Source organism: Nonomuraea sp. ZG12 (assembly GCF_052068115.1).
Classification (GTDB): domain Bacteria; phylum Actinomycetota; class Actinomycetes; order Streptosporangiales; family Streptosporangiaceae; genus Nonomuraea.
Map to the genome: position 1 here is coordinate 331,610 of NZ_JBQHCW010000007.1, position 56,718 is coordinate 388,327.

General features: G+C 70.6%; 50 protein-coding genes (2 of these 50 only partly in view). 19 read left to right on the forward strand and 31 right to left on the reverse strand.

Features of this window, described 5'->3' with window-relative positions; translation table 11 throughout:
• Positions 1-56: the end of a 2-hydroxyacid dehydrogenase gene (locus ACTMTF_RS22280; RefSeq protein WP_441112423.1), read on the forward strand. It extends 988 nt beyond the left edge of the window; 56 of the gene's 1,044 nt are visible here — the last part of the coding sequence; its start codon lies off the left edge, out of view; its stop codon occupies positions 54-56.
• Here ACTMTF_RS22280 and ACTMTF_RS22285 read toward each other — a convergent pair.
• The 3 genes from ACTMTF_RS22285 to ACTMTF_RS22295 all read right to left on the reverse strand — a co-directional run bounded on the left by ACTMTF_RS22285 (position 19) and on the right by ACTMTF_RS22295 (position 3,078).
• Positions 19-876 carry a carbohydrate ABC transporter permease gene (locus tag ACTMTF_RS22285; RefSeq protein ID WP_441112424.1) on the reverse strand — a complete coding sequence of 286 codons (858 nt, stop codon included), beginning with the start codon at positions 874-876 and terminating at the stop codon, positions 19-21. The two genes, ACTMTF_RS22280 and ACTMTF_RS22285, sit on opposite strands and share 38 nt — an antisense overlap.
• Complete coding sequence (locus ACTMTF_RS22290; protein WP_397004841.1) at positions 873-1,754, reverse strand: carbohydrate ABC transporter permease; 882 nt, start codon at positions 1,752-1,754, stop codon at positions 873-875. Before ACTMTF_RS22290 ends, ACTMTF_RS22285 begins: the two co-directional genes overlap by 4 nt.
• 64 nt (positions 1,755-1,818) lie before the next feature.
• Positions 1,819-3,078 carry an ABC transporter substrate-binding protein gene (locus ACTMTF_RS22295; protein ID WP_441112492.1) on the reverse strand — a complete coding sequence of 420 codons (1,260 nt, stop codon included), beginning with the start codon at positions 3,076-3,078 and terminating at the stop codon, positions 1,819-1,821.
• Positions 3,079-3,278: 200 nt separating this feature from the next.
• On the opposite strand from ACTMTF_RS22295, the gene ACTMTF_RS22300 reads away from it, so the two are divergent.
• From ACTMTF_RS22300 to ACTMTF_RS22315, 4 genes are all read left to right on the forward strand, one after another.
• Entirely contained in the window at positions 3,279-5,141 is a 1,863-nt protein-coding gene (locus ACTMTF_RS22300; protein WP_441112425.1) for an ABC transporter ATP-binding protein, read from the forward strand.
• A 192-nt stretch (positions 5,142-5,333) separates the two neighbouring features.
• A complete protein-coding gene (locus ACTMTF_RS22305; protein WP_441112426.1) occupies positions 5,334-6,263 on the forward strand; it encodes an alpha/beta hydrolase in 930 nt (309 codons plus the stop codon).
• Positions 6,264-6,295: 32 nt separating this feature from the next.
• On the forward strand, positions 6,296-6,751 hold the full coding sequence (locus ACTMTF_RS22310; protein WP_441112427.1) for a GbsR/MarR family transcriptional regulator: 456 nt from the start codon (positions 6,296-6,298) through the stop codon (positions 6,749-6,751).
• Positions 6,752-6,762: 11 nt separating this feature from the next.
• Positions 6,763-7,575, forward strand: a complete 813-nt coding sequence (locus ACTMTF_RS22315) for a class I SAM-dependent methyltransferase (protein WP_441112428.1) — start codon at positions 6,763-6,765, stop codon at positions 7,573-7,575.
• 145 nt (positions 7,576-7,720) lie between these two features.
• On the opposite strand, the gene ACTMTF_RS22320 is transcribed toward ACTMTF_RS22315, so the two are convergent.
• Entirely contained in the window at positions 7,721-8,464 is a 744-nt protein-coding gene (locus ACTMTF_RS22320; protein ID WP_441112429.1) for an SDR family oxidoreductase, read from the reverse strand.
• 149 nt (positions 8,465-8,613) lie between these two features.
• Between ACTMTF_RS22320 and ACTMTF_RS22325 the strand changes: the two genes are divergently transcribed.
• Positions 8,614-9,828, forward strand: a complete 1,215-nt coding sequence (locus tag ACTMTF_RS22325; RefSeq protein WP_441112430.1) for an amidohydrolase family protein — start codon at positions 8,614-8,616, stop codon at positions 9,826-9,828.
• 23 nt (positions 9,829-9,851) lie between these two features.
• Here ACTMTF_RS22325 and ACTMTF_RS22330 read toward each other — a convergent pair whose 3' ends face one another.
• From ACTMTF_RS22330 to ACTMTF_RS22345, 4 genes are all read right to left on the reverse strand, one after another.
• On the reverse strand, positions 9,852-10,352 hold the full coding sequence (locus ACTMTF_RS22330; protein WP_441112431.1) for a MarR family winged helix-turn-helix transcriptional regulator: 501 nt from the start codon (positions 10,350-10,352) through the stop codon (positions 9,852-9,854).
• Between the two features lie 265 nt (positions 10,353-10,617).
• Positions 10,618-11,025 (reverse strand): hypothetical protein, encoded by a 408-nt coding sequence (locus ACTMTF_RS22335; RefSeq protein WP_441112432.1) that lies wholly within the window; start codon positions 11,023-11,025, stop codon positions 10,618-10,620.
• Between the two features lie 193 nt (positions 11,026-11,218).
• Positions 11,219-12,562: a penicillin-binding transpeptidase domain-containing protein gene (locus ACTMTF_RS22340; protein ID WP_441112433.1), complete on the reverse strand. Its 1,344-nt coding sequence runs from the start codon at positions 12,560-12,562 to the stop codon at positions 11,219-11,221.
• Between the two features lie 103 nt (positions 12,563-12,665).
• Complete coding sequence (locus tag ACTMTF_RS22345) at positions 12,666-13,025, reverse strand: MerR family transcriptional regulator (protein WP_397004879.1); 360 nt, start codon at positions 13,023-13,025, stop codon at positions 12,666-12,668.
• Positions 13,026-13,155: 130 nt separating this feature from the next.
• On the opposite strand from ACTMTF_RS22345, the gene ACTMTF_RS22350 reads away from it, so the two are divergent.
• Positions 13,156-14,076: an aldo/keto reductase gene (locus tag ACTMTF_RS22350; protein ID WP_441112434.1), complete on the forward strand. Its 921-nt coding sequence runs from the start codon at positions 13,156-13,158 to the stop codon at positions 14,074-14,076.
• Between the two features lie 39 nt (positions 14,077-14,115).
• Here ACTMTF_RS22350 and ACTMTF_RS22355 read toward each other — a convergent pair whose 3' ends face one another.
• A complete protein-coding gene (locus ACTMTF_RS22355) occupies positions 14,116-14,757 on the reverse strand; it encodes a TetR family transcriptional regulator (RefSeq protein WP_397004883.1) in 642 nt (213 codons plus the stop codon).
• An 82-nt stretch (positions 14,758-14,839) separates the two neighbouring features.
• Between ACTMTF_RS22355 and ACTMTF_RS22360 the strand changes: the two genes are divergently transcribed.
• The gene (locus ACTMTF_RS22360) at positions 14,840-16,132 is read left to right on the forward strand and encodes a GH1 family beta-glucosidase (RefSeq protein WP_441112435.1); all 1,293 of its coding nucleotides are present in this window, start codon (positions 14,840-14,842) and stop codon (positions 16,130-16,132) included.
• Here ACTMTF_RS22360 and ACTMTF_RS22365 read toward each other — a convergent pair.
• A complete protein-coding gene (locus tag ACTMTF_RS22365; RefSeq protein ID WP_441112436.1) occupies positions 16,129-17,019 on the reverse strand; it encodes a coiled-coil domain-containing protein in 891 nt (296 codons plus the stop codon). The genes ACTMTF_RS22360 and ACTMTF_RS22365 overlap by 4 nt on opposite strands.
• Positions 17,020-17,219: 200 nt before the next feature.
• On the opposite strand from ACTMTF_RS22365, the gene ACTMTF_RS22370 reads away from it, so the two are divergent.
• Both ACTMTF_RS22370 and ACTMTF_RS22375 read left to right on the forward strand, forming a co-directional pair.
• Positions 17,220-20,234, forward strand: coding sequence for a M14 family zinc carboxypeptidase (locus ACTMTF_RS22370; protein ID WP_441112437.1), 3,015 nt, complete (start codon positions 17,220-17,222; stop codon positions 20,232-20,234).
• 134 nt (positions 20,235-20,368) lie between these two features.
• Positions 20,369-21,802, forward strand: a complete 1,434-nt coding sequence (locus ACTMTF_RS22375; RefSeq protein ID WP_441112438.1) for an aldehyde dehydrogenase — start codon at positions 20,369-20,371, stop codon at positions 21,800-21,802.
• Positions 21,803-21,985: 183 nt separating this feature from the next.
• Here the strand turns inward: ACTMTF_RS22375 and ACTMTF_RS22380 are convergent, their stop codons facing one another.
• The 5 genes from ACTMTF_RS22380 to ACTMTF_RS22400 all read right to left on the reverse strand — a co-directional run bounded on the left by ACTMTF_RS22380 (position 21,986) and on the right by ACTMTF_RS22400 (position 28,336).
• Positions 21,986-22,747 (reverse strand): alpha/beta hydrolase, encoded by a 762-nt coding sequence (locus ACTMTF_RS22380; protein ID WP_441112439.1) that lies wholly within the window; start codon positions 22,745-22,747, stop codon positions 21,986-21,988.
• Between the two features lie 9 nt (positions 22,748-22,756).
• Entirely contained in the window at positions 22,757-24,526 is a 1,770-nt protein-coding gene (locus ACTMTF_RS22385; RefSeq protein ID WP_441112440.1) for an ATP-binding protein, read from the reverse strand.
• Positions 24,519-24,941: an AMP-binding protein gene (locus tag ACTMTF_RS22390; protein ID WP_441112441.1), complete on the reverse strand. Its 423-nt coding sequence runs from the start codon at positions 24,939-24,941 to the stop codon at positions 24,519-24,521. Before ACTMTF_RS22390 ends, ACTMTF_RS22385 begins: the two co-directional genes overlap by 8 nt.
• Before the next feature lie 149 nt (positions 24,942-25,090).
• Positions 25,091-27,526: a LuxR C-terminal-related transcriptional regulator gene (locus ACTMTF_RS22395; protein ID WP_441112442.1), complete on the reverse strand. Its 2,436-nt coding sequence runs from the start codon at positions 27,524-27,526 to the stop codon at positions 25,091-25,093.
• A 66-nt stretch (positions 27,527-27,592) separates the two neighbouring features.
• Positions 27,593-28,336: an AMP-binding protein gene (locus ACTMTF_RS22400; RefSeq protein ID WP_441112443.1), complete on the reverse strand. Its 744-nt coding sequence runs from the start codon at positions 28,334-28,336 to the stop codon at positions 27,593-27,595.
• Positions 28,337-28,520: 184 nt separating this feature from the next.
• Here ACTMTF_RS22400 and typA point away from each other — a divergent pair, with 184 nt between their 5' ends.
• Together typA and ACTMTF_RS22410 are read left to right on the forward strand one after the other, a co-directional pair.
• Positions 28,521-30,371, forward strand: a complete 1,851-nt coding sequence (typA, locus tag ACTMTF_RS22405) for a translational GTPase TypA (protein WP_441112444.1) — start codon at positions 28,521-28,523, stop codon at positions 30,369-30,371.
• Positions 30,372-30,550: 179 nt separating this feature from the next.
• Positions 30,551-33,073 (forward strand): hypothetical protein, encoded by a 2,523-nt coding sequence (locus tag ACTMTF_RS22410; RefSeq protein WP_441112445.1) that lies wholly within the window; start codon positions 30,551-30,553, stop codon positions 33,071-33,073.
• On the opposite strand, the gene ACTMTF_RS22415 is transcribed toward ACTMTF_RS22410, so the two are convergent.
• From ACTMTF_RS22415 to ACTMTF_RS22435, 5 genes are all read right to left on the reverse strand, one after another.
• Complete coding sequence (locus tag ACTMTF_RS22415) at positions 33,061-34,470, reverse strand: DUF2079 domain-containing protein (protein ID WP_441112446.1); 1,410 nt, start codon at positions 34,468-34,470, stop codon at positions 33,061-33,063. The two genes, ACTMTF_RS22410 and ACTMTF_RS22415, sit on opposite strands and share 13 nt — an antisense overlap.
• A gap of 40 nt (positions 34,471-34,510) precedes the next feature.
• Positions 34,511-35,161: a DUF2461 domain-containing protein gene (locus ACTMTF_RS22420; RefSeq protein WP_441112447.1), complete on the reverse strand. Its 651-nt coding sequence runs from the start codon at positions 35,159-35,161 to the stop codon at positions 34,511-34,513.
• 19 nt (positions 35,162-35,180) lie between these two features.
• Positions 35,181-35,984, reverse strand: coding sequence for a polysaccharide deacetylase family protein (locus ACTMTF_RS22425; RefSeq protein ID WP_441112448.1), 804 nt, complete (start codon positions 35,982-35,984; stop codon positions 35,181-35,183).
• A 21-nt stretch (positions 35,985-36,005) separates the two neighbouring features.
• Positions 36,006-36,341 (reverse strand): hypothetical protein, encoded by a 336-nt coding sequence (locus ACTMTF_RS22430; protein ID WP_397004905.1) that lies wholly within the window; start codon positions 36,339-36,341, stop codon positions 36,006-36,008.
• Positions 36,342-36,431: 90 nt separating this feature from the next.
• Positions 36,432-37,007 carry a helix-turn-helix domain-containing protein gene (locus ACTMTF_RS22435; RefSeq protein WP_397004906.1) on the reverse strand — a complete coding sequence of 192 codons (576 nt, stop codon included), beginning with the start codon at positions 37,005-37,007 and terminating at the stop codon, positions 36,432-36,434.
• A gap of 82 nt (positions 37,008-37,089) precedes the next feature.
• Between ACTMTF_RS22435 and ACTMTF_RS22440 the strand changes: the two genes are divergently transcribed.
• On the forward strand, positions 37,090-37,923 hold the full coding sequence (locus ACTMTF_RS22440; RefSeq protein WP_441112449.1) for an EamA family transporter: 834 nt from the start codon (positions 37,090-37,092) through the stop codon (positions 37,921-37,923).
• Between the two features lie 27 nt (positions 37,924-37,950).
• Positions 37,951-38,880: an anti-sigma factor RsbA family regulatory protein gene (locus tag ACTMTF_RS22445; protein ID WP_441112450.1), complete on the forward strand. Its 930-nt coding sequence runs from the start codon at positions 37,951-37,953 to the stop codon at positions 38,878-38,880.
• A 6-nt stretch (positions 38,881-38,886) separates the two neighbouring features.
• Here the strand turns inward: ACTMTF_RS22445 and ACTMTF_RS22450 are convergent, their stop codons facing one another.
• Positions 38,887-39,471, reverse strand: a complete 585-nt coding sequence (locus ACTMTF_RS22450) for a sigma-70 family RNA polymerase sigma factor (protein WP_441112451.1) — start codon at positions 39,469-39,471, stop codon at positions 38,887-38,889.
• A gap of 244 nt (positions 39,472-39,715) precedes the next feature.
• Here ACTMTF_RS22450 and ACTMTF_RS22455 point away from each other — a divergent pair, with 244 nt between their 5' ends.
• Complete coding sequence (locus tag ACTMTF_RS22455) at positions 39,716-40,789, forward strand: PLP-dependent cysteine synthase family protein (protein WP_441112452.1); 1,074 nt, start codon at positions 39,716-39,718, stop codon at positions 40,787-40,789.
• 13 nt (positions 40,790-40,802) lie between these two features.
• Here ACTMTF_RS22455 and ACTMTF_RS22460 read toward each other — a convergent pair whose 3' ends face one another.
• Positions 40,803-41,765 carry an ABC transporter substrate-binding protein gene (locus ACTMTF_RS22460; protein WP_441112453.1) on the reverse strand — a complete coding sequence of 321 codons (963 nt, stop codon included), beginning with the start codon at positions 41,763-41,765 and terminating at the stop codon, positions 40,803-40,805.
• A 100-nt stretch (positions 41,766-41,865) separates the two neighbouring features.
• Here ACTMTF_RS22460 and ACTMTF_RS22465 point away from each other — a divergent pair, with 100 nt between their 5' ends.
• The 3 genes from ACTMTF_RS22465 to ACTMTF_RS22475 are packed head-to-tail and all read left to right on the forward strand — an operon-like array spanning position 41,866 to position 44,749.
• Positions 41,866-42,900 (forward strand): FecCD family ABC transporter permease, encoded by a 1,035-nt coding sequence (locus tag ACTMTF_RS22465; protein ID WP_441112454.1) that lies wholly within the window; start codon positions 41,866-41,868, stop codon positions 42,898-42,900.
• The gene (locus tag ACTMTF_RS22470; RefSeq protein ID WP_441112455.1) at positions 42,897-43,937 is read left to right on the forward strand and encodes a FecCD family ABC transporter permease; all 1,041 of its coding nucleotides are present in this window, start codon (positions 42,897-42,899) and stop codon (positions 43,935-43,937) included. The genes ACTMTF_RS22465 and ACTMTF_RS22470 overlap by 4 nt, the downstream gene beginning before the upstream one ends.
• The gene (locus ACTMTF_RS22475) at positions 43,934-44,749 is read left to right on the forward strand and encodes an ABC transporter ATP-binding protein (protein WP_441112456.1); all 816 of its coding nucleotides are present in this window, start codon (positions 43,934-43,936) and stop codon (positions 44,747-44,749) included. Before ACTMTF_RS22470 ends, ACTMTF_RS22475 begins: the two co-directional genes overlap by 4 nt.
• A 62-nt stretch (positions 44,750-44,811) precedes the next feature.
• Here ACTMTF_RS22475 and ACTMTF_RS22480 read toward each other — a convergent pair whose 3' ends face one another.
• The 6 genes from ACTMTF_RS22480 to ACTMTF_RS22505 form a co-directional block, all read right to left on the reverse strand.
• The gene (locus ACTMTF_RS22480; RefSeq protein WP_441112457.1) at positions 44,812-46,407 is read right to left on the reverse strand and encodes a tetratricopeptide repeat protein; all 1,596 of its coding nucleotides are present in this window, start codon (positions 46,405-46,407) and stop codon (positions 44,812-44,814) included.
• Between the two features lie 314 nt (positions 46,408-46,721).
• On the reverse strand, positions 46,722-47,897 hold the full coding sequence (gene ftsY, locus ACTMTF_RS22485; protein ID WP_441112458.1) for a signal recognition particle-docking protein FtsY: 1,176 nt from the start codon (positions 47,895-47,897) through the stop codon (positions 46,722-46,724).
• Between the two features lie 65 nt (positions 47,898-47,962).
• On the reverse strand, positions 47,963-51,676 hold the full coding sequence (smc, locus tag ACTMTF_RS22490; RefSeq protein WP_441112459.1) for a chromosome segregation protein SMC: 3,714 nt from the start codon (positions 51,674-51,676) through the stop codon (positions 47,963-47,965).
• Positions 51,677-51,856: 180 nt separating this feature from the next.
• On the reverse strand, positions 51,857-52,051 hold the full coding sequence (locus ACTMTF_RS22495) for a hypothetical protein (RefSeq protein ID WP_225276852.1): 195 nt from the start codon (positions 52,049-52,051) through the stop codon (positions 51,857-51,859).
• 190 nt (positions 52,052-52,241) lie between these two features.
• Complete coding sequence (locus tag ACTMTF_RS22500; protein WP_397004931.1) at positions 52,242-52,529, reverse strand: acylphosphatase; 288 nt, start codon at positions 52,527-52,529, stop codon at positions 52,242-52,244.
• An 18-nt stretch (positions 52,530-52,547) separates the two neighbouring features.
• A complete protein-coding gene (locus ACTMTF_RS22505) occupies positions 52,548-53,450 on the reverse strand; it encodes a LysR family transcriptional regulator (RefSeq protein WP_441112460.1) in 903 nt (300 codons plus the stop codon).
• Between the two features lie 91 nt (positions 53,451-53,541).
• Between ACTMTF_RS22505 and ACTMTF_RS22510 the strand changes: the two genes are divergently transcribed.
• On the forward strand, positions 53,542-54,792 hold the full coding sequence (locus ACTMTF_RS22510; RefSeq protein WP_441112461.1) for an MFS transporter: 1,251 nt from the start codon (positions 53,542-53,544) through the stop codon (positions 54,790-54,792).
• Here ACTMTF_RS22510 and mutM read toward each other — a convergent pair.
• The 3 genes from mutM to rpmF all read right to left on the reverse strand — a co-directional run.
• Positions 54,740-55,585, reverse strand: a complete 846-nt coding sequence (gene mutM / locus ACTMTF_RS22515) for a bifunctional DNA-formamidopyrimidine glycosylase/DNA-(apurinic or apyrimidinic site) lyase (protein ID WP_397004937.1) — start codon at positions 55,583-55,585, stop codon at positions 54,740-54,742. The genes ACTMTF_RS22510 and mutM overlap by 53 nt on opposite strands.
• Before the next feature lie 43 nt (positions 55,586-55,628).
• Positions 55,629-56,348, reverse strand: a complete 720-nt coding sequence (rnc, locus tag ACTMTF_RS22520) for a ribonuclease III (protein WP_397005439.1) — start codon at positions 56,346-56,348, stop codon at positions 55,629-55,631.
• A gap of 212 nt (positions 56,349-56,560) precedes the next feature.
• Positions 56,561-56,718, reverse strand: the 3' portion of a protein-coding gene (rpmF, locus tag ACTMTF_RS22525) for a 50S ribosomal protein L32 (RefSeq protein WP_033409409.1). Its footprint extends 22 nt past the window's final position; 158 of the gene's 180 nt are visible here — the last part of the coding sequence; its start codon lies off the right edge, out of view — the gene reads right to left on this strand; its stop codon occupies positions 56,561-56,563.

Here is a 56,718-nt window from a genome sequence, read left to right on the forward strand (position 1 = left end):
ACTGCGCGAACCCGGCGGTCAGCCTTTCAGCGCACCAGCCATCAGGCCGCGCATGAAGAAGCGGCCCAGCAGGACGTAGATGAGCATGGTCGGGATCGAGGACAGGATCGCCGCCGCCATCTGCTGGCTGTAGGGCGTGGCCTGGGCCCCGGCGATGTTGTTCAGCATCACCGTGGCGGGCCAGCTCTGCGGGCCGGTGAGGAAGACGGCGAACAGGAAGTCGTTCCAGAGCGAGGTGAACTGCCAGATGATGACGACCGCGATGGCGGGCGCGGACACCGGCAGCACCACCGACCAGTACGTCCGCAACATGCCCGCCCCGTCCACCCGGGACGCCTCGATGAGCTCGTCGGGGATGGTGACGTAGTAGTTGCGGAAGATCAGCGTGCAGATCGGGATGCCGTAGACGACGTGCGCCAGGATCAGTCCCGGCAGGCCGCCGTAGAAGACGCCCTGCAGTCCGGTGGCCTCGTTCAGCCCCACCAGGAGCTGCACCAGCGGGATCATGACCCCCTGGTAGGGGATGAACATGCCGAACAGGAACAGCGTGAACACCAGGTCGGAGCCCGGGAACCGCCATTTCGACAGCACGTAGCCGTTCATCGAGCCGAACGCGCACGACAGCAGCGAGCCGGGCACCGCCAGCAGGACGCTGTTCCACATGCCGGGGGCGAGCTTCTCCCACGCCACCCCCCACGCCTCGAACGTCCAGGTCTGCGGGAGGCTCCACGCCTGGCTGGGGTCCGCCTCGGTCAGCGGCTTGAAGCTGGTGACCAGCAGGACGTAGATCGGGATGAGGAAGATCACCACGAAGGCGATCAGCACCGCGAGCCGCACCCAGGTGAAGGCGGGCTTGCGCCCTGCCACCGCCGTCATTGACGCCTCTCCTTACGCACGGACCAGATCAGGTACGGGATCACGAACACGGCCACGCTGAGCACGATGTACGACGCGATGGTGGCGCCCTTGGCCGGGTCGTGGGAGTCGAAGACCGCCACCCACATGAACACCGCCGGCACGTCGGTGATGATCTGCTTGCCGGAGACGGCGACGATCAGGTCGAACACCTTGAGCGAGATGTGCCCCAGGATGATCAGCGCCGAGAGGGTGACCGGGCGCAGCAGCGGCAGCACGACATGCCGGTAGACGCCCCACTCGGTGCAGCCGTCGACCCGCGCCGCCTCGCGCAGCTCCTCGGGGACGCCCCGGAAACCGGCCAAGAACAAAGCCATGACATATCCGGACATCTGCCAGACGGCGGGGAGCGCCATCGCGGCCATCCCCCAGTCCGGGTCCCGGAACCACTGCCACTGCGGCAGCCCGATCGCGTCGAACAGCCGGTTGAGCCCGACCGCCCGCTCCTCCATCCCGGAGTTCATCAGCCACCGCCACACGATGCCGGTGGCGACGAACGACACGGCCATCGGGAACAGGTAGATCGCCCGGAACGTGCCCTCGCCCCAGATCCCCTTCTCCATCAGGAACGCCAGCAGCCAGCCCAGCACCAGCGCGCCGACCACGAACACGATCGTGAAGACGATGGCGTGGTTGACCGAGAGATGCCATCTCGGCTGGTCCCAGATGTCGATGAAGTTCTGCAGCCCGACGAAGTTTCCCTCGGACACCTCGTCGTGCTTGTCCGTCATGGCCAGCTGGAAGTTCCACCCCAGCATGCCGTACACGAACACGCCGATCGCCACGATCGACGGCGCGACGAGGAGCAGCCCTGGGAGCCAGGTGCGTGCCCGCCTCACGAAACACTCCCTTTCACGAAAAAGGGGTACGGCAGGCGCGCGGAACGCCTGCCGTACCCGTCGGCTACTGGGCGTTCGCCGTCGCGGCGTCGGCCAGGGCCTTCTGCAGGGCGGGCACGTCCTTCGTGCCGATGAACAGCCCGACCGCCTCGTTGATCGCGGCCAGCCACGGCTGGTTCACCGCGACGCCGTGCTGGACGGAGCCGGCCAGCTCGTTGCCCGACCAGTCCTTCAGCGCGTCGGCCAGGTAGTCGGTGTACAGGGACTGGTCGGCGTCCTTACGGGCGGGGATGGAGCCCTTCAGGGGATTGAAGGCGTCCTGCCCCTCCTTGCTCGCCGCGACCTTCAGCCAGGCGACGGCCCCGTCACGGTTCTTCGCGCCCTTGGGCAGGGTGAAGCTGTCCGACAGCCACAGGTACGAGCCCTCGGTGCCAGGTGAGGGCGCCCAGTCGAAGTCGGTCTTCGACGCCTTGCCCAGCCCGCCTTCCGGCGGGTTGTGGAAGTAGCCGTACGCCCAGTCGCCCATGATGTTGAACGCGGCCTCGCCGTCGGCAACCTGCTTGGCCGCCGGCTGCCAGTCGTCCTGCGGGTCGCCCGCGTACGACATGATCGTCTTGAAGCTCTCCAGCGCCTTGGTGACCGCGGCGCCGTTCCAGTCCGCACCCGGCTTGAACAGGGCGTTGTAGCCCTCCGTGCCGAGCGAGCCGAGCAGCACGCTCTCCAGCAGGTGGGTGACGGTCCACTCCGAGCCGATGGACAGCGGGATCTTGCCCGTGGCCTTGACCTTCTCCAGGGCGGCGACGAACTCGTCGATCGACTTGGGCGCTCCGGTGACGCCCGCCTCCTTGAGGACCGACGGGTTGAACCACAGGACGTTCGACCGGTGGATGTTCACCGGCACGGAGTAGATCTTGCCGTCGACGCTGATCTGCTCGACGAGTTGCTCCGGGAAGGCCTCGCGCAGCTTCAGCTCGTCGTACAGGAAGTTGAGCTCTTCCAGGTCGCCGGCCTTGATGTAGCCCTGCAGCTCGGCTCCGGCGTGGCCCTGGAACGTGTCGGGCGGCGTGTCGGCCTGCAGCTTCGACTGCAGCAGCGCCTTGGCCTTGTCACCCGAGCCACCGGCGACGGCGGCGTCGAAGAACGTGAGCGTCGGGTTCTGCTGCTCGAAGATCTTCCGCATGGCCTGCAGACCGTCGGCCTCGCCCGGCCCGGTCCACCAGGAGAAGACCTCGACCTGCTGCTTGTCTCCGCCGGCGCCGGCGCTGGGTTGCGCCGCGGGATCACCACCACCGCCACAGGCGGACAAGCTCAGCACGCTTGCCATAGTGATCGCGGCGGCTGTCATCCACCGTCGTCTCATGCGCACACCATCCCTTCCCAAACCCCCGAGTTGGTGAGTTGACAACGTTGTCAGTAGGGCCATCAACCCACTTTCCGGTCGGACCCGTCAAGCAGGTATGGGTAACAGGTCCGCATACGCGACGCCCATAGGAAACTGTCGGTGCCCGAGTCCACACTCTTCGTATGGCCGATGAGCCCCTCGAATTGGGCGAGATCTCCCTGTCCGACTGGCACGCGCACAACGACACGATGGCCGAGATCGGTTTTCTCACCATCGCCAAGCGCCTCCCGTCTCTCGTCCGCCAGGCGATGAGCATGGCCTGGCGCGCCAGCCCCCGCGACACCGTCGCGACCATCGCGCTCAACCTGCTGGGCGGCCTCTTCACCGCCTTCGGGCTCCTGGCGACCACAGGCGTGCTCAACGCCCTGTTCAGCGAGGGGCCCACCCCCGACCGGGTGATCGCCGCGCTGCCCAGTCTGGCCCTGGTGGTCACCGCGGCGGCGCTGCGCACCGTGGTCCAGGCGGGCGCGGGCTGGGCGCAGTCGCGCCTCGATCCGCAGATCAGCCGCCAGGCCGAGGAGCGGCTCTACGGCCTGACCAGCCGCGTCGAGCTGGCCGCCTTCGACGATCCGGAGTTTCACGACGCGCTGGAGCGAGCCAGGTCACGCGGCGTGGCCACGGTCGACGCGGTCGTGGCCACGGCCATCGACGTGGTGACGGCCGCCGTCGGCATCGCGGCCGTGGCCGGCGTGCTCAGCGTGCTCCACCCGATCCTGCTGCCACTCCTGCTGCTGGCGGTGCTGCCGGATGCCTGGGCGGCGGTGCGCAGCGCCCGGATGCGCTACACGACCATGTTCTCGCTGATCCCCGCCATGCGGCGCAAGTGGATCATCGCCCAGTTGCTCGCCGACCGCGACCCGGCGGCCGAGGTCCGCTCGTTCACCATGCGGCGCTTCCTGCTGCGCATGTACGACGCGGTGGCCAAGGCCGAGCAGGACGTGATGCTCCGCCTGGCCAGGCGGCAGACCGTCGCCAGGCTCGTCGGCGAGGCGCTGGGCGGCCTCGGCAGCGCCCTGGTCTACGTCGCGCTCGGCGTGTTGCTCGCCCTCGCCGCGATCCCGCTCGCCGTGGCGGGCACCGCCGTGCTGGCCATCAGATCCGGCCAGACCTCACTGGCCAACCTCATGTACGCCACCAACCGGCTCTACGAGGACGGCCTCTACTTCACCGACTTCCTGGAGTTCTGCGCCGACGCCGAGCGCCGCCTGCCGGACCGGCGGCGGACCGCCGCCCCCGACGGATTCGAGCGGATCAGCGCCAAGGACGTCACCTTCACCTACCCCGGCTCCGACGCGCCCGCGTTGCGCGGCGTCTCCGTCGAGATCAAGCAGGGCGAGGTGATCGCCTTCGTGGGTGAGAACGGCTCCGGCAAGACCACCCTCGCCAAGATCCTCTCTGGCCTCTACGAGCCCGACACCGGCAGCGTCCTGTGGGACGACACCGACCTGCGCGAGGTCAGCCCCGAGGAGCTGCGCGAGCGCACCGCCGTCATCGCCCAGGACCACACCCGCTGGCCGCTCACCGCCCGCTACAACATCACGATGGGCACCGGGAAGGGCGAGGAGGTTTTGCACGCCGCGGCGGCCGTCGCGGGCGCCGACGAGGTGATCGCCGAGCTGCCGCACGGCTACCGCACCCTGCTGGACCGGCGCTTCAAGGACGGCCACGAGCTGTCCGGCGGCCAGTGGCAGCGCGTCGCGGTGGCCCGCGGCTTCCACCGCGACGCCTGCCTGCTGATCTGCGACGAGCCCACGGCCGCCCTCGACGCCCGTGCCGAGCACGCCCTGTTCGAGCGCATCCGCGGCCACTCCGACGGCCGCACCGTCCTGCTGATCACCCACCGCCTGGCCAGCGTCCGCTACGCCGACCGCATCTACGTCCTGGACCACGGCGAGGTCACCGAACAGGGCGACCACGCGACCCTGATGGCCCTGGACGGCCTCTACGCCGAGCTCTACACCCTCCAGGCCTCGGCCTACCGATAACGGCGTGGGCTTTCAGGATCCGGAAACGGTCGTCACATCAAGCGTTGTCCAACGGTGCGCTGCCCTCCCGCCGCACCGTCTGAGCAACAAGAGTTCGCTTCCTCGCGGTCCGGCCGGCCGGCAGCCGGACGTTTGACGATGCTAGCTATTTCAGTCATGATTGAAATAGCTAGCATCCTGAGGGGGCAACTCATGGAACATGTGACCTTCAACAGCCTCGGAACCTGCTGCGCGGGCGATCTGTACCTGCCCGAGGCGAGCGGTCCAGTCCCCGGCCTGGTGCTTGGGCACAGCGGGGTGATGGTCAAGGAGGCCCTGGCGTTCTTCGCGCCGTACTTCGTCGAGGCCGGATTCGCGGTGTTGACCATCGACTACCGCACGGTGGGTTCCAGCGACGGCGAACCACGTGGTCAGGACTACCCGGAGCGACAGGTGGAAGACTTCCGAAGCGCCGTCTCCTACCTGCGAACACGCCCCGAGGTGCAGCCGGAGCGGATCGGGGTGTGGGGTGTCAGCATCGGCGGCTCGGTGGCGGCCCAGGCCGCCGTGCTCGATCGGCGCATCAAGTGCGTCGTGGTGCAGAGTCCCAGCGTGTGGAACGGATGGCGTTATCTGGAACGCCTCCTGGGCCGCGCCGGCGTCCATGCGCTCCGCGACCAGCTGCAGGAGGACTGGCAGCGGCGCTACGAAGGCGGGCAGAGCGCCCGGGTGCCGCACCTGACGCTGGACCACGAGAGCGTTCGGGACACGCCGGACATGTCGACCCAGCTGTTTCCGACCTATCGCAACGAGAAGACCCTCGATTCCGCCGAGCACCTGCTCACCTTCGCGCCGGAGAACCTCATCCACCGGCTCGCGCCAACGCCACTGTTGATGATCGCCAACGGCGGGTGGGATCCCTACCACATGCTCGAGGAAGCGCAATGCGCCTTCGACAAGGCCGGAGAACCTAAGCGGCTGGTGGTGCTGCCCTACGACGTGCTCGGGCTCTATACCGGCCCGGGCCTGGAGGAGGCGATGGCGCTCGCCATCGACTGGTTCGACCTCTACCTGCGTAAGACCCGGCTTGCGGACATCACCCCGACACCCACGTACGAGTCGGTGGCCGCCATGACACAGTGAGCCCGCACGTGATCAATGAAGGAGGATGCGATATGTCCGGTCAACAGCAGCGGGAACGACTGCTTCGGTGGGTGGAGCGAGTGGCCGCCTTCTGCGTGGAGGAATGGGGACTGCCGCCCATCACCGGACGCATCCTCGGGTGGCTGATGATCTGCGATCCGGCCGAGCAGTCCGCCGGTCAGGTCGCGGAGGCGATTGAGGCCAGCCGCGCGTCGCTCACCTCGAACATGCGGTTTCTCACGGCCATCGGACTGGTCAAAAAGGTGAGAAGGCCCGGTGATCGCACCGCCTACTACCGCATCGAAGACGACGCCTGGCAGAAGGTCATCCAGCGCAAACTCGAAAGCCTGAGCGCGTTCGGCGAAATCGCCGACGAAGGACTCGACATCGCAGGCGGCGAGGGCCACCGCGCCGAGCGCATCAAGGCCGCCCATGACTCCCTGACCTGGCTGCATGACCTCGCAACCCGCCATCCGCTACGCCGTTAAGGGAAACGCCCATGCATCGCTGGAAACCTGAATTCGGGCTGATCCAGGAAACGCTGCTCCTCACTCTCCACGCCAGAGCCCTGGACGCCAAGCTGCCCAGCCCGATCCTCGGCGACACGCTCTCCGCCGAACTGGCCGACAACATCGACTACGACTTCCACAAGCTGAAGGTCAAGCCCAACCTCGTCGTCACCACCGCACTGCGCGCCAAGAAACTCGACGACGTCGTCCGCGCCTACATCGCCGCTCACCCGGAATGCGTGGTGCTCGATCTGGGATGCGGCCTGGACACCAGAGTGTTCCGCTGTGACCCTCCCCCGAACGTCAACTGGTACGACATCGACTTCCCAGAGGTCGTGAGCCTCCGATCCGAGTGTCTCCCCAGCCGTTCCCATCTGATCGCAGCCGACCTCACCCACCCCGGCTGGCTCGAAACCATCCCCGGCGACCGCCCAGCAGTGATCATCGCCGAAGGACTGTTCCCGTTCATGCCCGGCGGCTCGTTCCAGCAGATGACCCGCGAGCTGACCAGCCACTTCCCATCGGGCGAGCTCGCACTCAACGGCTACACGCGATTCGCCGCCTGGGCCATGAAGTATCACCCGACCATCAAGACACTCGGCATCAAGGCCGCCCAAGGCTTCGACGACCCACACGAACCCGAGAGCTGTGGCGCAGGCCTCGAACTGGTCAAGGAGGAAATGCTGACCCGCGCACCCGAAGTAGCGCGGTTCCCGCAACCGCTCCGCGCACTCACCCGGCTCACCGCCCGCAGCACGGCCCTGGCACGGCACGGAGCGCGCCTACTCCGCTACCAGTTCTGACCCGCACCAGCACGCCCCCATCTCCTACAGCGAGAATGGCCAGGTCCAGGGGCACAGTACGCACGAAGCCCGGATTTCGGCGTTTCCGCGGCCCCTCCATGGACTTGTAAGCTCCCCCCTCGTGTCGGCTCGGCGGGGCTCCGCATCAGCCGGCCGGCGACTGGGCGTAGAACTGCGCGGGGTCCGCCGCGAGCGAGGCCTTCACGTAGCGGCTCACGTCATCGACCAGCACCTCGATCGCACCGGACTGCACGCCGTCGAGAGCGGCTCGGGCGACGTCCGCCGGGTCGATCTTCGGAACGTCGTGGCCGGCCATCATGTCGGTGTCGGCGGCTGCGAGGTGCACGCCCTGCACCAGGGTCTTCTGACCGGCGAGCTCAAGGCGCAGGCCGTTCGTCATGTTCCACTCGGCGGCCTTGGCCACGGCGTAGGCGCCCGACACGTCGGACGCGCACCACGACAGCACCGACAGGATGTTCACGATCGCTCCGCCGCCGTTCGACGCGAGAACCGGCGCGAACGCGCGGATCACGCGGAGTGTTCCGAACACGTGCGTGTCGACCTCCAGCCGGATCGTGTCGAGGTCGCCGGTCAGGAGGTTCGCGCGAGTCGCGATGCCGGCGTTGTTGACGAGCAGGGTGACGTCGGGGGCCGCGGCGGCCGCGTCCGTCACCGACCGCGCATCGAGGAGGTCGAGGCGCAGCACCTCGACCCGCGGGTCGGACACCTCGATCAGTTCGGGGCGGCGGCTCGTGGCATAGACCTTCGCGGCCCCGCGCGCGAGCAGTTCGTCGACGAAGGTGCGGCCGATGCCGCGATTGGCCCCGGTGACCAGTGCGATTGAGCCGGTGACGTCCATGGCGGTGCCTTTCGATTCGGTGGCGGACACGGTCGCGTCCGCCCTCTGTCGGGCAACGCTAAGAGTTGACGTTGACGTCAAGGGCAAATCGGGCGGCGACCACCAGGTTAGTTCGCCTGTTTATAGTTAGATATCGTACTATCATCCCTGGAACTTATTCAGTGGCGAAGGAGCACAGCATGCGTACCTTGATCCGTGATGTTCGGGTCTTCGACGGCGAGCACACCCTGCCTCGGGCGGACCTCCTGATCGCCGACGATCAGATCGCCGAGCCCGACGCGCAGCCCGTGGACGTGGACATCGACGGCCGGGGCAAGACCATGTTCCCCGGTCTGATCGACGCGCACACCCACGTCTCCGACGGCATGCTCGCCCAGGCGCTGACCTTCGGCGTGACCACCGAGCTCGACATGTTCTGCCTGCCGGGCAACCTGGCCAGGCAGCGCCGGCTGGCCGCCGACCACGACGACGTGGCCGATCTGCGTAGTTCGGGCATCCTGGCCACCGCCCCGCACGGCCACCCGAGCCAGATCATGACCGCCGAGTCGGGTGCGCTGGACTGGCTGGGCGACGCGGTCGGGCCCTTCGACACCATCGCGGACGCGGACCGGGCCAAGGCGTTCGTGGCGGCGCGACTGGCCGAGGGCATCGACTACCTGAAGATCGTGATCGACAACGGCGAGACGGCCGGGCTGGACCTGCCGGCGCTCAGCCCGGACGTCGTCGCGGCTCTGGTCGAGGCCGGCCACGCGGCGGGGTTGACGACCATCGCCCATGTGGCGACGGCGGGCGATGCCACGATCGCGCTGGACGCGGGCATCGACGGGCTGGCCCACGTCTTTCACGACACCGTTCCCGAGGACCCCACCGTGGCCGAGCTGGCGGCGCGGGCCGCCTCCCAGGGCGTGTTCGTGGTCAGCACCCTGACCTACATCGAGGCGATCAACCAGGACCCGGCGGGCGCTGAGCTCCTCCGGGACGAGCGCATCGCGGCCCGGCTGCCGGAGCGGGCCACGGCCGCGCTCGACCGAGACCATGCGGTCGTGCCCGTCCACCCGCAGGGGGTCGTGAACGCTCTGCACGCGGCCCGGACGCTGCATCGGGCCGGGGTGCCGCTCCTGGCCGGCACCGACGCCAACTTCTGGGCTCCCCTGCACGGCGCCGGCATGCACCGCGAACTGCTGCTGCTCACCGAGGCCGGGCTGAGCGCCGAAGAGGCGCTCGCCGCGGCCACCAGCGTGCCCGCCCGCCACTTCGGGCTGAGCGACCGCGGCCGGATCGCACCCGGCCTGCGCGCCGACCTCGTCCTGGTGGACGGCGATCCCACCCGCGACATCACCGCCACCCGCGCCATCGCCGCCGTCTGGCGGCGCGGCATCCGCCAGAGCCGCTGATCACCCGGCCGGTCCACCTCTTGTCAGGAAGGCCGGCCGTCCAGGAGGCCACGCACGATCCGGGTGAGCGTCGCGGCATCCTCGGGCGTCAATCCGGCGGCGAGCCTGGCGAGATTGTCCGCGTGCTCGGTGAGCGCCGCGTCGATCACTTCGCGTCCCTTGTCGGTGAGAACGACATGGAAGCTACGGCGGTCTGCCGGATCCAGGCTCCGCTCGATCAGCCCGGCCGCCTCCAGCCGATCCAGCCGGTTGGTCATCCCGGCCCGCGACATCATCAGCACCGCCGACAGCTCTGACGGAATCATGGTGTACGGCGAACCCGACCGGCGTAGCGCCGCCAGCACGTCGAACTCCCCCTGCCGCAATCCGTGCCGGACGAAAACCTCCTCCACGGCCGTCTCGACCATCCGCGTCAGCCGCGCAATACGCGCGAACACCCCCATTGCCGCCAGATCGAGATCGGGCCGCTCCCGCCGCCACTGCTCGAGTACGAGATCGATGGCGTCCTTGGGCTCGTTGCTCACCTACTGATTTTAGCTCGGACTATCAGGCCCCTGATTATCTCGCCACTTGATGACCCAACCGTGAGCTCCCCCAGCTCGACGAGCATCGCCGTGGCAGCTCATCGACGCAACCGAGCTTCCGGACGGCCCGATCGCCTTGCGGCTTTGCTTCTGTGTCGGGCCTCGGCGTAACTGGCCGAACCTATGGAGACCCACCGTTGATGCTCTCGATCGGATTCTGGGTCGCACGATGCCCCATCTCCCCCAGACCCCTGACCTCGCCCGGTCAGGCACTCTGCCGTGCTTCGCGGCCGGTTTTGGGGCGAACCTGCTGAATCCGCTGTTTCGTGAGACCGAGCAGTTGTCCGATGTCGCCGTCGGACAGGCCTTGCTGGTGCAGCTGTGCGACACGCTCTTTCAGAGTGCGCGTGTAGTCATCGGCGATCGCAGCGGCCCGGCGCTGAAGCTCGGCGAAGCTGTTGAGATCCTGTGCGGACAGGCCATCCAGGAAGTAGTGGTAGACGGGCGTGGGCGGCTGATCGCGGTCGGGGAACAGGAAGGGCAACGCTTCGGCTATGTCGCCGTACAGTTCCTTCAGCGAGTGGGCGGATATTCCTCCGGCGGCACCATCTATATGGGCCAGCCACAGCTTGCCGGCCATGGTGACGCGGACATCAACGGTGTTCGCGGCCATCAGTTCTCCAGCCAGTCAGCCCCCGAACAGGTGCGCGAGCCCCCGTTCGAGTAAAGTCCACCAGCATCGGCGTCTCGGCAGGATACAACGGGACGATCGCCCGGGCGGCGACACGACCCTCGGCGTCCCATAGAAGATCGTTATGTGAGTTTCCTGGCGTTCAACTGCTCCACCAGGCGGAAAGGCGGCGGAGTTAGGCCAGGGCGGCTTGGAGGATGGCGCGGGCGATGGCGGCTGTGGGGCCGGGGCGGTCGAGGACCACGGCCACGGCCACCTCGGGGGCTCGGGCGGGGGCGAAAGCGGTGAAGACGGTGGCCGATCCTGTGGAGGCCAGCGCCACCGCCGTCTCGCGGCTGTGCGGTCGGGGGCGGGTGGTCATCATGGCGGTGAGCTGGTCGGCCATCGTCGGGCTCATGGCCGTGCGGTAGGGGGACGGGCCGGCTCTGTCGATGGTGGAGCCGCCGGGCAGGCGCGCCTGTTCCACCAGGTACGGGCGCATCAGCGTGCCGTCGTTGGCCACGGTCGCCGACAGCATCGCGACCATGAGCGGGGTGACCCGGATGCCCGAGCCGCCGCCGGATGCGGCCAGGGCGGTGCCCGGCCGGTCCAGGGACGACGGATAGGTGCTGGGCGCCACGGGCAGCGGGACCGTCAGCGCGGTGTTGAAGCCGAACGCCTCGGCCTGGTCCCGCAGGGCATCCTGGCCGAGCGACAGCCCGAGGTCGGCCAGTGCCGTGTCGCAGGAGAGCCGGAAGGCCTGGGACAAGGTCAGGCGATTCGTCCCACAGCCACGACCCTCCCGAACATCCCGAATGTCCCGACCGTCCTCGCCGTCCTTGTCGTGAGGGTGGTCGGGCGGGTTCAGGGCGGTGGACGGGACGTGGCCGCCGGTGGTGAGGGCGGTGGCCGCGGTGATGAGCCTGGACGCGGCGCCCGGTGGATAGGTGCGGCCGAGGGCCCGGTTCAGCAGCGGCTCTGCCGGGTCGTGGCGCAGGCGGTCGTCCGTCTCGGCCAGAGCGGCGGGGTCGAAGGTGGCGTACGCGTTCGGGTCGTAGGACGGGTAGGTGGCCAGGGCGAGGATGGCCCCGGTGGCCGGGTTGAGTGCGACCGCGGCGCCGGGGCGGCCGGTGGCCTTGAGGCTGCGGTAGGCCGCCCACTGGACGGGCTGCCTGACGGTGAGCCGGACGTCGGCGCCCTGCGCGGTGCCCTCCCTGACCAGCGACTGCAGCTTCACCCGGGTGTCGTCGCCCGACAGCACCGCCTCCCGCGCCTCCTCGATGCCGCCGGCGCGGCGCGGGGACACCTGCCCGGTGATGGGGGCGTACATCTCGCCGTGCGGATAGAAGCGTCGATAGCGGTACGGTCCGTCGCCGGTCTCCCGGCTGACCGCGACGGGGGTGCCGTCATAGGTGGCGATGGCGCCGCGCGGCTGGTCGAACCTGGCGATCAGGATGCGCTCGTTACGCGGGTCGGCGTTGAGGTCCCTCGACTCGTACGCCTGGACCAGGGTGAGATGCGCCAGCAGCGTGAACAGCATTCCCGCGCAGATTCTCGCTACGCGGCGCAGTGGGATGTTGATCCGTCTCGCCCTGGGCCCTGCCATGGGTCACGGTTTTAGCAACCGGCCCGCCAACGCGGGGCTACAACACGCTCCGGTAATAGGAGATCTTGTTGCTGATGTAGCGCTTGCGCTCGATCAGGTTGGCGATCTGGCCCTCGACGCGGCGGTCGTGCTCCTCCAGCAGCCTGACGCGGTCGGCCACGGTGTGGTCGCCGGCGCGGACCAGCTCGGCGAAGCGCAGCATCTCGGCGATCGGCATGCCGGTGTCGCGCAGGCACCGGATCGTACCCAGCCAGCCGATGTCCTCCTGGGTGAACCGGCGCTGCCCGGCGGCGTTGCGCTCGACGCGCTCCAGCAGGCCGATCTTCTCGTAGTAGCGCAGCGTGTCCAGGGTGAAGCCGGTCTCTTCGACCACTTCGGCAGGTGTGTAGACGCTCACGGTTCCCGAGCATCCCACCTGGAGCGCACTCCAGGTCAAGTCATACAGCTTTTGTCCCGAAATATGCCCATATATCCCGTAAAACTGGCTGCTTGACATGGAGCGCACTCCAGCTTTCACAGTCTTGGCCATGAACATCGCACTCGGCACCATCCCCTTCGGCACCACCGTCGACGAGCATGACACCTTCGCCATTCTCGACCGCTTCGCCGAGGCCGGCGGGACCATGCTGGACACCGCCGACAACTACCCGTTCTGGGTCGAGGGCTGCACCGGCGACGAGAGCGAGGCGGCCATCGGCTCCTGGCTGGCCGCCCGCGGCAACCGCGACCAGATGTTCCTGAGCACCAAGGTCGGCGCCCGGCCGATCGTCCCCGGCGACAGGACGCTGGACAGGACCGAGGGCCTGTCGGCCGCCGCCATCGACCAGGCCATCGAGGGCAGCCTCCGCAGGCTGGGCACCGACCACGTCGACCTCTACTGGGCGCACATCGAGGACCGCTCGGTCCCCCTGGAGGAGACCTTGGGGAAGTTCGACGAGCTGGCCCAGCAGGGCAAGATCGGCCGCGCGGGCGCCAGCAACCTGCCCGCCTGGCGCCTGGAGCGGGCCAGGAACGTCTCGGCCGCCAACGGCTGGCTGCCCTACACCCATCTGCAGCTGCGCCACACCTACCTGCGCCCGCGCCCGTACACCAGGCCGGCCGAAGGAGGCCACACGATCACCACCGACGACCACCTGGCCTACGTACGCGAGCACGACGTGACGCTGTGGGCGTACAACACGCTGATGTTCGGCGCCTACACCCGCGACGACCGCCCGATCGCGGAGATGTACGACCACCCCGGCACCACGCGGCGGCTCGCCGTCCTGCACGAGGTGGCGCGGGAGCTGGGCGCGACGCCGAACCAGGTGGTGCTGGCCTGGCTGCTGGCGGACGGGCACGTGCCGATCGTCGGCGTCAGCACGCTCGCCCAGCTGGAGGAGGCCATCGGCGGGGCGGACCTGAAGCTGGACGACGAGCTGAAGACCCGCCTCGACGCCCCGTGCTGATCAAGCGTGCTGATCAGGTGTGCTGATCAGGTGTGCTGATCAGCACGGCAGGTGGTCGGCCAGATAGCGGCGGACGAGCTGCTTGCACTCGTCGACCAGCTCGGGATCGCCGTCAGGGTCCGCCCGGAAGGCGAGCTTGAGCACCGCGTCCGCGGCCTCGACCGCCACCAGGATCGCGCGGTCGAGGCCGCGCTCCATGGGGACGCCGAGCAGGTCGGTGCTGAGCGCGCGCAGGCGGTCGGCGACGACGGCGTTGTTCTCCAGCGCCGCGTCGAGCATGCGGTTGGTGCCCTCGATGGCCGGGCCGCCGGGCGCGCGCAGCACCTCGCCGAAGTCCACGACGCCGAACCCCGGGGTGCTCCGCTTCATCGCCACGAACTCGTCGATGGCCAGCTCCACCAGGTCGGTCCAGTGGCCGAGCTCGGCGGCGGCGATGCGCTCGGCCACCCGGCCGAGGAACGCCTCCAGGTTGCGCAGCGCGAGGGCCCGCACCAGGCCCTGCTTGTCGGGGAAGAACTGGTAGAAGGTCCCGATCGGCACCTCGGCCCGGCGCGCGACCTCCTTGGTGGTCAGCGACTCATAGCCGATCTCGTCGAGGAGGAGCGCGCACTCGTCGAGCATTCGCTCCACCCGCTCCACGCTGCGACGCTGGGCGGGGCGGCGGCGCAAGGTACTCGTCATGCCCCCATCCTGGCTCATTACCCGCAAGTAACCGCGGCCCGGTTAACATGAGCCGTACTCGCCTAGGATTGAGGAGCCCGCGATGTTCCTATGGGGCACGGCCACCGCCGCCTACCAGATCGAGGGCGCCGCGAGCGAGGACGGCAGGGCCCCGTCCATCTGGGACACCTTCTCCCACCAGCCCGGTCGCACCAGGGACGGGCACACCGGGGACGTGGCCTGCGACCACTATCACCGGTGGGCCGAGGACGTGGCCCTGATGGCGGAGCTGGGGGTCAACGCCTACCGCTTCTCCGTCTCCTGGTCTCGGGTACGGCCCGGCGGGGTGGCCAATCCCCAGGGACTCGACTTCTACGAGCGACTGGTGGACGGGCTGCTCGCGGCCGGGATCACACCGGTGCCCACGCTGTTCCACTGGGACCTGCCGCAGTCGGAGCAGGATCGCGGCGGCTGGCTGAGCCGCGACACCGCCCACCGCTTCGCCGACTACGCGGCGCTGGTGGCCGAGCGGCTGGCGGACCGGGTGGCGATGTGGATCACGCTCAACGAGCCGTTCGTGCACATGGCCTTCGGTCACGCGCTGGGCATGCACGCCCCGGGCCAGGCCCTGATGCTGGACGCCCTGCCCGTCGCCCACCACCAGCTCCTCGGCCACGGCCTGGCGGTGGGCGCGCTGCGCGCGGCGGGCGCCGAGCAGGTGCTGATCACCAACAACTGCACCCCCGTCTGGCCGGCGTCGGACTCCGAGGAGGATCTGGCCGCCGCCGAGGCGTACGACATCCTGCACAACCGCCTCTTCCTCGATCCCCTCCTTCTCGCGACATATCCGGACTTGTCGGCGTACGGACCCTTGGACTTCGTCCGCGACGGAGACCTCGCCACCATCGCGGCCCCCTTGGACGGCCTCGGCGTCAACTACTACAACCCCACCCGGATCGCCGCCCCCACCGAGGCGGGCCTGCCCTTCACCGACGCCGGCATCACCGGCCACCCCACCACCGCCTTCGGCTGGCCGGTGGTCCCCGACGGCCTGCGCGAGCTCCTCGTCGGCCTGCGCGCCCGGTACGGCGAGACGCTGCCCCCGATCTACGTCACCGAGAACGGCTGCTCCCAGTCCGACGTCCCCGGCCCGGACGGCACGGTCGACGACCAGGCCAGGATCGCCTTCCTGGACGAGCACATCCAGGCCGTACGACGCGCCCAGCGGGAGGGCGTGGACGTGCGGGGTTACTTCGTCTGGTCGCTGCTGGACAACTTCGAGTGGGCGGAGGGCTATCACCAGCGTTTCGGCCTGGTCCACGTGGACTTCGAGACGCTGCGCCGCACCCCGAAGGCCTCCTACGCGTGGCTCCAGGGATACCTGCGAACCCTCTAGAACACCGAGACGTGCACGTGGTCGTAGTGGTTGGCCGTGACGCCGCCACGGTCGGACATGGGGTCCCAGCCGCCGCCCGAGCGGATGTCGTAGTAGCGCTGCTTCCAGATGATGTACATCACCCCGAGCCGCGAACCGTTCTTGATCAGGTAGTCCGCCAGCGCGTCGCCGCGGTCGGCCTCGCCGCCGCTGGCCATGCCACGGGAGATCATGAAGTCGCAGGCCCGCCCCTTGCCGTGCTCCCCCGGGTCGCCGGGTCGCAGGCAGCCGACCCCGTAGGGCATGGGGAAGTTCTGCATGACCTCGGCCCGCATCGAGATCAGGCGCTGGGTGAGGCCGCTGGCGCCGCCGGGCTGCTGGAAGCCGTACTTGGCGAGCAGTCGGTCCATCTCGCGACGCCTGCTCTGCAGCGTCTTGATCTCCTTCTGGAGCTTCTTGATCTTGTCGTTGGCGGCCAGCTTGGCCTTCTTGGAGTCCTGGATGAGCCGCTCGACCTCGGCGACCCGGGCGGCCCGCTCGACGGCCATGTGATTCATGTTGGCGGCGTTGCCGAGCGCCTTGTGGGGGTCGGTGCCGAGGCTCAGGAGCTGGGTGGGGTCCATGGGGCCGAGCATGTAGGCGGTCGTGGCGAGCTCGGCCACTTCGTTCCTGGCCGCGGTCAGCCTGCTGGTCAGCGAGCCGGAGGTGGTCACGGCCTTCCTCGCCTGGACCCGTACCTCTTCCAGGCTCTGGATCTGGCCGCGATAGCGGTTGTTGAGCGCGGCCGCCTGCTTGGTCAGTTTGCGCAGCGAAGTGGGGCTCGGGTCCGCCGACGCCGCCTGCGGGGTGGGGATCGCGAACAGCCCGGCAAGGACGACGGCACTCACGGCCATGCGCCCTGCTCTCACGCCCGTCCTCCCCTAGTAGACGGATCGAAACTATAGAAGATGATCTTGATCGCTGTCATCTGAACAAGCGAACTCATGCCCCTTTGACGAAGAATGTCAAGACTTGTCTGATCTAAGCTCCAGATAAGTTTGGGCCTTGCCAAGATCGGAACATCGGTTTGAGATGGCGATCGAACTCGTCTCTGCGAAGGGGCAGACCCGTGTCTCGATCATTGAAGCTTCTCACCGCCGTCGTCCTCGGCTTAGGCACGTCCATGGTGGGCCTGGAAGCCCAGGCCGCCGTGGACCCTCTACCACCCAGTGACCGGATCGAGCTCTACCAGCTCGACAGCCCGCTCGGCACCGGACAGTCCCTCCGGGAAAAGGGCTTCGACGTCGTCCAGCAGGAGATCAAGGACGGCAAGGAGCACGTCGAGCTGACCGCCGCCCAGGAGGACCTCGCCGGGCTGAAGAAACTCGGCCTCAAGCCCGAGCCCGTCCGCAACCCCCAGGGCCAGACCCAGCTGGAGGCGGCCAGGGCCCAGGCCGCGAGCGGCTACACCGTCTACAAGTCCTACTCCGAGCCCGGCGGCATCGCCGACCAGCTCAAGGCCATCGCCGACGCCAACAAGGACGTCGTCAAGCTCACCTCCATCGGCAAGTCCGTCAAGGGCCAGGACATCCTCGCCGTCAAGGTGTCCAAGCTGGCCAGGGCGCTGCCCGACGGCCTCAAGCCCGCGGCCCTCTACTCGGCCACCCAGCACGCCCGCGAGTGGATCTCCACCGAGGTGGACATGCGGCTGCTGAAGTACGTGGTCGCCAACAAGAACTCGCTCAGGGACCTGCTCAACAAGACCGAGCTGTGGTTCGTGCCCGTCGCCAACCCCGACGGCTACGACTTCACCTTCACCGAGGGCAACCGCCTGTGGCGCAAGAACCTGCGTGACGTGAACGGCGACGGCCGGATCACCACCGGCGACGGCGTCGACCCCAACCGTAACTTCCCCTCGAACTTCCACTACGACGAGGAGGGCTCCTCCTCCATCCCGAGCAGCGAGACCTACCGCGGCGCCGGCCCGGCCAGCGAGCCGGAGACCAAGGCGATGGACGGGCTGCTGCGCCGCGTCAAATTCGAGACGCAGCTCAACTACCACTCCTACGGCCCGCTGCTGCTCTACCCTGCCGGCTACCAGATCGCCACCGAGACGGCGGACAACCCGATCTACGAGGCGCTGACCGGCACCGACGCCGAGCCCGCCGTCCCCGGGTACGACCCCGACCTCGGCGCCGAGCTCTACACCACCAACGGCGACACCAACGACCACGCGCACCGCAAGTACGGCACCCTGTCGTGGACGCCGGAGCTGAACGAGGGCTGCGAAGGCTGCGGCTTCGTCTTCCCCGACGACGAGGCGCTGGTGCAGGCGGAGTTCGAGCGGAACCTGCCGTTCGCGCTGGACATCGCCAAGTCCGCGGTCAACCCGGTGGAGCCGGTCAGCCACCTGGGCAACGAGACCCCCGACTTCGTCCTCGACCCCTTCGAGCTCAGCCACGGCCGGACCCAGGTCGTCCAGGTCAACGCCAAGCGCAAGCTCGGCCCGGTGCTGCTCAACTACCGGATCAACGACGGCCGTAAGAGGACCGCGCTGACCAGGGAGTGGCAGGGCGGCGAGCGCTACGGCGACGGCTACGACCGCTACTACCACTGGATGCGCGGCACGATCACCGGAGCCAGGCCGGGCGACACGGTCAAGGTGTGGTTCACCTCGCTCGGCAAGAAGAGCGAGGAGTTCACGTACAAGGTGTCGACCGACATCGGCGGCAAGGTGCTCGTGCTGGCCGCCGAGGACGTCACGGGCGTCAGCCCCGCCCAGGGCGTGACCGAGGCCAAGTACGCCGACGACTACGTCAAGGCGCTCGACGAGGCCGGTCACAGCTCCGACGTGTACGACGTCGACAAGCAGGGACGCAAGGCCCCGCACCCGCTGGGCGTGCTCAGTCACTACAAGGCGGTGATCTGGGAGACCGGCGACGACATCATCCCCCGCAGCACGGGACAGGTGCCCGGCACCACCTCCAAGGTGGGCGTGGACACCGAACTGGCCGTCCGCGACTACCTGAACGAGGGCGGCAAGATCATGCACTCGGGCAAGTATCCGTCGTACGCGGCCAACGCCAACGGCTCCTACTTCTACCAGCCCGACCAGCCGGCGCAGCCGGAGTGCGCGGAGCCGAACGACCCGCCGTGCATCCCGGTGTTCAACGACTTCCAGCAGTACTGGCTGGGCGCGTACGTCTTCTTCGACAACGCGGGCAGCGACCCGGCGACGAACCAGCCGTACGGGCTCAACGGCGTGTCCGGCGCGTTCGACGGCTTCACCGGCACGCTGGAGCCCGACGTGCACACCAACTCGTTCGTGGCCACCTCGGCGATCCTGCCGGCGGATCAGTTCCCGCTGTTCGCCAGCTCCGCGCCGATCAAGTGGGCACGGCCCGGCGGCCCGTTCGATCCGCACACCGGCTCGTGGGACGTCTACAGCGGCATCGCCGACGTCTCCTGGAAGCGGCTGACCAAGACCGTCGACCTGACCGGCAAGAGCGCCGGCGACCTGTCGTTCTGGACCTCCTACGACACCGAGGCCGCGTGGGACCACCTGGTCGTGGAGGCGCGCACGGCGGGCGGCGACGACTGGACGACGCTGCCCGACGCCAACGGCCACACCACGCAGGCCACCGGCGACAGCTGCGCGTCCGGGTGGAGCTCGATCCACCCGTTCACCCAGCGCTACCAGGGCCCGAACTGCGAGTCGACCGGCACCTCCGGCGCGTGGCACGCGGCCTCGGGCAACTCCGGCGGCTGGCAGCAGTGGAAGATCGACCTGACTCCGTACGCGGGCAAGCAGGTCGAGCTGTCCATCTCGTACATCAGCGACTGGGGCACCCAGGGCGCGGGGATCTTCCTCGACGACTTCGCGCTCACGCTGGACGGCGCGGTGGCCGAGGAGACCTCGTTCGAGTCCGACCTGGGCGGCTGGACCGTGGCGGACGCTCCCGAGGGCACCTCGCCGTCGATCAACAACTGGGCCCGTACGGACCAGGTCTTCGAGGAGGGCGGCGGCATCGTCACCAAGGACACGGTCTACCTGGGCTTCGGCGCGGAGAGCGTGACCAGCCAGGAGGCGCGCGCCGACCTCGTCAAGCGGTCGATGCGGCACCTGCTGGGCGATCCCCGCTGATCTCCCCCTGATATCCCGCTGATCACCGAGGGGGGCACGGCACACGGTGCCGTGCCCCCCTCTTGCGCACATGACCAGAACATGGTTCGGTCGCAGGGAGGCACGGACGACCACGGTTCGCGGGAGGCCATGACATGCGCCAGCACGACAAGCTCTTCATCGGGGGCGAGTGGGTGACCCCTGCGGGCACCGGGACGATCGACGTGATCTCCCCGCACACCGAGGAGGTCGTGGGCCGGGTGCCCGACGGCACGGCCGAGGACGTGGACCGGGCGGTCGCGGCGGCCCGCGAGGCGTTCGACCACGGCCCGTGGCCCCGCCTGACCTTCGCCGAACGAGCCGAGGTGATCGGCAGGCTGGCCGAGATCTACGCCGCCGGACAGGGCGAGATGGCCGCGCTCATCACCGAGGAGATGGGCTCCCCCATCTCCTTCTCCACCCTGGCGCAGGCGCCGCAGCCGCTCGGCATGCTCCAGTACTACGCCGAGTACGGCCGGACCTTCGAGCAGGAGGAGCAGCGGCCCGGCCTGTTCGGGCCGGTGACGGTGCGCAGGGAGCCGGTGGGCGTGGTGGCGGCCGTGGTGCCGTGGAACGTCCCCCAGTTCGTCACGATGACCAAGGTCGCGCCCGCGCTGCTGGCCGGCTGCGCGATCGTGCTCAAACCCGCGCCCGAGACGCCGCTCGACGCCTACCTGCTGGCCGAGATGGCGCAGGAGGCCGGCATCCCGCCCGGCGTGCTCAACATCGTCGCCGCGGGCCGCGACGTGAGCGAGCACCTCGTCTCCCACAGGGGCGTGGACAAGGTGGCGTTCACCGGCTCGACCGCGGCGGGCCGCCGCATCGCCGCGATCTGCGGCGAGCAGCTCAAGCGGGTCAGCCTGGAGCTGGGCGGCAAGTCGGCGGCCATCTTCCTGGACGACGCCGACCTGCAGGCCAGCATGGGCATGCTGGCCATCGCCTCGCTGATGAACAACGGCCAGGCGTGCGTCGCGCAGACCCGCATCCTGGCCTCGCGCAACCGCTACGAGGAGGTCGTGGAGGCGGTCGCCGCCATGGTCACCTCGCAGCCCGTCGGCGACCCCGCCGACCCGGCCACCGGCATCGGCCCGCTGGTCGCCAAACGTCAGCAGGAACGCGTCGAGGGCTACATCAAGATCGGCATGGACGAGGGCGCCAAGGTCGTCGTCGGCGGGCTCGACCGGCCCCACGACCGCGGCTGGTACGTCGCGCCGACCGTCTTCGCCGGGGTCTCCAACGACATGCGCATCGCCCGCGAGGAGATCTTCGGCCCGGTGCTGGCGGTCATCCCGTACGAGGACGAGGCCGACGCCGTCCGCATCGCCAACGACAGCGACTACGGCCTGGCCGGAACCGTCTGGACGGCCGACACCGAGCACGGCATGGACGTGGCCCGCCAGGTCCGCACCGGCACGTACGGGATCAACTGCCTCATGCTCGAGAGCAACACGCCCTTCGGCGGCTACAAGGCCAGCGGCATCGGCCGCGAGCTCGGCCCCGAGGGACTGAGCGGCTACCTGGAGTACAAGTCGATCGCGCGACTCGGCTGAGCGTCGGGGCCCCAGGCATCCTGGGGCCCCGACGACCGGATGGCGCCCAGCGAGCCCCCGCAACGCTGGGCGACCGCCCGACTACGAGAAGTCTGTCCTACGTCTACCGCCTCGGCGGTTTCGTACCCCAAAGACTTTCTCCCGGCGGTTTCTATCCATCCGCCATAGGTAGACGTCTCTTACTCAGGAAAAGTTCGAAGAGATCCATTTTCCGATGCGATGGATGAGTTCGGGGGTCGCCGCCGACTCCGCGTGGCCGTACCCGGGCTCGATCCAGAGCTCCTTCGGCTGCCGCGCGCCGTCGTAGAGCTGGTGCGCGTGCTCGAGCGGGAAGAACGCGTCGGCGTCGCCGTGCACGATCAGCACCGGCGCGGGTGAGATGAGCGCCACCGCCTCGTGCGGCGGCATCGGGATCGGCTCCCACGCCCCGGCGGCGATCCTGGTCCGCTTGGCCACCCTGGCCGCCCAGCGCCCGAACGGCCGCTCGATCGCCCAGTGCACCTGGCGCATCGGCTTGGTGCCCCGGTAGTACCAGCGGGCCGGCCCGCTCACCGCCACCACCGCGTCGGCGCTCCTACGCAGCCCGCCGTGCCGCACCGCCACCGAGGCGCCCATCGAGAACCCCACCACGGCGATCCGGCGATAGCCGATCACCCGGGCATGCCGTACGGCGGCCTCCACGTCGAGGATCTCCCGATCCCCCACGGTGCTCTCGCCGCCCGACCGGCCGTGGCCGCGGAAGTCGAACGCGACCACCCCGCCGTAGCGGCTCAGCACGTGCACGATGCGGCGCGCCGTCCGCTCCCGCCACGATCCCGTGAAGCCGTGCGCCACCACGATCCCCACGTCCCGCCCGCTGGGGCCGGTCGGATCGGTGTGCGCGGCGTCGATGCGCACCCCGTCCTCGGTCCTGAGCATGACGGGGAAGTGTGGTGCGAGCGGCATGATCCGAGCTTATTCCCGACGGTCACGGTCGGCCGGCTCGCCCAGCACCCGCAGCAGCGGCCGGGCCATGGCGTGGTGGTCGCGGGCTCCCTGCGGGTCGCCCGCCGCCTCGGCCACCGCGCCCAGGCGGGTCAGCGCCCTGGCCAGCGCCCAGTGGTGCCCGGCCTCCCTGGCCAGCGCCAGCGCCTCCTCGCCGAGCCGACGCGCCAGCTCCAGCCGCCCCTCCGACAGCGCCAGATCCAGGCGGGCGAGCCGCGCGGTGGCCAGCGCGAGCAGGTCCTCGTGCGCCGAGGCCGCCAGCTCCAGCTCCCACAGGTAGCGCCTGCCCAGCTCGCCGCGCCCGGCACGCAGGCACAGCGTCATGGCCACGGCGTAGGTGAGGCCCAGCCAGGGTGTGTAGGGGTGCCTGCGCTGCTCCTCGACGCTCTCCACCGCCATCCGCGTGGCCCGGCCCAGCTCCCCGCGCGCCCGCAGCCCGTACGCCAAAGCGCCCTTGGCCACGGCGGCGAGCTCGTCGGGGACGGGCGCCAGATCCAGCTCCAGCAGCCGCTCCAGCCAGCCGGCGCTCTCCGCCGGGTCGCCGCGCAGCGTCGCCAGCGCCGCACAGGCCAGCCGCAGCCCGAGCACGACGCCACCGGACTCGACGGCCCACCCGATCGCCGCCCGGCACTCGTCGAGCAGCGAGCGTCCCCTGCCGACGTGCGCGGCCCGCTCCGGCCACGGCTGCCGCCGCACCAGCGAACCGGCCTGGTGGCAGTGTTCGAACGCCTCGCAGACCGCCCGCAGGTGCCTGTCGCGCAGCCACACCTCCTCGGCCGCCTCCCGTGACCGCTCGGCGGCGTACTCCTTGACGACGCCGTGCAGGCGGTGCCGGCCGTCGGCCAGGCGCACCACCAGCGCCTTGTCCGCCAGGCCGCGGAGCAGGCCGGGCACCTCCGCCCCGCGCACCAGCCCGCCGTCGGCGCAGACCCGCCCGGCGAGCTCCAGGTCGAACGCTCCCGCGAAGACAGGCAGCCTGCGCAGCAGCACCCGCTCCTTGGGACTGAGCAGCTCGTGGCTCCACTCCAGGACCGCCCAGACGGTACGTGCGCGGCCCGGCACGGCCGGATCCCTGGCGCGCAGCACTCCGTGACGCCCGCCGACCCGCTGGAGCATCCGCGCCGGGGGGATCGAACCGGCGTGCGCGGCGGCCAGTTCGAGCGCCAGCGGCACCCCTTCGAGCAACCGGCACAGCCGCTCGACGTCGCCCAGGCGATCGGCCACCTCGCGGGCCCCGGCGGCCGCCGCCCGATCCACGAAGAGCGCCACGGAGTCGGCGTCCGGCCGCCCGTCGCCGGGCAGCGCCAGCGGCGGCACCCGCCACACCAGCTCGCCTGGAACCTGCAGCGGCCGCCTGCCGGTGAGCAGGAACCGCAGGCCGGGACAGCGCACGGCCAGCTCGGCGACCAGCTCCGCGCAGCCCTCCCGCAGATGGTCACAGCCGTCGAGCACCAGCAGCCCGTCAGCGGCCGGGTGGACGTCCAGCGCCTCGGCGACCAGGCGCACGATCAACGCCGGGTCGCCGACGCGCCCGAGCTCCACCACGTTGGCACGTTCCAAGCCGGCGACCTGGGCGGCCAGCCGGGTCTTGCCGATGCCGCCCGGTCCGATGAGCGTGATCACCCGCTCGTCGCGGAGCAGCGCCCGCAGCTCGGCCACGTCACGATCGCGCCCGACGAGACGCCCAGCGGCGAACGGCACGCCCGCGCCGCCCCGGCCGGTCGCGGAAGGATCAGACACATGGCCAGTTTCCACTGGTCCGAGGCTCGCTGCGACCGCTTTGCCGAAGCGCGTCACCAGGCCGTCTGAGGTCGGCGACGCCCAGCACCATCCGGACGCGGGACTCCTCCGCCGCGCGCACGGCCGCGCGCAGATCGGTGATCATGAGGCGGGCGCGGCTGCCGCGGATCCGCTCCCGCAGCCCGGCCTCCTCCAGCTCGGGCGGGACCGGGCAGGCGATGCCGCCCACGGCGATCACCGCGTCGATCGCCACCAGCAGGTCGGGCCCGACGGGCAGGCAGATGAGCACCGTGTCGCCGGGACGCACCCCCCGGCGGCGCAGCAGGATGCTCGCGGCGGCGGACCGCTCGTCCAGCTGCCGCTCGGTGATGGCCAGGCCGGTGCCCGAGTCGACCATGACGATGCGCTCATCCATGGCGCCCACGCTAGGCACGACCGTCTGGTGCGTACATCGGGCGGATTATGCAGATCCCTATGCAGAAAGACTGCCTATGCAGTAGCTCCTCACGCACAAGCTCCTCACGCACAAGCTCCTCGCGCAGAAGCTCCTCACGCACAAGCTCCTCATGCAGAGGGCGCCCGATGCTCCGAGGCCCACACGGCGATCTGCGCCCGTGAGGTGTAGCCGAGTTTCTCCATGATGTTGGCGATGTGGCGGGCCACCGTCGCCGGGCTGATCACCAGCTCCCCCGCGATGGCCCGGTTGGACAGCCCGCGGGTGAGCAGGGCCGCGACCTCGTGCTCGCGGGCGGTCAGCAGGGAATGCCTGCTCGGCTCCGTGACGGCCGGGCCGGTCGGCACCGCCGGTCGGGCGCCCTCCAGGACGTGGCGGACGACCTCGTCGGGGCCCATCGCCCGCCCCCGCGACCAGAGCGAGGTGGTGCGGCCCTCGCCGAGCTTGGCGCGGGCCCGGCCGAGCAGCTCCTCGATCCGCTGGCCGGCGGACCGCTGGCCGATCGACTCGCGCAGCGCGGCCGCGGCGGCGGCGGCCAGCACCGCGCCGTCCAGGTCGCCCTCGCCCTCGGCCAGCACCGACAGCCCTACCAGGCACCGGGCCACGCCCTGCCGCTGCCCGGTCCGCCTGCTCAGCGCGAGGCTCTCCGCCAGCCGCTCCCTGGCCGCCGCGAACTCCGCCAGCATCGCCGCGACCCTGCCGCCCATGGCCAGGCAGCGCGCCAGCTCCACCCCGCCGGGCAACTCCCGCAGCCAGGAGACGGCCGTCTCGTAGTGGGCCATGGCCGTCACCAGGTCGCCGCGGGCCTCGGCCACGGCGCCGAGCTGGGTCGCGCACCTGGACATGATCCACCGGTGGCCGTGCTCGCGCGCTCGCGCCAGTGCCTCCTCGCCGTGCCGCTGAGCCTCGCGCAGCCTGCCCCGGGTCAGCGCCACCGCCGACAGCCCGGCCAGCCCCACCGCCTCGTTCCAGGCGTCGCCGGTGGCCGTGGCCAGCGTCAGGCCCTGCTGGGCGTGCCCGAGCGCCTCGTCGGCGCGGCCGGTGCGCAACAGCACCGTGGCGATGAGGCTGTGCATGACACAGCGCTGGAAGGGATCCCGCAGGCCGCCCATACTCTGGAACGCGTGCTCGAGCGATCGGCCCAGCTCGTCCCTGGCCTCCAGCCCGTAGGCGAGACAGCCCCTGGCCTGGGCGAGCTGCTCCTCCGTCACCCGCGTCAGGTCCTGGCGAAGCAGGCGTTCGAGGCAGGCCACGGTCTCCATCGGGTTGCCGCTCACCGGCAGCAGGCCGGTGCTGGTGAAGCACAGCCGCAGGCCCAGGGGCACGTTGCCGGACTCGACCGCCCAGTCCAGCGCGGCCCGCAGGTCGTCGATCAGGCCCCAGCTCCTGGTCAGCGCCGCCAGCCTGCGCGGCCACGGCACCCCGGCGTCGACCACCTCGACGGCGAAGTGGCGCTCCTGCAGCTCGCACAGGACGCTCAGATGGCGCTCACGCACGGCCTCCCGCTCGGCCGCCTCCGCGAGCCGCTCGGCGGCGAACCGCCGGATGGTCTGCAGCAGCCGGTAGTGGCCCCGATCCTCGTCGTAGAGCACCAGCGACTTGTCTATCAGGCCGCCCAGCAGGTCGACGATCTCCGCCTCGGAGATGGGCGGCTCGGCGCAGACCCGCTCGGTCAGGCGCAGGTCGAACGGCCCGGCGAACACCGACAGCCTGCGCAGCAGCACCTGCTCCCCGGCCGACAGCAGGCCATGGCTCCACTCGACGGCGGCGAGCAGGGTGCGCTGCCTGGCCGGCGCGGTGCGTTCGCCGGTGGTGAGCAGCGAGAAGCGGTCGTCGATGCGATCGGCGATCTGCCCGGGGCTGAGCAGGCTCGTGCGCGCCGCGGCCAGCTCCAGCGCCAGGGGCAGCCCGTCCAGCGCCCTGCACAGCCGTACGACGTCAGGAAGGCTGTCCGGGCCCAGTCTGGTGCCCGCCGCGGCGGCCCGCTCCAGGAAGAGGCGGACGGACTCCGCGTCGGACACAGCGTCGGACCCAGCATCGGACCCGCCGCCCTCCGGCAGGTCGAGCGGCGGGACCCGCCAGACGAGCTCGCTGGCGATGCGCAGCGGCTCCCTGGTGGTGGCCAGGACGGCGAGCTCCCCGCAGGACGCGACGAGCGTGGCGGCCACGTCGGCGCACTCGTCGATCAGGTGCTCGCAGTTGTCCAGCAGCAGCAGGCAGGGGCCGTCGCCCAGCCGGGCCACCAGGGTGTCGAGCAACGGCCGGCCGGCCTCCTCGCGCACGCCGAGCACCCTGGCGATCTCCTCGACCACCAGCTCGGGACGGGTGATCCGAGCCAGCTCGATCAGCCAGACGCCCTGGGGATAGCGGGGCCCGCCCCTGGCGGCGACCTGTAAGGCCAGCCGGGTCTTGCCGATGCCGCCGACCCCGCACAGGCTCACCACCCGCGCCCGGCCGAGCAGCCGGCACAGCTCGTCGACGTCGCGCTCCCGGCCGACGAACCGGTTGGGCTCGACGGGCAGGTTGTGCCGGGGGAAATCACGCATGTGGTCACCCTGCGTCGCGGAAGGATCACACTCTCCCACAGTGTCGCACTTTTCCCGTCGCACTTCTCACCCGACGAGTGAGCTGACCACGGCCCTTTCGTCCACCACGCGGAGCGCCGGGGTGCCCACCAGGCGCCTGGCCAGCTCGTAGGGGGCGACCGCGATGGTGGCCCCGTGCTCGTGGGCGAGCACCCGGCAGCCGACCAGCGTCGGCTCGTGCGCGATCACGACGTGCGCCCCTGACATCAGCGCCGCGTCCAGCAGCCGCAGCCCCTTGAACACGTCGCCGACCGCGGCCAGCACCACGTCGTCCTTGCCGACCACCAGCCGGGCGACCAGCTTGCGCAGATCGCCGGCCAGCTCGTCATGATCGAAGATCCGATGGCCGTCGAGCGTCAGCGCGGGACCCGCCAGCGGCCCGAACTCCACCGTGGCCTCCCCCAGCAGATCGGTGAACGGAACCGCGCCCGCGGCCGACTCCACGGCGAACACATGCTGAACTTCCGCCGCCGACGTGTCGCGGCCCCGATGGGTGATCATCATCCGGGCCTCGCCGGAGGAGCCCAGCACCGCGACCCCGCCGGCCCAGGCCACCGCGTGGACCGCGACGGGCAGGGCCGCGCCGAGCGGCAGGTCGACCAGGACCCGGTCACGGTAACGCAGGCCGTAACGGCGCAGCCCGGCCGCGGCATGCGTGACCCGCCTGGCGAAGGCGGCGTACGACAGCATGCCGCCGGTCCTGACATCGCTCACGGCCGGTTGTTCCCCCCGCATCGCTGCCGAGCCCATGACCAGCTCTGTCCACGTCATGCCGGTCAATCTAGGGATCCCGGCCCTTCCTGCCATGCGCACAAATGCGTATCAGGGTATGTAGTAGGGCTCCCTCAGTGATGTGCAGACCCGTCTCGCTCCTCCCATCAGACGGGATCAACTAGACTTAATAGCGCCGCGACTTCGCGCGGTCGCCTCCACGAACACAGAGCGAGACCTCATCATGCCTTTGAACAGCCGCGACGACCTGCGGAACATCGCGATCATCGCGCACGTCGACCATGGCAAGACCACGCTCGTCGACGCCATGCTCTGGCAGTCCGGGGCATTCCGCGCGAACCAGGACGTGGACGACCGCGTCATGGACTCCAACGACCTCGAACGCGAGAAGGGCATCACCATTCTCGCGAAGAACACCGCCGTCCAGCACAGCGGCATGACCATCAACATCATCGACACCCCGGGCCACGCCGACTTCGGCGGCGAGGTCGAGCGCGGCCTGTCCATGGTCGACGGCGTGGTGCTGCTGGTGGACGCCTCCGAGGGCCCGCTGCCGCAGACCCGCTTCGTGCTGCGCAAGGCGCTGTCCGCCAAGATGCCGGTCATCCTGTGCATCAACAAGGTGGACCGGCCCGACGCGCGCATCGCGGAGGTCGTGGACGAGGTCTACGAGCTCTTCATCGACCTCGACGCCACCGAGGAGCAGATCGACTTCCCGATCATCTACGCCTCGGCGAAGGCCGGCCGCGCGTCCCTGGCGCGCCCGGACAACGGCGGCATGCCGGACGCCGAGGACCTGGAGCCCCTGTTCGACATCATCAAGTCGACGATCCCGGCGCCGCTCTACGACCCCAACGCGCCGCTGCAGGCGCACGTCACCAACCTCGACGCCTCCTCCTACCTGGGCCGCATCGCGCTGTGCCGGATCCACCAGGGCGTGCTGCGCAAGGGCCAGCAGGTGGCCTGGTGCCGCACCGACGGCTCGATCCAGAAGGTCAAGATCACTGAGCTGCTCATGACCGAGGCGCTGGAGCGCAAGCCCGCCGAGCAGGCCAGGCCGGGCGACATCATCGCCATCGCCGGCATCCCCGACATCATGATCGGCGAGACGCTGGCCGACCCGGACGACCCGCGCCCGCTGCCGCTCATCACCGTCGACGAGCCCGCCATCTCGATGACCATCGGCACCAACACCTCGCCGCTGGTCGGCAAGGCCAAGGGCTCCAAGGTCACCGCCCGCATGGTCAAGGACCGCCTGGAGAAGGAGCTCGTCGGCAACGTCTCGCTGCGCATCCTGCCCACCGAGCGTCCCGACACCTGGGAGGTGCAGGGCCGAGGTGAGCTGGCGCTGGCCATCCTGGTCGAGCAGATGCGCCGCGAGGGCTTCGAACTGACCGTCGGCAAGCCCCAGGTCGTCACCAAGCTCGTCGACGGCAAGGTGCACGAGCCCGTGGAGCGCCTCACCGTCGACTGCCCCGAGGAGTATCTCGGCGCCATCACCCAACTCCTCGCCGTCCGCAAGGGGCGCATGGAGCACATGACCAACCACGGCACCGGCTGGATCCGGATGGAGTTCGTGGTGCCGGCGCGCGGGCTGATCGGCTTCCGCACCGAGTTCCTCACCGAGACTCGCGGCACCGGCCTGGTGCACCACGTCTTCGAGGCCTACGAGCCGTGGTTCGGCGAGCTCCGCACCCGTAACAACGGCTCCCTGGTCGCCGACCGGTCCGGGCCCGTCACCCCGTTCGCCATGCTCAACCTGCAGGAGCGCGGCACGCTGTTCGTGGCGCCGACCACCGAGGTGTACGAAGGCATGATCGTCGGCGAGAACTCCCGCGCCGACGACATGGACGTGAACATCACCAAGGAGAAGAAGCTCACCAACATGCGCTCCTCCACCAGCGAGGAGACCGAGAAGGTGATCCCGCCGCGCAGCCTGTCGCTGGAGCAGGCGCTGGAGTTCATCCGCGAGGACGAGTGCGTGGAGATCACTCCGGACGCGGTGCGCATCCGCAAAGTGGTGCTCGACGCCGCCGTCCGCGGTCGCGCCACCGCCCGCGCCAAGCGCGCCTGACCGGTCACCGGCAGAGGCCCCGGCACAAGCTCCGGTAAAAGCTCTGGTGAAGGTCCCTCGCTCGACCCTGGGTCGCGCGGGGGACCTTTCGCCGTCAGCGGCGAAGATTTACCCGTCTGTCATTGCTCGGTCACGCTCCGCTATGGCGGTTCCGGGCAGCCCCATGGACCATCAAGAGTATGGGCAAGCTGCGGACTGTCCTGGCGTTCGGGCTGGCCGTCGTGTCGGCGGCGGCCATCGCCTGGTGCGCAGTGGCGGCCCGGCCCGTGCCCCTGCCCGCCGCCCCGGCCCCGTCGGCGGAGACCCGGCCCTGGGATCGGTCCGGCGCGCGCGCCACGGTGGAGCACGGCCGGGAGGCCACCACGGAGGTGACGCTGGCCAGGGCCCGCCCGGCCGACCTCGGCCCCGTGCCCGACGGGCGGCTGGACGAGGAGCGGTTGCAGGTGCGGGTGACGATCGTGCACCGGCTGGGGATGGCCGAGACCGACGGTCTCGCCGCGGCGCTGCGGGAGGGTCACCGGTTCCCGCAGCACATCCGGGCCTTCACCGATCATGGGTTCGGCGCGGTCAAGGTGGACGGCGCCACGCTGGCTCCGGCCATCCGGCTGGCCCCCGTGCTCACCACCTCGGCGGGCCGGACGACGGCACGGTTCACGATCACCCTGCTCCGCCAGGTCGAGCCGGGCGACCTGCTCAGGATCGACTTCAACGCGCCCACGGCCAGACCTCCGCTGATCGCCGACCGGCGGGTGACGCTGCTGCCGGGCGAGTGGACCGTGCTGCGGGCGGTGTCGATCGAGCCTGACCGGGAGGAGCGGGAGCGGCTGGAGTTCACCGTGGGGCCGGAGCCGGCAAGCGTGACGCTGGCGCAGGACTCCCACGGGTTCCCGGACGTGCCCAAGGAGGACCACTTCTCCTGGACGACCGCGCTCGGCGTGCTCACCGCGCTGGTGCTGGTCGTGTTCGTGCTGCGCGCGCTGGGCACGCGCTGGTGGCGGCGGCCGCCCAACCGCGAGCTGGTCGCCGGGCTCGCGCTGACCGCTCCCGCTCTGCTGGCCTCGATCGTCGCAGGGGAGTGGGAGCTGCTCGCGTACGTGATGCTGTTCGGCGCCGTGCCCGCGCTGATGCTGCGGCACGCGAGCAGGCTGCTGCCGACCGGCCCCGGCTGGACGGCGCACGACGTGCTCGTGGCGACGGGCGTGGGCGTGCTGGTGGCCCTGGGCATGCTGACGTGGTCCTATCTGTACGGCCAGCTCCCCGCCCGGACACTGCTGCTCGGCGGCGCGGTGGCGACGGTGTCCGCGGCGGGGTCGGCGGTGGCGTTCAGCGCGGACCTCAGGGTCCGGGTCGTGGCGGTGCGGCTGGCCGCGCTGGCGGCCGGGTCGGCGATCGGGCTGCTGGCGCTGGCGCTGTGGGTCAAGGCGTTGCTGACCGGGGCGTACCCTCCTGACAGCGTCCGGCTGATGCTGGCGTTCGGGTGGGCGCTGACCCCGGTCGCGGCCGTGGCGGTGACCACCAAGCAGTGGACGCGCGGCGCGACCGTGGTCGCCGTGCTCGTCAGCCTGCTGGTGCAGGGCTGGCCCACGGACTGGCTGGACGCCGGGTCGTGGAGCCGGCCCGTGCCGGGCCAGGAGATGCCGGCGATCGGCGAGCTGGAGCTCACCCCGCTCGTGCGCGGCGTGCTGGGCCTGCTGCTGCTCGGCTTCCTGCTGCTGGTGCTGCGGCTCAGGCGACTCGGCTCCGAGCGGGACGAGACGCACGGCGCCGCCGCCGAGTCGACGATGATCATCTGCTTGATGGTGGTCTATCTGACGCCCACGGGCAGCGCCACCCTGGCCGACATCGACGTGCCGCTGCCGATGCTGTCGATCACCTCGATCGTGGCCTGGGCGACGGCCCTGTGGCTGCTGGACCGCCCGCACCCGGCGATGGTCGAGCCCGGCGATCAGGAGGAGCACCGCGAGCTCGTCAGGGCCGCCCTGCACAGAAGGTTGCTGCTCGTCTCGGAGCAGGAGCTCTATCGCGCCGGACGGGGCAAGATCGGCCAGGGTGAGCTGGCCGTGGCCGACTTCGACGGTCAGCGGCACGAGCTGGAGGAGGCGCTGCGGCGGCACGGCGGCCGTCCGGAGACGGCGTTCGCCACGGCGGCGGGCTGCCCGCCCTGGCACAACGGGGTGCACGCGTTCGTCGTCAGCGTGCTGCTCAGCCTGCCGTTCCTGTACGTGTACGGGCTGCCCACCGGGGTGGACCTGAGCAGTTTCATGTTCGAGGCGCGGTCTCTGATCGCGCTGCCCGCCTTCGGCTTTCTGTTCGGCTACTTCTACCCGCGTGTCCGGGGCACCCAGCCCATGACCAAGGCGCTGCACCTCATGGTGGCGGCCCTGGTCACCGAGCTGTCCGGCTACGTGTCGACGCTGGTCGAGCCAGACCTGGGCGCGCACGTCAAGGTGCAGGTGGTGGCCATCGTGGTGGGCGAGGTGGCGCTGGTCTCGATCGGCCTCGGCCTCTTCTGGGAGTGGCGCATCATGCACCTGGCCGGGGAGCCGTGGGCCCGGGTGCGGAGCCTGCGCAGTCTGCGGAGCCTGGCGACGCCCATGCTGGCCGTGGTCATCGCGGCGTCCACCACGGTCGCCACGTCGGCCGCGGGGCAGACGGTGGACCGGATACTCAAGGGCGATCGGGGGTCCTCTCAGCCGCCCTGAGGCCCCCGCGCGAGGACGACGAAGTCGTCACCGGCGAACCTGATCCCGTACCCCTGGCCCTGGAGGGTGTCGACCCGCGCCCGCTGCTCGGCCAGGCTCTGAAAGGGGAACGTCTTGCGGCCGATGTCGGCCACCACCCAGGGCGCCCAGCGGGGTGTCCGATCCCACAGCAGCACCGTGCTCCGGCCGGACAGCGCCGGGGCGAGGTTGTTGGCCGCCTCCACCAGCGCCCCGTCCGGCACCACCGCCACGGCTGCCGCCGCCGCCCGTTCGCGCCGGTCGTGGCCGTAGAGGGCGGGGTCGGCGAGGGCCGACAGGGAGAAGAACGGCACGGTGGCCACTGCGAAGGCCAGCACGCCGGCCGCCCACCAGCGCACCGCCCGCTCGGAGCCCGCACGGAAGCGGCGGACGCCGTCGACGCCCGCCGCGAGGATCACCACGACGACGAAGGCGTTGTAGTGATGATCAGGCACCCACCAGTTGGGGAAGGAGCTGGCCAGCATCCGCTCCGCGAGCAGCGGCACGGCCATGAGGACGAGCGGGGACAGCAGGGCGGCCATCAGGGTGAGGCCGAGCAGCAGGCCCAGCGTGACCAGCTTGACCGGCGGCGTGCCGAGCTGGGCGACGACCGCGACCGGGTCGGCCAGCGCGTTGCGCGCGGCGGACGCCGGGTCCGGCCCGATGGCCCCGTAGGCCCAGTAGTAGTCGGACCGGCCGCCGAAGGCCGGGATGAGCACCTGGGACGCCAGCCAGGTGCAGGCCAGGCCGCCCGCCACGAACGCCCCGCCCATCAGCCGCCGGCCGTGCCGGGTGAGCAGGACCAGCCCGAACCCGGCGACCAGCAGCCCCATGTCCTCCTTGACGCACAGCAGGCCGAACGTGGCCAGCCCGACGCCGAGCCGGTCGCCGGCCTGCCACCGTTCGAGGAGCACGGCGCTGAGCAGCGGCACGAAGGCGACCTCGTGGAAGTCGAACGCCACCGCCTCCACCACCGGCCAGGACAGGCTGTAGGCGATGGCCGTGACGTGCGCGACGCCGGCGCCGAGCGCCCTCCTGGCGAAGACCCACAGCGGGATCGCGGCCACCGCCAGCAGGACCGCCTGGGCCACCAGCAGCGTCTGCGGCCCGTCGTAGACCCAGTAGAGCGGCGCCAGGAGGGCCAGGATCGGCGACCAGTGATCGCCGAGCACCGTGAAGCCGGGGCCGAAGTCGTTGTGCACGCCCTTGACGATGGCGACGGGCAGGTCGAAGTGCGAGTAGGACCGTACGGCCTGATCGAAGATCACCAGATCGTAGGCGCTCGCCTCGAAGTCGGCTAATCGCAGCAGCGACAGCGCGCCGTAGGCGATCGCCGACACGCACACCACGACCGCGAGGACCGCCCGCTCTCGACTCACGCCCCAAGAGTCCCAACAATCCCGGCATAGCGCACATTGCTCAGCGGCGGGGCAGCTCGCTTCCCCTGACGTGCGCGCAGAGCCACTCGATCAGCGGGGCGTAGTCGCGCCAGCTGTCGCGCACCCGGTCGGCGACCTCCGGGGTGTGCACCCAGGACTCCGGCTCGAAGCGGCTGCCCGCGTGGAGGGAGCGGTGGCGCAGCAGGTCGAGGCGGGGATGGTCGTCGGGGACACCGCGTGGCCGGGTCTTGAGCCGGTCACCGGAGACCTCGTGGCCGGCGGCGCGGAGCGCGGCGACGATCGCTTCGAGCGGTTTGCCGGACAGGTCCTCGTCGACGGCCGCCCGATAGCGGGCCACCTGGTCGGCGGCCTGCGAATAGATGCCGCCCGCGGTGTAGAGGCCGGCCGCGCTCACCTCGACGTAGAGGCCGATGCCGGGCATCCGCTCGACGAAGGCGCCCTGGTGGGTCTTGTAGGGCGACTTGTCCTTGGCGAAGCGGACGTCGCGGTAGGGCCTGAAGAGCTGGGCCTGGCCGAACTCGGCGGCCAGCTCCTCGGTCAGGGCCAGCATCGGGGCCCGCACCGCCTCTTCGTAGAGGTGCTTGTGCCGGGTGAAGTAGGTCTTGGAGTTGTCCACCTCAAGACCTTCGTAGAAGACGAACGCGTCGTCGGGGATGCCGGTGAAACCCATGTCGTAAGGGTGTCACGCGTCACCGACGATCCTCGGCCAGGGGCGCCCTGATGTCGTCCTCGTACTTCTTGCCGGGCTTGGGCCACCGGCCGTACAGCTCACTGACGGTGGCGAAGGCGTACCCCTTGCGGGTGAGCCGGTCGAGCAGGTCGGGGATGGCCTTGACCGTGGTGCGGTGGATGTCGTGCATGAGCACGATGGAGCCCGGCTCGGCCTTCGCCCCCCGCCGGGCGACGACGGCGGGCACCCGGTCGCGCCAGTCGAAGGTGTCGACGTTCCACAGGATCTGCGCCTGCCCCCGGCGGCGGGTCAGCGCGGCGACGCGGCGGTCGGTGGACCCGTACGGCGGGCGCATGAGCCGCATCCGGACCCCGGTCAGCGCTCTCACCACCTGGTCGGTGCGCTGCAGCTGACGCCTGATCCGGTGCTTCGGCAGGGTGGTGAGCTGCCGGTGGCTCCAGCTGTGGTTGCCCAGCTCGTGGCCGTCCGCCACCATCTGGCGCACCCGCTCGGCGCCCCGGCCGGCGGCGACCATCTCGCCCACGACGAAGAAGGTCGCCTTGACCTCGCGAGCGCGCAGGACGTCCAGCAGCCGGCCCGTGTGCCGGCCGGGGCCGTCGTCGAAGGTCAGCGCCACGCAGCCGGTCCTGTCGCAGTCCAGGCGGCGCGGCTCCGGCCAGTCGGGCTGCATGGCTTCGAGCCGCTTGGCCAGCGTCTCAGGGTCCGGGGCCGGCCGCGGGGGCGCCGACTCGACGTACGTGAAACCTCCGGCGGCGCAGCCCGCCAGCGCCAGCAACGCCGGCGACACCACCCACACCCGCATGTCGCCCCCACGCACGCGGGGTCACGGATAGTCCTGGACCCGATCCCCCCGCAGCTCCTTGGCCAGGTCGTCCCACCATGATGGGATATCCGCCTGCAACTCTGTGTAACGACGCGCCACTCTTGTGGCACATCCGGCCGGATCCGTGCCGAGATGGCGGCGTTGCACCGCACCTTCGTGCCATCGGTAGAAGCCGTCCCGGTAACGCACGACCAATCCGATCCACACCGACAGGGTCGCGCCGTCCCCGAGCTCGTAGGCGCTGGTCACCCCCAGAGCCTGCAGCTCCACCTGGAGCTTCTCCGTCGCCGCGCGGGACTCACTCACCCGCCACCCCCTGCCGACGATGCGTCGCACACCTGAGGGTGTACCCACCCACGGGCCTCAACCGTCAAGGACATTATGTAATCATGAAACTTCGGAAGGTGAGGTGGTGCCCGTTCGGCACTATTGGTCGGCCACCTCGCGCGGTTCTGCGACGACCATCACGAATCTGAGCTCCTGCTGCCCCGTGCTGGCGTAGCGGTGCGCCCGGTCGGCGGTGAAGAGGACCGCGTCGTCGACCCCGATGACATGGGCCCTGCCATGGACCGTGAGGGTCAGCTCGCCGGCGAGCACGGTGAGCATCTCGCGGGTGCCCGCGGGGTGGGGGTCGCCGTCGTGGTGCTCGCCCGGCGCGAGCCGCCAGTCCCACAGCTCCAGGATCATCGGCGAGTCCGCCCCGACGAGCAGCCTGGCCCGCACGTCGCCCTGGTCGAACATGACCACGTCCGCCTTGTCCACGACCCTGACCATCGGCACGTCGGACACCTCGACCAGCCGCGCCACGGTCACGCCGAGCGCCGAGGCGATCCGGGTGAGGGTGGTCACGCTCGGGTTGGTCCTGCCCTGCTCGACCTGGACCAGCATGCCCCGGCTCACTCCGGACCTGGCTGCCAGCGCGTCGAGCGTCAGGCCGCGGTGCGTGCGCTGGGCCCGGACGTTGGTCGCGACGGCCTGCGTGATCGTCTCCGGATCTTGCACCAGTGCAGTCTAGTGGAACAGATTTGCACTATATGTTGTACTACTAGGGCAACAGAGTGAACTATCCGAGAAACGAGGACACGTGACCGCAGTGATCCTGGCGACCGCCTGCGCGGTGGTGTACGGCACGGCCGACTTCTTCGGCGGCCTCGCCACCCGGCGATCCCGGGTGCTCGCCGTCGTCGCGCTCTCGCAGCTCGCCGGGCTGGCGCTCATCCTGGTCCTGCTGCCGGCGCTGCCCGGCCTGTTCAGCGGCGGCGCGCTCGCCTGGGGGCTCGGCGCGGGCCTGTCCGGCGCCGCCGGGCTGGTCCTGTTCTACCGGGCGCTCGCGCGCGGCGTCATGTCGGTGGTCGCGCCCACCACCGCCGTCACCTCCGCCGCCCTTCCGGTCATGTACGGCCTGGCCCGGGGAGAGCGCCCGGCCCCCTTGGCCCTGGCCGGGGTGGTGCTGGCGCTGGGCTCGGTGCTGCTGGTCAGCCAGGACCGCACGACGGGCGGAGGCGGTTCCAAGGGCTCGGTGGTCACCGCGCTGGCGGCGGGCGCCGGGTTCGGCGGTTTCTTCATCCTGCTGGACATCGCCCCTGACGGGGCCGGCCTCTGGCCGCTGGTGGGCGCGCGGGTGTCGTCGATCACGCTCGTGGTCGTGCTCGCCCTGGCGACGCGGCGCGCGCTCAGACCGAGCGCCGGGTCGATGCCCATCATCCTCGCCGCGGGCGTGCTCGACATGGTGGCCAACGTGCTCTATCTGCTGGCCAAGCAGCAGGGCCTGCTGAGTCTGGTGGTGGTGCTGGTCTCGCTCTACCCGGCGAGCACGCTGCTGCTGGCCAGGCAGGTGCTCGGGGAGCGACTGCACGCGATCCAGGTGACGGGTGTCGCATGCGCGTTGGGTGCGGTCGCGCTGATTGCCGTTGCGTAGCGTACAAGCGCTTGCTACGTTTCGCCCGTGCGCCCCGATTCAGGCGAGCCGCTGGAGCACGTCGCAGTTCCCTACGGCTCCGATGAGGGCTTCCGGAATCTGGCCGTCCCCCGGATCCGGCAGGCGCTGGCCGACCGCAGGCAGGTGCTCGTGGTGGCCCGTGCCGCCCTGCGGGGCCTGCTGGCCGAGGCGCTCGGCGACGACCACGACCGCGTCGACGAGCGCGACCCCGAGTCCTGGTACACCCACCCGCAACGCACCCTGGCCACCTGTCACGACTACGCCCAGGGGCGGCGCACCCTGCTGGTGGGCGAGCCCCTCTGGGCGGGCCGGAGCGAGATCGAGACCCGCGAGTGGATCCGCTACGAGTCGGTGATCAACACCGCGCTGGCCGGCGTGCACGCCACCGCGCTCTGCTTCTACGACGTGCGCACGGCCCCCGAGATCGCGCTGCGCCACGCGCGGATGACCCATCCCCTGCTGTACGGGGAGACCGGCCGGCTGCCGAGCCCGCACTTCGTCCGCCCGGACCGGCTGGTCCTGAACGGCGACCGGGCCCCGCTGCCCGAGCCCGCGGGCGAGGTGCGGGCGACCCGGTTCACCGCCCGGTCGCTCAAGGAGCTCAGGGACACGGTGACCGGGTACGCCCACTCCGCCGGGATGACCGGCGACCTGGCGGCCTCGCTCGTGCTGAGCGTGTCGGAGATCGCCGCCAACAGCATCGAGCACGGCGCCGGGCACGGGCAGGTCAGGATGTGGACGAGCGGCACGGGCGTGGTCTGCGAGATCAGCGACTCGGGCGGCCCCCTGGAGGACCCCTTACCCGGCTACATACCACCAGAGCCCGAATCCCTGCGGGGATACGGGCTCTGGATCAGTCGTCAGCTCTGCGATCTGGTGGAGCTTCGGTCACAGGACGGGATGGTGCGCGTCCGGTTGCACATGAGGTTGCACTAGGTGGCTCTAGGCCGCGCTGGAGGCCGGCAGGCGGACACCGCCCTCCTCGCGGACGTACGTTTCCAGCATGCCGCGCAGCTGGCGGCGACCCCGGTGGAGCCTGGACATCACGGTGCCGATGGGTGTGCCCATGCGGTCGGCGATCTCCTTGTAGGCGAAGCCCTCGACGTCCGCGAGGTAGACCGCCAGGCGGAAGTCCTCGGGCAGCGAGCGCAGCGCGTTCATCACCACGCTGTCGGGCAGCCGGTCGAGCGCCTCGTTCTCGGCGGAGCGCAGCCCGGTCGAGCTGTGGGACTCGGCGGCGTGCAGCTGCCAGTCCTCGATGTCCTCGGCAGCGGACAGTTTGGGAGAACGCTGCTTCTTGCGGTAGTCGTTGATGAAGTTGTTGGTGAGGATGCGGTGCAGCCACGCCTTGAGGTTGGTGCCCTCACGGAACTGGTGATAGGAGGTGTACGCCTTGGCCACGGTCTCCTGGACCAGGTCCTCGGCGTCGGCGGTGTTACGGGTCAGGCGCATGGCGGAAGCGAACAGCTGCGATGTCACGGGCACGACGTCGCGCTCGAACCAGTCCTGACGCTGCTCTTCGGTCATAGTGATCAAATCATTCCCCCTTGCGCTATCCCCCGTACGGCCCCAGCCGCCTGACAGCGGTTCCATGGTCGCAGCCCGGGTGTAAGGGCCGCGTTAGGCTTCATGCGCTGGTCAGAGAGGTGAACAGTCCACGTGCTCGCGGCGTGCGTCATCACGCCAACGGCCGGACGATCTCATTATCGTAACACTCACTCCCCACATCTGTACAAAATGTGGTCAGCGTCACATGAGATAGCTTTGAAGCATGAACTTCGTGGACCGGCACGACGCGGGGACGCGCCTGTGGGTGGCGGAGGCCATCCGCAAGGTGGAGGCCGACGCCAACCGTAGTTGTGATACTCACCTGCACGTCTTTCCGCTTCCCTCAACTTGGGGAGTAAACCTCTACCTGAAAGACGAGTCGGTCCACCCCACCGGTTCACTCAAACACCGTCTCGCTCGCTCTCTCTTCCTGTACGGCCTCGCGAACGGCTGGATCGGGCCGACGACCACGATCGTGGAGGCCTCCAGCGGCTCGACCGCGGTCAGCGAGGCCTACTTCGCCCGGCTGCTCGGCCTGCCCTTCATCGCCGTCATGCCCGCGACCACCTCGCCGGAGAAGATCCACCTGATCGAGTTCCACGGCGGCAAGTCCCACCTGGTGGCCGACCCCGGCATGATCTACGAGGAGTCGCGCCGGCTGGCCGCCGAGACGGGCGGCCACTTCATGGACCAGTTCACCTACGCCGAGCGGGCCACCGACTGGCGCGGCAACAACAACATCGCCGAGTCGATCTACGCCCAGATGTCCATGGAGCCGCACCCGGAGCCGGCCTGGATCGTGGTGGGCGCCGGCACCGGCGGCACCTCCTCGACGATCGGCCGCTACATCCGCTACCGCCGCCATGCCACCCGCCTGGCGGTGGTCGACCCGGAGGGCTCCGCCTTCTACCCGGGCTGGGTGTCCGGCGACGTCGCGACCACCGCCCCCGGCTCCCGCATCGAGGGCATCGGCCGCCCGCGCGTCGAGCCGTCGTTCCAGCCGTCGGTGATCGACCGGATGATCGCGGTGCCGGACGCCCGCTCGATCGCCGCCATGCACTGGGTGCGCGAGGTCACCGGCCGCGACGTCGGCGGCTCCACCGGCACCAACGTCGCGGCCTGCGTCGAGCTCATCAAGGAGATGCGCCAGGCCGGCCTGCGGGGCAGCGTCGTCACTCTCATCTGCGACAGCGGCGACCGCTACCGGGGGACCTACGGCGACCCCGCCTGGCTGAGCGCCCAGGGCCTGCGCATCGAGCCGCACCTGGAGGAACTGCGGGCGTTCCTGCCGCTCTGACGCGCCTCGGGGATCAGGCCTTGGCGGGGTCGACCTCGAACAGCTTCGCCAGATCGTCCAGCATCGCGTGCGCGCCCTGGATGCCCACCGCGCTCATCCAGGTCAGGTCGCTGACCTCGTGCTGGTCGCCCTTGAGCTTGCCCCACAGCGGGTTCTTCATGAACTTGTCCTTGGGCCCGTCGGAGGCGGGGTCCGGGTAGGTGGCGACGAAGATGCGATCGGCGTCCAGCTCGGCGATGCGCTCCTGGCTGATGTCGACCGCGATGGCGTCCTTCTCGGTCGGCTGGCCCTCGGGCCGGGGGAAGCCCACGTCCTTCATGACGATGCCGGAGTAGGAGTTCTCCACGTACAGCCGGACGGTGTCCTCACCGGCGAAGCGGACGACGGAGATCGTGGGCAGCTCGCCCTCCTTCTCCTTGATCGCCGTGCCGATCTGGCCGGCGCGGTCCTCGTACGCCTTGATCTTGGTCTCGGCGAGCTCCTCCTTGCCCAGGGCCTGGCCCACGAGGCGGACGTTGTCCTTCCAGATGGCGCCGGTCGTCTCGCTGAAGACCGTGGGGGCGATCTTGGACAGCTTGTCGTAGAGGGCCTCGTGGCGGACCTTGGCCGAGACGATCAGGTCCGGCTTGAGTGCCATCACCTTCTCCAGGCTGGGCTGCTCCAGGGTGCCCACCACGGTCGCCTCCTTGCCGTACACCGTCGCGACCGGACCCAGGTAGTCGGGGAGCGTGGAGTCGATCGAGCGGTAGGTCGTGTAGCCGACCACCGGCGTCTCCAGCGTCAGCACCGCGTCCACGAAGCTCTGGTCCAGCGCGACGACCCGCTTCGGCTGAGCCGGGATCACGGTCTCGCCCATCGCGTGCTTGACGGTGCGGAACGCCTCCGCCGGCGTCTCGGTAGCGGCCGGTTCAGTCGAGCCGCAGGCGGCGAGCCCGGCGACCAGCAGGGCGCCCACCAGCGCACGCAACGATCTCATCGAATCCCTCTTCACGATCAAGTAAGGCAACCCTAAATTAGGTTAGCCCTGCCTAAGCTGGCATACTTCACCAGGTTCGGGCAAATTCTTAGGGGGATCGGTGAGTTCGACCGCCGTGGCGCCGAGCCTGCCCGGCATCCGGCACCGGCGGCTCCTCGTCCTCCTCATGATGCTCGCCGGTGTGCTGCTCGCCGTGGTGCTGAGCATCACGCTCGGCTCGAAGCCGGTGCCCCTGAGCGACGCCTGGCACGCGCTCACCGCCCCGTCCGGCACCGAGCACGACATCATCATCCGCTCGCTGCGCGTCCCCAGGACCGTGCTCGGCGTGCTGGCCGGGCTGGCGCTCGGCGTGGCCGGCGCGCTCATGCAGGGCCACACCCGCAACCCGCTCGCCGACCCCGGCCTGCTCGGCGTCACGCAGGGCGCGGCCTTCGCGATGGTGGCCTCGATCATCCTGCTCGGCGCCTCCGGCGTGCTCGCCTACATCTGGTTCGGCCTGGCCGGAGCCCTGGTCGCCAGCGTCGCCGTGTTCGCGCTCGGCATGACCGGCGGCAGAGGCGGCCCCACCCCGGTGACGCTCGCCCTGGCCGGCACCGCCGTCAGCGCCTTGCTGTACGCCCTGACCTCCGCCCTGGTGCTGCTGGACGAGCAGGCGATGGACGTCTTCCGGTTCTGGCAGGCGGGCTCGATCGCCGCCCGGGGCTCCGACGTGGTCTGGCAGGTGCTGCCGTTCATCGTGGCCGGCCTGCTCCTCGCCATGGTCAACGCGCCCGCCCTGAACGCGCTGTCCCTGGGCGAGGACGTCGCCCGGGGCCTCGGCCAGAACATCGCCATGACCCGCGCCGTCGGGGTGACCGCCGTCACGCTGCTGTCGGGCGCCTCGGTGGCCGCCTGCGGGGCGCTGGCGTTCATCGGCCTCATCGTCCCCCACCTGGTCCGCCCGTTGTCGGGCACCGACCACCGCTGGCTGCTGCCCTACTCCGGTCTGGTCGGCGCCGTCCTGCTGCTGGTCGCCGACGTGATCGGCCGCGTCGTCGCGCCGCCCGGAGAGCTGGAGGTCGGCGTGGTGCTCGCGCTGCTCGGCGCCCCCTTCTTCATCGCGCTGGTGCGCCGCAGGAAGCCGGTGCGGCTGTGACGACCATCCCCCTGCGGATCGCCGGCCTGTCCTGGCGGCTGCGCCTGCGCGGCGTGTGCGTGACGGTCGGCGGCGCGCTGCTGCTCGGCCTCCTCATGGCGCTGAACATGCGCCTCGGCGACATCCGGCTGAGCGTCCCGGAGGTGATCGCCGCCACCTTCGACCCGAGCAGCGCCGCCCACTTCGTCGTCATGGAGCTCCGCCTGCCCCGCGCGCTGACCGGCGCGCTCGTGGGCGCCGCCCTCGCGCTGTCCGGCGCGATCATCCAGTCCATCGCCCGCAACCCGCTCGCCAGCCCCGAGATCCTCGGCGTCACCAACGGCGCCTCGGTCCTCGTCGTGGCCGGGGTGGTGGCCAGCGGCAGCGCGTACGGCGGCGCCAGCGGTCTGCTGTCCACCCTCGGCATCCCCGCGCTCTCCCTGCTCGGCGGCCTGATCGGCGCGGTCGTCGTGTACGGCCTGGCCTGGCGGCGCGGGCTGGACGGCTACCGCCTGGTCCTGGTCGGCATCGGCGTCACCGCCGTGTTCACGAACGTGAAGTTCTGGCTGCTCACCGTCGGCGACGTCAACGACACCAGCCGGGCCATGGTGTGGATCAGCGGCTCGCTGAACGGCCGGGGATGGGAGCACGTCCAGCCGGTGGCGCTGGCGCTCGCCGTACTCCTCCCCCTGACGCTCCTCGGCACCCGCTCGCTCGACGCGCTGCGGTACGGCGACGACACCGTCACCGCGCTCGGCGTGCGGATGAACCTGTCCAGGACGCTGATGATCCTCGCCGCCGTGCTGCTCGCCGCCGTGGCCACCGCCTCGGCCGGGCCGATCGCCTTCGTGGCACTGGCCGCCCCGCAGATCGCGCTCAGGCTGGCCAGGTCCGGGCAGCCGCCACTGCTGTCGTCGGCCGTCACCGGCGCCGTCCTCACCACCGGCGCCGACCTGATCGCGCGCACCGCGTTCCCGCTGGAGCTGCCCGTCGGCATCGTCACCGCCGTGCTCGGCGCGCCGTACCTGATCCACCTCATCTGGAGGGCGAGGAAATGAGACTCCAGGCCGCGAGCGTCAAGCTCGGGTACGGGGACCGCACCATCGTCGACGGCCTCGACCTCGGCATCGAGACGGGCACGGTGACCACCATCATCGGCCCGAACGGCTGCGGCAAGTCCACGCTGCTGCGCGCGCTGGGCCGGCTGCTCAAACCGCAGGGCGGCGAGGTGCTGCTCGACGGCAAGCGCATCGACCGGACCCCGACCCGCGACGTGGCCAAGATCCTCGGCATGCTCCCCCAGGCCCCCACCGCTCCAGAAGGGCTGACCGTGGCCGACCTCGTCGCGCGCGGTCGGCACCCGCACCAGACCTGGTACCGCCAGTGGTCCTCCGACGACGAGGCGGCAGTGGCCGACGCACTGGCCATGACCGACCTCGCCGACCTGGCCGAGCGTCCGCTGGACGAGCTGTCCGGCGGTCAGCGGCAGCGCGCCTGGCTCTCCATGGCCCTGGCGCAGGGCACCGACCTGCTGCTGCTCGACGAGCCGACCACGTTCCTGGACCTGGCCCACCAGGTGGAGGTGCTGGAGCTCGTCCGCCACCTGCACCAGCGGGCCGGCAGGACCATCGTGATGGTCCTGCACGACCTCAACCTGGCGGCCCGCTACGCCGACCGGCTGGTGGCGATGCGCGACGGCCGGGTGATCGCCTCCGGCGCCCCGCACGAGGTCCTCACCGAGGACCTGCTGCGCGAGGTGTTCGACCTGGACGCCAAGGTCATCGAGGACCCGGTGGCGGGCACCCCGCTGGTCATCCCGATCGGCCCCCACCGCCGCCCCTCCCCGGACCACCTCATCAAGAGCCCGTAACTGCGCCGAAGCCGCGCCCTCGGCGGCTTCCCGGCAGGCCGTGACCGCCGGACTCGCCGTGGTCAGGGCAGGTCCGCCAGCGCCTGCCGTACATCCTCGTCGTCGGGGGCGAGCTCGGCCGCCCGCAGCAGGTCCGCGCGGGCCTGGGTGGTCAGGCCGAGCGCGCGCAGCGCGTAGGCGCGGTTGAAGCGCACCTCAGCGCCGTCCTCCAGCTCGATCGCCCGCGCCAGGTCGGAGACCGACGCCTGCGCGTCGCCCTCCTCGAACGCCAGCGCCCCCCGCCCCGCCCAGGCGACGGCCAGCGAGGGAGCCCGCTCCAACGCCGAGTCGTACGCCTTGCGTGCCTCCACCAGGTTGCCCTGTGCCGTCTCGATCTGGCCCAGCACGCTGAGCAGGAACGGGTTGCCCGCATCGCGCTCGGCGTCCGCCCTGGCCCGGTCGAGCTCGTCCAGAGCCACCAGCAGCCCGGCGCGGTTGACGTAGGCGTCGGAGAAGCCGGGGTCCAGCTCGATCGCGTAGTCCAGGTCGGCGAGCGCCCCCGCCAGGTCGCCCTGGGCGTACCGCACCTCGGAGCGGTTGTAATAGGGCTCGGGGAAGGGCGGGCCTGCCCGCATGGCCGTCTCGTAGTCGGCCACGGCCTCCTCCGGCCGGCCGAGCCGGTGCAGCAGGTTGCCGCGGTCGAGGTAGTAGTCGGGGTAGCCGGGGTCGGCCGCGATCGCCGCGTCCAGGTCGGGCAGCGCGCCCTCCAGGTCGCCCCGCATGGCCGTGAGCTGCGCCCGGTTGGCCCGCAGCACCAGCTTGTGCACCGGATGACGGCCGGGTTCGAGATCGCGTTCGGCCAGCTCGATCGCCGCGCGCACCAGCCGCATCGCCTCCTCGGGGCGCCCTCGGCGCACCTCCACGAGCGCCTTGCCGTTCAGGTCGAAGCTCAGGTGGAAGGCCCGCTCGCCACGCTCGGGCAGCCGTGAGGTCAGCGCCACCGCCCGATCGATCCAGGCCGCCGCCTCCTCCGGGTCACGCCTGCCCTGGTCGTGATGCCTGACCAGCAGCATCGCCGTGGCGTAGGCCGCGGTGGCGAGGTGCTTGGGGTCGGCGCCCACCTGGCGGGCATGGTCGAGCAGGTCGCGGGCCTCGTCCTCCCGGTCGAGGGCGGCCAGCGCGGTGGTCGTGCGGTGCAGCAGCGTCCACCACGGCTCGCCGTCCTCCCGCAGCGTCGGCAGCAGCGCCGCGCCCGCCTCGGCCATCGCGTGGTGAAAACCCTCGTTGCGGAAGCGGTCAAGCTCGGCGCCCGGCGCGTAGGACGGCGGCGGGCGCGGCGGCCCGGACGGCTCACGCACGATCGTGAGCGCCGGAACCCGCCGCTCCAGGACCGCCAGCAGCTCAAGGTCGGTCGGGTCGGCCTGCCCGGTGTTGAGCGCTCGCAGCGCGAGCGGCCCCGCCACGGCCAAGTGATCGCGTACGAACTCCGCCAGCCCGTTGGCCAGCCTGAGCGTACGCAGGGGCGCGGGGACGAGGATGCGCTCCTCCTGCGGCACCCGGTCGGCCAGCGTCGTGCGCCTGGCCGGGACCCGCTGCCGCAGGGCGGGAGCCACTGCTCTGATCTCGATGTCGTGCGCCGCCACCAGCTCCGGCGACGCCTCCGCGAAAAGCGTGCCCACCAATGCGCCTGCCAGCGTGTATGGGCCGTTCAGCGCGCGATGCGCGTCCAGTGTGATCTGTCTCAGCGTCGCTCCCTCGGGCAACGGCTGGGCCGGCGCCCCCACCGCTGGCGCCGCCCCTCTGCCATGAGGGTGCTAGGCGGCGTGCTTGGGGGTCGCCGCGCCGGTCAACTTCACAGTGCCCGGCTTATGAACCACGACCTTCTTCATGTTCGCCCTTTCCGATCTGGACAGATCGTTCAATGTCAGCACGACATCGATTCGACGACAAGCCAAGTAACGAAAAGGAGTATTTCCTAATAAGTCAAAACATTTCACTCACCGAGAATGGCGTCCACGAACACCTCGGCGTCGAAGGGCGCCAGGTCGTCCGGCCCCTCGCCGAGCCCCACGAGCTTCACCGGGACGCCCAGCTCACGCTGGACCGAGATGACGATGCCGCCCTTGGCCGTGCCGTCGAGCTTGGTCAGCGCGATGCCGGTGATGTTGACCACCTCGGCGAACACCTGCGCCTGGCGCATGCCGTTCTGGCCCGTCGTGGCGTCCAGGACGAGGAGCACCTCGTCCACGGTCGCCTTCTTCTCGATGACCCGCTTGACCTTGCCGAGCTCGTCCATCAGGCCGGTCTTGGTGTGCAGCCGGCCCGCCGTGTCGACGATCACCACGTCGACCTTCTCCTCGATGCCCCTGGCCGTCGCGTCGAAGGCCACCGACGCCGGGTCGCCGCCCTCCGGGCCGCGCACCACGTCGGCGCCCACCCGGTCACCCCAGGTCTGCAGCTGGTCGGCCGCCGCCGCGCGGAAGGTGTCGGCCGCGCCGAGCACGACCTTCTTGCCGTCGCCGATCAGCGAACGGGCGAGCTTGCCGGTGGTCGTCGTCTTGCCGGTGCCGTTGACGCCCACGACCAGCACCACCGCGGGCCGCTCGCCGTGCTTGGCCACCCGCAGCGTACGGTCGAGACCGGGATCGATCTGGATGAGGAGCTGCTCGCGCAGCAGCGCCCGCACCTCCTGCGGCGAGCGGCTGCCGAGCACCTTGGACTTGGTGCGCAGCTCCTCGACCATGACCTGGGTCGGCCCGACCCCGACATCGGCGGTGATCAGGCTCTCCTCGATCTCGTCCCAGACCTCGTCGTCGAGCCGATCACGCGACAGCAGCTCCAGCAGCCCCCTGCCGAACGCGCTCTGCGACTTGGCCAGCCTGGACCGCAGCCGCACCATCCGGCCCGCGGACGGCGGCGGCACCTCCACTTCCGGCACCACGACGGCGGGCTCGGCCGCCGGAGGCGGCGGCGGGAGCGTGGTGGTGGCCCCCTCTCCCTCCCCGGCCCCCGCCGGCCGCTTCTCCATGTCCTCCGGAAGCGGGAGCGTCTCGGGGGGCTCGACCGGCGGGGCGGCCTTGCCTCCGGGCTTGAAGAGCAGGAACAGGCTCCCCGCCGCCACGAGGGCGACAAGGACCACGATCACTATGACGCCGAGGTAACCATCCACAAGATGTCAGTTTTCCAGATCGTCCGGCATACTCCGCACAAGGCCACACGGATCGCCGGGACTGATCAGGCGGGCTCGCGCTCGCGCAGCCGCTGGCTGACCACCTGCGTCACACCGTCACCGCGCATCGACACGCCGTAGAGGGCGTCGGCGATCTCCATCGTGCGCTTGTTGTGCGTGATGACGATGAGCTGCGAACTCTGCCGCAACTCCTCGAACAGCATCAGCAGCCGCTGCGTGTTCGTGTCGTCGAGGGCGGCCTCCACCTCGTCCATCACGTAGAACGGCGACGGCCGCGCCTTGAAGATGGAGATCAGGAACGCCACCGCCGTCAGCGACCGCTCGCCGCCCGACAGCAGCGAGAGCCGCTTGACCTTCTTGCCCGGCGGCCTGGCCTCCACCTCGATGCCGGTGGTGAGCAGGTCGTCGGGCTCGGTGAGGATCAACCGGCCGTCACCCCCGGGGAAGACCCTGCCGAAGATCTGCTCGAACTCGCGGGCCACGTCCTCGAAGGCCGACCCGAACATCTCCTGCACCCGGTCGTCGACCTCCTTGACCACCGTCATCAGGTCGCGCCGGGTCTTCTTCAGGTCCTCCAGCTGCGAGGTGAGGAAGGCGTGGCGTTCCTCCAGCGCCGCGAACTCCTCCAGCGCCAGCGGGTTGACCTTGCCCAGCTGGTGCATCTGCCTCTCGGCCGCGCGGGCCCGCTTCTCCTGCTCCTCGCGCACGTACGGCACGGGCGGGTCGCCGGGCACCGGGGCCTCGGGGCCGTACTCGGAGATCAGCGCCTCCGCGTCGACGCCGAACTCGTCCATCGCCCGCTGCTCCAGCTGCTCCAGCCGGAGCCGCTGCTCGGTGCGGGCGACCTCGCTGCCGTGCACCCGGTTGACCAGTTTGTCCAGCTCCTGGCCGAGCTCACGGACGCGCACGCGTACCTGCTTGAGCTCGGCGTCGACGGCGACCCTGGTCAGGTCCGCCTCGTCACGCTCGGCGGCGGCGAGCCCGATGGACGCCGTCAGGGCGGCGAGCACCCGCTGCGCGCCCTTGCTGACGGCCTCGGCGACCACTGCCTGCTGCCTGCGCCTGGCCCGCTGAGCGGCCGCCTGGGCGCGTTCGTGGCGCTCCCGCTGCGCGGCCTGGACGAGGCCGTCCGCCCGGCCCTCGATGCCCTTGACGCGCTCCTCCGCGGTGCGGACCCGCAGGCGGGTCTCCACCTCGCGCTGCCTGGCCGTCTCGCAGGCCGCGGCCAGCTCCTCCCGCGCCTCGGTGGTCGGCTCGGTCTCCAGCTCCTGGGAGTATTCGGCTTCCGCCAGCCGGATCTCCAGCTCGGCCAGCTCCTCCAGCCCATCGGCGCGGGCCTCCTGAGCAGCGGTGACGCTCCGGCCCAGCCGTTCGGCCTCCTGGTGGGCGGCGTCGGCGGCGGCTTCGAGTTGCGCCAGCCGCCTGGCCGCCGCGGCGCCCCGCTGGTCGGCCTCCCGCTGCCGCGCCCTGACCTGGTCCAGCGCGCCCTGGGCGGAGCTGAGCCCCGCCTGGGCGGTGCTGACGGCCGCCTGCGCCTCGCTCACCCGCGCCTGCGCCGCCTCCACGGCCGCCTGCGCGGCCTGCTCGGCGGCGACCGCCTCGTCGTAGGCGACCGCCGTCCGCTCGGCCGTCGCCTCGGCGTCCGCCAGATCGGCGACCGCGTCGTCGAGCGCCGCGCGCACCTGGAGCACGGACGTGCCGCCCTCCGAGCCGCCGCTGGCGACCTGGGCGCCGACGAGGTCACCCCGGGTGGTGACGGCACGCAACTCGGGACGGCCCTCGACGACCTGCCGGGCGGTGTCAAGATCGGCCACCACCACGACACCGGCCAGCACCTGCTCCACGACCGGCCGCAACCGCTCAGGAACGCTCACCAGCTCGACCACCCACCGCCCACCCCCCGGCGCACTCCCGAACTCCCCAGACCCGGCGGCAGGAGAAGCGCTGGGGGTGCCGGGGGTGGGAGAGGGTGGGGTGGCTACGAGGAGGGTCGCTTGGCCGGCGTCCTTCGCGCGGAGGAGCTCCAGGGCGTCCACGGCGGTGCCAACGGACGTGACGGCGATCGATTCGGCGAGCGGGCCGAGGACGGCGGCCACGGCCGGCTCCGCGCCGGGGACCACCTGCAAGGAGGCGGCCAGCGGGCCGAGCACTCCGGCGAGGTCGGCCTCCAGCAGGGCAGCGCCGCCGTCGCCCTTGGCCAGCCCCAGCTCCAGCGCGTCCCGGCGGGCTCGCAGGGCCGCCACGGCTCGCTGGGCCTCCTGGTCGGCCGCTCGGGCCGTACCGACTCCCGATCTGGCGGCCTGGAGGGCGGCGCGAGGCGCGTCGAGCGCCGCCTTGACCTCCTCGACGGCCGCGCGGGTCTCGTCGGCGACCAGCTTGGCCTCCTCGACCAGCCCCTGCGCGGCGGCGAGCTCCTCGGCCAGCGCGGGATCGGCGGCGGGCTCCTCCAGCCGCTCCGCCTCCAGGTCCTCGCGAGCGCGCCGCTCCCGCTCGACGGCCTCGGCGACCGCCCGCTGCAGGCGGCCGATCTCCTCCTCGGCGGCACGCGACCTGCTGCGTACGGAGTCCACCTGGCCGCGCAGCTTGGCCAGGCCCTCGCGCCGGTCGGCGGCGGCCCTGGCGGCCATCGCGAGCCGGCGCTCCTCGGCGGCCAGCGCCGACTCGGCCTCGGCCCGCCGCTCGACGGCCTCCTCCAGCAACTCCTGGGCCTGCTCCAGCTCGGCCCGCAGGATCAGCTCGCGCTCGCGGACCTCGGCGGCCTCGCGCTCCAGCTCTTCGGGGTCGCGGCCCCGGCGCTCGATGGACGCGGCGTCGACGGCGTGGCGGTGGCGCTCGGCGGCGAGCTGCTCAAGGCCGGTGATGCGCTCGCGCAGGGAGGACAGCCGGAAGTAGGTCTCCTGGGCGGCGGCCAGGCGGGGCTGGGTCTCGGCCTCGGCGGCCTCCAGGGCGGCCTCACGCTGCTGCCCCTCGGCCAGCCCGGCCTCCACGGCGGCGCGCCTGGACAGGATGGCGGCCTCGTCGGCGGCCTCGCGCCGCAGGGTGACGCGCAGGATGCCGACGTCGTCGGCCAGCAGGCGCAGCCGGGCGTCGCGCAGGTCCGCCTGGATGACGGCCGCCTTGCGGGCGATCTCCGCCTGGCGGCCGAGCGGCTTGAGCTGGCGGCGCAGCTCGGTGGCGAGGTCCTGGACGCGGGTCAGGTTGGCCTGCATCGCGTCCAGCTTGCGCAGCGCCTTCTCCTTGCGCTTGCGGTGCTTGAGCACGCCTGCGGCCTCTTCGATGAAGGCCCTGCGGTCCTCTGGGCCCGCGTGGAGGACGGCGTCGAGCTGGCCCTGGCCGACGATGACGTGCATCTCGCGGCCGATGCCGGAGTCGGAGAGCAGCTCCTGGATGTCGAGCAGGCGGCAGGTGTCGCCGTTGATGGCGTATTCGCTCTGGCCCGACCTGAACATCAGCCGGCTGATCGTGACCTCGGTGTAGTCGATCGGCAGCGCGCCGTCGGAGTTGTCGATGGTCAGCGTCACCTCGGCCCGGCCCAGCGGCGGCCGGGAGGAGGTGCCGGCGAAGATGACGTCCTCCATCTTGCCGCCGCGCAGCGACTTGGCGCTGTGTTCGCCCATGACCCAGGCCAGGGCGTCGACGACATTGGACTTGCCGGAGCCGTTGGGGCCGACGACGCAGGTGATCCCCGGCTCGAAGCGCAGGGCGGTCGCCGAGGCGAAGGACTTGAATCCGCGCAGGGTGAGGGTCTTCAGATACACGCACGGACCCCTTCTCCCTGGACGGACTCCGGAAAAGACTACTGGTCCCGACCGTCAATCGCTGGCGGCCGTGGCGGAGTCCGCCGGGAGACGCGAAAAGGTCCGATACTTGTTCGAATCAGCACAAATAACAAGGGACGCCTCATCGAGACGTCCCTGGATCTTGCGCTCCGATCACTCTCAGGTGAGTGCCGGCTCGCGCTCCTGCATTCGGCTGAGAGCCTCATCGCGGGTTTGCGCCGCAAGAGCGTCATTGTGGGCCTGAAGTCGGATGAGTTCTGCCTCCAGATCACGGATACGCTGCTGCAACCGGCGCATCTCCGAGACCATTCGAGGATCAGGACCGCCGACGTGGCCGAGTAGAGCCTTCGCCATGGTAAAGGGTCCTCCACGCTGAGTGACCAGACTGGTTCGCGCACTTCTTATTCCGCGGGAGGGGTGCGCGTGGTACCTAACAAGAGTCGCACCGGCAGTGTGGGCGGTCAAGTCGAGCAACCGCTGATGCCCCACACCAGGCACTCCCGACATACAACTATACCCTATTTGAGGCGTTTATCGAAAGCGGCTACCGTTCGACAAAACCGCCCAAACTACCTCGGGGTTCGCTCCAACGTTCCACTACTCCATCGACTTTCCCCGGCGTGTCGCAACCTCTCAGCAGGTCAAGCAGCTTGACGCACGCCTGCCTGGGGCCCTCCGCGACCACCTCCACCCGGCCGTCCTCGGTGTTCCTGGCCCATCCTGCCAGGCCGAGCTCCAGCGCCCGTGCCCTGGTCCACCATCGGAAGCCCACCCCCTGGACGTGGCCCCGCACCCAGGCCGTCATCCGGATGTCCTCGCTGTCCTGCGGCATTCGATCTCCCGCTCGGTCTCACGCCACCAGGGCGGCCGTCCCCACCGCGTGTCCGGCCGCCGCCTCGTCGAACGCCCGGATCGCCGCCGTCTCCGCCGACTTCACCCAGGCCAGACCGAGGATAGACGGAGGCAGCCCCGCGACGGGGACGAAGCTGACGTCAGGACGGGTGTGATGAGCCGCCGTGGGAGTGCAGAACAGCATGCCGCCCCGGCCGAGCGCCACCTGGGTCAGGCCCTCCTGACTGGTGGCGACCCTGCCCGCCAGGGGAATGGGACGACCGGAAGGCGTGACGGAGGGTGTGACCCGTTCCCGCCAAGCGAGCGGCGCCGGACCCTCCAGGCCGATCAGCGGCAGGGACGCCAACTCCTCGGCGCCGATGCCCGCCCGGCCGGCCAGCGGGTGCCGGGTGGAGACGCCGAGCTGGTAGGCGACCCGGTTCAGCCCACCACCCGTCACCAGGTCGGGCTCGTCCACCGGCAGCAGGGTGAACGCGACGTCCACGTGCCCCGCCCGCAGCTTGCCGAACGGGTCGGAGAGCGGGATCTCCACCAACTCGACCGCGCACTCCGGATGGCGGCTCTCGAAGGCCCGTACGCTGCCCGTGACGACGTCCGTGGGCGTGGACAGGAAACCGACCCTGATCACCCCCGTCACGTCGCGGGCGGCGGCCTTCGCCCGGCTCACCGCGCTCGCCAGCCCGTCGAGGGAGGGCCGCAGGTCAGCCAGGAAACGCTCGCCGAGCGGGGTGAGACGCACCTGCCTGCTGCTCCGCTGGAAGAGCCGGCCGCCGATCCTGGTCTCCAGCGAGCGGATGAGCTGGCTCACCCGGCCGGGCGACAGATAGAGGCGCTCTGCCGTACGCGCGAAGTGAAGTTCCTCACTGAGGATGACGAAGCACTCCAGCTCCCTGAACTCCATCGGCGCCTCCGGTCGATCGCTTAGCCTGCCTAAACCAAGCCTTCGCGCTTCGTCGTTGTTCCCGGCGGCGGAAGTCAGAAGGCTGAGGCGCATGACCACCTCTGACGTTCTGACCGGCGCGCGGGCGCGCTGGCTCGCCGTGACCTCGGTCGCGGCGGGCACCTTCACCATCGTGACCAGCGAGATGCTGCCCGTCGGGCTGCTGACCTCGATCGCGTCCACCCTGGAGGTGTCCGACGGCACGGCCGGGCTGATGATGTCGGCTCCCGGCCTGGTGGCCGCCGTCTCCGCGCCCGTGCTGGCGGTCACCACCCGCCGGCTCGACCGGCGCGTCACGCTGCTCGCGCTGATGGCGTTGCTGGCGGTGGCCAACCTGGCGGGCGCGCTCGCCCCGAACTACGCCGTCATGCTGATCGCCCGGCTGCTGACCGGGGTGAGCATCGGCGGGTTCTGGGCCATCGCGGCCGGCCTGGGCGTGCGGTTGGTGCCCGCACGGTCGGTCGGCCGGGCGACCTCGATCATCTTGGCCGGGGTGTCCGTGGCGTCGGTGCTGGGGGTGCCCGCGGCGACGTTCCTCTCGTCGTTCGCGGGGTGGCGCACCGCGTTCGCCGCCATGGGCCTGGCAGCCCTGGCCCTGCTCGCGCTCCTGTTCGCGACGCTCCCAGCGCTACCGGGCGAACCTCCCGCCCACACGCCCGAGCCGCCCGCCCGCACCTCCGAGCGGCTTCTCCCGGCGTCCGGGCCGCTGCAGGACCGTACAGACGCTCAGACGCCGGACGGGCGTCTGGCGTGGCTCTCGCGTCCCCTCAAGGTCATCCTCGTCCTCACCGTGCTGATGGTGTCCGGCCACTTCGCGGCCTACACCTACCTCCGGCCGTTCATGGAGCAGGTCTCGCACGCGGGTCCCGCCCTCATCACCACCGCCCTTCTCCTGTACGGCGCGGCAGGCGTGGTGGGCAACTTCGCCGCGGGCGCACGAGCGGCCAGGAGCCCCCGGGCGGTACTGATCACCCTGGCCGCCCTCATGGCCTTGTCCATGGCGGCACTGCCGATGACCGGCGTGTCCCCCATGGGCCTGGCCCTGCTGGTGATCTGGGGGCTCGGTTACGGCGGTGTCGGAGTCTCGCTGCAGCTGTGGATCATGCGGTCGGGTGGCGGCGAGATGGGCACGGCACTGTTCGTGAGCGCGTTCAACGTCTCCATCGCACTCGGCGCGTTCGCCGGCGGCCGGGTCGTGGACGGTGTGTCGACCTCTGCGGTGATGTGGCTGGGAGCGGCTCTCGCCGTGGTCAGCGGGATCGTCGCTGGCATCTGGGGCAGAAGTAGGACGACCGGTTCATGAACGCCTCACGCCTGATCGGGGCGCCGCACCGGGAGCAGGGCAGGTCGCGGCGGCCGTACGCCTCAAGGGAGCGGTCGAAGTAGCCGCTCTCGCCGTTGACGTTCACGTACAGGCTGTCGAAGGAGGTGCCGCCCTGCTGGAGGGCGGCACCCATGACGGCGCGCACGGCGGCGAGCAGCTCGGCGATCTTCCGGGTGGTGAGCGTCTGGGTCGGGCGGGACCAGTGGAGGCGCGCGATCCACAACGCCTCGTCGGCGTAGATGTTGCCGACGCCGCTGATCAGCGACTGGTCGAGCAGCGCCCGCTTGATCTCGGTGCGCTTGGCCCTGAGCCTGCGGGTGAACTCGGCCTCGTCGAACGCTTCCTCGAACGGGTCGGGGGCGATGTGCGAGATCGGCTCCGGCACGCCGCCGGTCAGGGCGGTGAGCATGACGTGACCGAAGGTGCGCTGGTCCACGAAGCGCAGGTCCGGGCCGCCGTCCTCGAACCGGAGGCGGACCCGTAGATGCTTCTCCAGCGGCGAGTCCTGGTCCACGACCAGCAGCTGACCGCTCATCCCCAGGTGGGCCAGAAGAGCCTCTTCGGCCCCCGAAAGCGGGAGCCACAGGTATTTGCCACGGCGCTCGGCGGACAGCACCGTGCGGCCCTTGAGCCGCGCGGTGAACTCGTCGGCGCCCGGCACGTGACGCCTGATGGCGCGCGGGTGCAGCACCTCGGCGGAGGCGATCTCACGGCCGATGACCCACTGCGCGAGACCACGCCGGACAACCTCGACTTCCGGCAATTCAGGCAAACCAAGACCTCACTTCGGACGCCGCCCGCCAGTCCTTCGTCGCTCAGCCCGTCGGCTGGCTCTCGCGCTCCTCGCGGCGGGCCCTGATGCGCGTCCACGCCGCCTCGGCCGCCTGCTGCTCGGCCTCCTTCTTGCTGCGCCCTGTCCCGTCGCCGTAGGACTCGCCGCCCACCCGCACCACGGCCGTGAAGGACTTGGCGTGGTCGGGGCCGCTCTCCTCGACGTGGTATTCAGGCACGCCGAGCGCCTCGGAGGCGGTCAGCTCCTGCAGCGAGGTCTTCCAGTCGAGCCCGGCACCCAGTGAGGCCGAGCGGACGATCAGCGGGTCGAACAGCACGTGGACGACCCGGAACGCCTCGTCGAGGCCCTTGTCGACATAGACGGCGCCGATCAGCGCCTCCAGCGTGTCGGCCAGGATCGAGGACTTGTCGCGCCCGCCCGTGCCCTCCTCGCCCCTGCCGAGCCGCATGAACCGGCCCAGGCCCAGCTCGCGCGCCACGTCGGCGAGGGCGCGCATGTTGACCACCGCGGCCCGCAGTTTGGCGAGCTGCCCTTCGGGCAGGTCGGGGTGGTTGCGGTAGAGGGTGTCGGTGACCACCAGGCCCAGCACCGAGTCGCCGAGGAACTCCAGGCGCTCGTTGGTGGGCAGGCCGCCGTTCTCATAGGCGTAGGAGCGGTGCGTCAGCGCCCGCTCCAGGATGTCGGGGTCGAGCACGACCCCCAGCACTCGCTCAAGCTCGTCTCTGGCGACCTCGACGGCCACTGGCTTAGGACCTGCGCCCACGTCTTTCCTCCTCAGACATCTTCACCTGACGTGACGGCTGCGGAAGATGCCCGAAAACGTGGTGGGCGTCGGGGGAACATAGCCCCGGCGTCCACCACGGCCGCGGGCGAGACCGCCACCGCACGCACCTGAAACGGTAACGCCGACCGGGGCACAATGGCACCCGGTCGGCATCACGTCAACTCGCGAGATCAGGCGGACGGCTCGATGACCTGACGACGGTTGTAGGTGCCGCAGGTGGGGCACGCGATGTGCGGCTGCTTAGGCGAACGGCACTGCGGGCAGCTCACCAGGGCGACAGCAGTCGTCTTCCACTGGGAGCGACGGGCGCGGGTGTTGCTCCGCGACA

Excerpts from the sequence above, each read along its gene's own strand:
- ACTMTF_RS22285 (WP_441112424.1), bottom strand. The coding sequence starts at position 876 with ATGACGGCGGTGGCAGGGCGCAAGCCCGCCTTCACCTGGGTGCGGCTC.
- ACTMTF_RS22295 (WP_441112492.1), bottom strand. The coding sequence starts at position 3,078 with ATGGCAAGCGTGCTGAGCTTGTCCGCCTGTGGCGGTGGTGGTGATCCC.
- ACTMTF_RS22300 (WP_441112425.1), top strand. The coding sequence starts at position 3,279 with ATGGCCGATGAGCCCCTCGAATTGGGCGAGATCTCCCTGTCCGACTGG.
- ACTMTF_RS22305 (WP_441112426.1), top strand. The coding sequence starts at position 5,334 with ATGGAACATGTGACCTTCAACAGCCTCGGAACCTGCTGCGCGGGCGAT.
- ACTMTF_RS22310 (WP_441112427.1), top strand. The coding sequence starts at position 6,296 with ATGTCCGGTCAACAGCAGCGGGAACGACTGCTTCGGTGGGTGGAGCGA.
- ACTMTF_RS22315 (WP_441112428.1), top strand. The coding sequence starts at position 6,763 with ATGCATCGCTGGAAACCTGAATTCGGGCTGATCCAGGAAACGCTGCTC.
- ACTMTF_RS22325 (WP_441112430.1), top strand. The coding sequence starts at position 8,614 with ATGCGTACCTTGATCCGTGATGTTCGGGTCTTCGACGGCGAGCACACC.
- ACTMTF_RS22335 (WP_441112432.1), bottom strand. The coding sequence starts at position 11,025 with ATGGCCGCGAACACCGTTGATGTCCGCGTCACCATGGCCGGCAAGCTG.
- ACTMTF_RS22340 (WP_441112433.1), bottom strand. The coding sequence starts at position 12,562 with ATGCTGTTCACGCTGCTGGCGCATCTCACCCTGGTCCAGGCGTACGAG.
- ACTMTF_RS22350 (WP_441112434.1), top strand. The coding sequence starts at position 13,156 with ATGAACATCGCACTCGGCACCATCCCCTTCGGCACCACCGTCGACGAG.
- ACTMTF_RS22355 (WP_397004883.1), bottom strand. The coding sequence starts at position 14,757 with ATGACGAGTACCTTGCGCCGCCGCCCCGCCCAGCGTCGCAGCGTGGAG.
- ACTMTF_RS22360 (WP_441112435.1), top strand. The coding sequence starts at position 14,840 with ATGTTCCTATGGGGCACGGCCACCGCCGCCTACCAGATCGAGGGCGCC.
- ACTMTF_RS22375 (WP_441112438.1), top strand. The coding sequence starts at position 20,369 with ATGCGCCAGCACGACAAGCTCTTCATCGGGGGCGAGTGGGTGACCCCT.
- ACTMTF_RS22380 (WP_441112439.1), bottom strand. The coding sequence starts at position 22,747 with ATGCCGCTCGCACCACACTTCCCCGTCATGCTCAGGACCGAGGACGGG.
- ACTMTF_RS22390 (WP_441112441.1), bottom strand. The coding sequence starts at position 24,941 with ATGGATGAGCGCATCGTCATGGTCGACTCGGGCACCGGCCTGGCCATC.
- ACTMTF_RS22395 (WP_441112442.1), bottom strand. The coding sequence starts at position 27,526 with ATGCGTGATTTCCCCCGGCACAACCTGCCCGTCGAGCCCAACCGGTTC.
- ACTMTF_RS22400 (WP_441112443.1), bottom strand. The coding sequence starts at position 28,336 with ATGACGTGGACAGAGCTGGTCATGGGCTCGGCAGCGATGCGGGGGGAA.
- typA (WP_441112444.1), top strand. The coding sequence starts at position 28,521 with ATGCCTTTGAACAGCCGCGACGACCTGCGGAACATCGCGATCATCGCG.
- ACTMTF_RS22410 (WP_441112445.1), top strand. The coding sequence starts at position 30,551 with ATGGGCAAGCTGCGGACTGTCCTGGCGTTCGGGCTGGCCGTCGTGTCG.
- ACTMTF_RS22420 (WP_441112447.1), bottom strand. The coding sequence starts at position 35,161 with ATGGGTTTCACCGGCATCCCCGACGACGCGTTCGTCTTCTACGAAGGT.
- ACTMTF_RS22425 (WP_441112448.1), bottom strand. The coding sequence starts at position 35,984 with ATGCGGGTGTGGGTGGTGTCGCCGGCGTTGCTGGCGCTGGCGGGCTGC.
- ACTMTF_RS22450 (WP_441112451.1), bottom strand. The coding sequence starts at position 39,471 with ATGACCGAAGAGCAGCGTCAGGACTGGTTCGAGCGCGACGTCGTGCCC.
- ACTMTF_RS22455 (WP_441112452.1), top strand. The coding sequence starts at position 39,716 with ATGAACTTCGTGGACCGGCACGACGCGGGGACGCGCCTGTGGGTGGCG.
- ACTMTF_RS22460 (WP_441112453.1), bottom strand. The coding sequence starts at position 41,765 with ATGAGATCGTTGCGTGCGCTGGTGGGCGCCCTGCTGGTCGCCGGGCTC.
- ACTMTF_RS22475 (WP_441112456.1), top strand. The coding sequence starts at position 43,934 with ATGAGACTCCAGGCCGCGAGCGTCAAGCTCGGGTACGGGGACCGCACC.
- ACTMTF_RS22495 (WP_225276852.1), bottom strand. The coding sequence starts at position 52,051 with ATGGCGAAGGCTCTACTCGGCCACGTCGGCGGTCCTGATCCTCGAATG.
- ACTMTF_RS22500 (WP_397004931.1), bottom strand. The coding sequence starts at position 52,529 with ATGCCGCAGGACAGCGAGGACATCCGGATGACGGCCTGGGTGCGGGGC.
- ACTMTF_RS22505 (WP_441112460.1), bottom strand. The coding sequence starts at position 53,450 with ATGGAGTTCAGGGAGCTGGAGTGCTTCGTCATCCTCAGTGAGGAACTT.
- ACTMTF_RS22510 (WP_441112461.1), top strand. The coding sequence starts at position 53,542 with ATGACCACCTCTGACGTTCTGACCGGCGCGCGGGCGCGCTGGCTCGCC.